Consider the following 57,671-nt stretch of genomic DNA (forward strand, 5'->3'; position numbering starts at 1 on the left):
CGAAGTGCGCTGATCAGCGCGGCGGCCCAGGCGTACCTGCAGGCGCTGGCGGACCTGGCCGACGCCGCGTGGCGCGAGGAGGGGCGCGCCTGGCCCGCACTCGGCCGCGTCCTGCGTGGATGCGCCGAACTGGGGCTGGGCGCGACGGCCTCCGCGATCGAACCGGCGCTGCACGCCGACATCCAGGCGGACCGGAGCCTGGCCGCTCTTCGCGGAAATATCGCCGAGCAGGTGGCCCGGATGACCGCGCAGGCCCAGGTCGACGGCGAGCTGCGCACGGATGTGGACGCCCAGGACATGGCCCGCCTGATGACCCTGCAGATCTACGTGCGCCCCGACGAGTCGCACGAGCGGGCGGTGCAGCGCACGATGGACATCGTGCTCGACGGACTGCGTGCTAGGTAGTGTGCGGAAGTGACCGACGATCGTAATGTGTTCGGGCGAACCGCCTTCGGCCGCCGGAATCTGTTGCTCGGTGCCCTGGGCCTCGCCGCGTCCGCCTGCGCGGATACCGACGCCCGCACATCGGCGCCGCGGGAGGCGGATCCGGTGTTGAGCACCCGGGTCGACCCGGCCGCGGCCGAGGAGCACTTCGCCGCGCTGGAGCGGAAGTACGATGCGCGCCTGGGCGTCTACGCCATATCGACCGGTACGGCCGTATCGCTGGCCTACCGCGCGGACGACCGCTTCGCCTTCTGCTCCACGTTCAAGACGCTCGCGGCGGCCGCCGTCCTGCAGCGGCATCCGATGTCGTACCTCGACACCGTCGTCCGGTACACGCGGGAGGACGTGAACTCGATCTCGCCGGTGGCCCAGGACCATATCGAGACCGGCCTGACCATCCGCGAATTGTGTGATGCCGCAATCCGATTCAGCGACGGCACCGCGGGCAATCTGCTGATGCGCGATATCGGCGGCCCGGAGCAGCTCACCGCCTACCTGCGCAGCCTGGGCGACACCGTCGGCCGCATGGACCAGTACGAGCCCGAACTGAACAGCGATCCGCCCGGCGATCCGCGCGACACCATCACACCGCGCGCCCTCGCCGCCGACTACCAGCAGGTCGTGCTCCGCGGGGCGCTACCGCCGGAAAAGCAGGCGCTGCTGAAGGATTGGCTGCAGCGCAGCGCCACCGGCGCGCAGACCATCCGGGCCGGGGTGCCCGCCGGTTGGACCGTCGCCAACAAGACGGGGCACGGTGATTTCGGCCGCGCCAACGATGTCGCCGTCGTCTGGCCGCCGGACGGCGCACCGCTGATCCTGGCGATCATGACCGACCGCACCGGATTCGACGCCGCGCCACCGTATCCCATGATCGCGGACGCCGCGGCCTACCTCTCCAAGGCGTTCCATCCGCCCGCGCGGTAGCGCGTCACCAGCGGCTGCTCGTACCGAACAGGCCGTCCAGCGCGGTGATGAAGAACGGGAAGTGACCGGCGAACCGGTGCAGGTTCTGATCGCGGTCGAATCCGCCGAACCAGTACAGACCCGCCTGCCGGTCGGCGCCGGGATTCAGTTCCCGGAAGGTGCGGATCCAATTGTCCGTGCGGCCTCCGACGATGGTGAACGGCAGCGCCCGGGAGAAGATCACCTCGCGGTCGGCGGGCGGAATCCGGTCGGGGCCAACGGCATCCAGCCCGCGCTGCAGGGCCCGCACCTGCCCGGCCAGCTGTCGCCCGGCGGCGGTGCGGACCGGCAGATAGCGCGGCAGCAGCAGCGCCGCCGCCCCGCCCAGCGCGATCGCGACGCCGACCAGCGCGTGGCCGCCGGTGATCGCCAGCGCGACCGTCACCCCGGCCCCGATCACCACCAGCGCCGCGCCCAGCCAGAACGCCGGGCCGCGCCGGGTCCGGTCGATCAGTGTGCCCCGGGTGAGCGCATCCTCGCGCAGTGCCGCGCGGGCCGATTCGCCGCTCACCCGGCCCGCCTGGCGCAGCTCCGAGACCAGCACCGACTCGGTGCCGTCGGGCAGCAGCGCCCGGTACACGGCCTGTTCGTAGCCGCGCAGCTGATCGTCGGCCGGGTTGACGCGGCTGATCCGCCAGTCCGAATCGCTGACCTGAGTGACCCAGAGGTAGCGGCGCACCGCGAGATCCACGACGGTCGCGGCCAGGTCGCTCGCATCGGCGGAGCCGTCCAGCAGCAGTCCGGCCTCGCCCGGCAGCACACCGCCGGGAGACGCGAACTGGGCCTGATTTCCGTTCTGCTGCACCGGATCCAGCGTGTCCTGCCCGGCCAGCGCCGCCGCGTCCTGCCGCCGCGCCCAGGCCACGTAGCCCGCGGCCGCGGCCAGGCCCAGCAGCAGCGCGCCGAAGGCGACGAGCACCGGCGTCGTGATAGCGAAGGCGCTCGGCTCGTCGCCGGTGATATCGGCGTTGGCGGGCACGGTGCCCGGCGGCATCTGCAGCGTGAGGTCGATCATGTCGCCCTTGTGCAGACCCTCCTTGTACAGCGAGAGCACGCCGTCCGGCTCCACGCGCACATCGGCGCACGGCTGCGACGTGCCCACCGGGCCGATCTTGCAGTCGACGATTCCCATCTGATAGCTGGGGCTGATCACCGAGGCGGTGATCGACGCGACATCGGTATTGAGCACCCCGCTCCACCGGAAGATCTGGGTGCCCGGCGCATCGTTGACCACGTTGTGCACCGTGTACTTGTACGACGATTCGCCGGGCTGTGCGTCGATGCTGAACCGGTCGTTGTCCACCTTCGCCGTACCGGGACCGGTGGCGGAGACATCGGTGACGGCGAAGCGCCGTTCCCCCTTGTCCTTCAACGCGACCCGCAGCGGCACCGCCATATGGAACTGCCCGCCCGGCGGCACCTGCACCGTCTCGGCAACCTCGAGCAACCCCTCTTCGCTCAACTTGATGTCCGCATTGATCGTCACCCCATCAGCCGACTGGGCCTGGGCGGCAGGCGAGGCAACGAACAACCCCACCAGAACTAGCAACAGAGCGCCCAGGGCGCCCCCCCGAAAGATCAGCATGGGGCCGTAGCTTAGACGGCTTGCTATCCTGCGTCAGCGGCTGTTTGGAGACCTGAAAGAACTGGGGGCACGGGGGAGTGAGTCAACCACCCTACGGGCATGGTCCGAATCCGCCTGGCGGTCGGCCGATCCCGCCGCCAGGGCCCGGGGCGCCGCGACACGACCCGCCGCCTGGTTACGGTGCGCCGCCGCCCGGCTATCCCGCGCCTCCGCCTGCTCCTGACCACGGCACTCCGCCGGGTTACGGTGCGCCTCCGGGGCAACCCGCACCTCCCGGATATACACCTCCGCCTCCTGGCTACGGTGCGCCTCCGGGTCAGGGTCCGCCTCCTGGCTACGGAGGGTCTCCAGGCCGTGCTGCGCCCCCTGGTTATGCCGCGCCTCCTGGCTACGCACCTGCGCCTTCGGGCTACGGGGCACCCGCGGGATATCCCGCACCGCCGCCGGGTTACGGTGCGCCGGTTCCGGGGTATCGGCCGCCGATGCCACCGCCGCCTCCCTACGGGCCGCCGGGCAGGCCGCCGCAACGCAAGCGCGGGGGTGGGCTGGCCGTGGTGCTGATCGTGCTCATCCTGCTGGTGACCAGCGGGCTGGTGCGCACCGCGATCCGTACCGGTGTGCACGCCGCGAACTCCGGTGACCAGCCGAGCTACACCTACGCGCCGACCACCGGAAGATCCTCGGGCACCGCGGGAGTCGCGGCGACCGACGCCAATCCGCTGCTGGCCGACCCGGGTTCGCCGCTGAGCCCCGCCCGCTGCAACTACGCGCCGTGGGGCACCCAGGTCGATGCCGCGCGAAAGTTCTTCGAGAGCGCGGCAACCTGCCTCGAGCAGGCATGGCGGCCGGTGATGTCGGCCGCGAAACTGTCGTTCACGCCCCCGAATCTGAGCGTCACCGCGACCACCGCCGGGATCAGCACGCCCTGCACCGGCAGCAGCAGCAATTTCGCGGCCTTCTACTGCGGCGCGAATCAGACCATCTACATGCCGGTCAGCCAGCTGCAGACCGAGATGTTCAAGGATCGGTGGGAGATCTACCTGTCGGTGTTCGCCCACGAGTACGGCCACCACATCCAGGCGCAGTCCGGAATCCTGCTGGAGGCCAACAAGCAGCGCCGCGAGTCCGGCACCAGCAGCGCGCGGGGGCTGGAGCTCTCGCGGCGAGTCGAGTTGCAGGCCAACTGCTTCGACGGAATGTTCGTGGCGGCCACGGCGGGCGGCGGCTCGCTGACGCCGACCCAGACCGGCAACACCAAGAAGGATGCCTACGGTCGGGGCGACGCCGCCGGCGATATGCGCGATCATGGCTCGGCACAGCACATGGGCGACTGGTTCAGCACCGGCTTCGACCAGAACCGTTCCGCGCAGTGCAATACGTTCAAGGCCCCAGCGAGTCAGGTGAGTTGATTCCCTCATGAACCAGCCCCCGGGAAATCCACCGCCGCACGGCTTTCCGCCGCCGTATGGCCCGCAGCCCGGCCAGCCGCCCTACGGCCCGCCACCCGGTTACGGGCCGCCACCGGGCTACGGCCCGCCACCCGGATACGGGGCACCCCCCGGCTACGGCCCACCTGGCCAGCGGCCGCCGTACGGGGCTCCGCTGCCCCCGCCCGGCATGCCGCGACCGCCGTACGGTCCGCCGCTACCCCCGCCGGGCTACTACGGGCGTCCCTATCCACCCCCGCGCTCGGGCGGTGGCGGTGCCGTCGGCGTGGTGTTCGCGGTGCTGCTGGTCTTCGGCGTGGTCGGCGCGCTGGTGGTCTTCGCCACGGTCGGCGCCACCACCAACGACCCGTCGAAGTACTCCTACGACACACCCAGTTTCACCTTCGCCCCGCCGAGCTCCACCACGACGACGGCGAGCTCGCCCACCACCTCCGGACGCGCGACGACCTCGCGGTCCGCCTCCACCAGCCGCGCCGCGACCTCGACGAAACCCGCTGGGCCGCAGCCGGTCCTGGCGACCGGCGACAATCCGCTGTTCCGCGACCCGGAGTCGGGTCTGGTCAATATCGAGTGCGGCTACCCGCGGTGGGGCGCCACCGTCGCGGCGGCGCAGGCCTTCTTCGACGCCGCCAAGACCTGCCTGGACAACATGTGGAAGCCGGTGCTGCAGGCGGCCAACCTGCCGTTCTCCACCCCGACCGTGTCGGTTCCGGCCCGGGCGTCAGGCGCGACCTCGCCCTGCACCAGCTCCGGCGGCAGCTTCGCCGCGTTCTACTGCTCGACCAACCACACCATCTACATGCCGCTGGACACCATCCAGGTCGACGAGTACGGCGACGATTCGGTGATCTACCTGATGGTCTTCGCGCACGAATACGGCCATCACATCGAGGCGATCAGCGGCGTCTCCCAGAAGTCGCACAAGGAGCGCTACGAGGCCGGGCCGACTTCGGCGAAGGGACTGGAACTTTCGCGCCGGCTCGAGCTGCAGGCGCAGTGCTTCGGCGGCATGTTCATCGGCTCGTCCAACCACGTGGGCACGATCAGCAACGATCAGGCGGGCCGCACCATCCGCGACAACTACTCCCGCGGTGACGGGCCGGGCGACACCAGAGACCATGGCACCAAACAGAATTACGGATCCTGGTACGAGCACGGATACACCAACAACCGCACCCAGAAGTGCAACACCTGGGTGGCGTCGCCGGCCGACGTCTCCTGACCCCCTGCGCCGCAGTCAGTTCCGCCGCCGCAGCTCCTCCAGCCACTGTGCCGTCTCGTCGGGTTCGAGCGGTTCGCCGCCCATGATGTCGACCACCGCATGGCCGACACAGGCGGCGCCGAGCACCCGATTCGCGATAGCCTCGGCGTCGCCCCACGGCAGATAGGGCTTGGTGATCAGCAGCGACGCGATGCCGTGCGCGGCGGCCCACAACTCCAGCACGACGGGCAGCGGATCGCCGGATGTGATCGTCCCGGCGTCCATGGCCGCCTGCACGGTCTGCGAGAACCGTTGGAACGCACCGCTGCTCATGACCTGATCGACGGCGCTCGGGCCCGGGCCCGAGGTGGCCGCGGTGGCGACCCGATACTGTCCGGGGTGCTCCAGGGCGAAGCGCACGTACGCCATGCCTTGATCGCGCATCTGCGTGATCGGCGATCGCTCGGGATCGGTGGCGGCCACGATGGCCGCGTCCAGGTTCTCGAAGACCTGCGCCAGGGCGGCGTCGATGAGCGCCTCCTTGTCGGCGAAGTGCCGGTAGATCGACGGCGCGCTGACGCCGACGATCTTGCCCACCTCGCGGATCGACACCGCATCGGCGTTTCCGGTGCGCGCCATCAGGTCCCGAGTGGCCTCGAGGATCTCCTCGCGCAGCTGGGCGCCGGTGCCGCGCGCCGACCGGGGACGCCGCGGGCACATCACGTACGGCCCGCCGGCTCGGGTTCGGCGGCCTTACCGTGCGGCTCCGACTCCTCCTCCGACAGTCCGATCCGCTCGTGCAGGCGGGCCAGCGGCGCGGGCGCCCACCAGTTGGCCCGGCCCATCAGTTTCATCAGGGCGGGTACCAGCAGACCGCGGATGACGGTGGCGTCGGCGAGCACGGTCAGGGTGAGCCCGAGACCGAACATCTGCATGAACGACACCTTGGAAGTAATCATGGCGCCCAACACGATAGCCATCAGCACGGCGGCCGCGGTGATGATCCGCCCCGTGCGCGCCACCCCGAGCGCCACCGACCGCACATTGTCGGCGGACGTGCGCCCGGAGGCCAGCCACGCCTCCCGGATCCGCGAGAGCAGGAACACCTCGTAGTCCATCGACATCCCGAATGCCAGGCAGAACATCAGGATCGGCATCGTCGCCACCAGATAGCCGGACGCGGTGAAGTCCAGCAGGCCGGACAGATGTCCCTCCTGGAAGATCCACACCATCATCCCGAACATCGCGCTCAGCGAGAGCGTATTGAGCACCAGGGCCTTCAGCGGAAGCACGACGCTGCCGGTGAACAGGAACAGCACGATGAAGGTGGACAGCACGATCAGCCCGATCGCGAGCGGCAACCGTTCCCCCAGCGCGTCCAGGGTGTCGGCGTTGACCGCGGCCGCCCCGCCGAACATCGCCGGTGCGGGCGAGGGCACGGCACGCAGCTGTTCCAACTGGTCCTGGCCGTCCCCGGAGTACGGGCTGAATTTCGATGTGACGGTGAGGTATTGGCCGTTGTCGTTGGCCATCCCGGGCGGCGTGGGCGCGACCCGGGCGCCCGAGACGTACACGCCCGAGTTGGACAGCACGGACGACACCCCGTTCACCCGAGACAGCGCGCCCGCATAGCCCCCGGCGTCGCCGCGGTATCCCTCCAGCACGACGGTGGCGGCGGTACCGGCGTTGACCCCGGGGAAATCGCTGCGCAGGACGTCGCCGACGGCCCGGCTCTCCGCGCCGACCGGCAGCACCCGGTCGTCCGGGTAGCCGAATTTCACGCCCAGGAACGGCGATCCGATCGCCAGCAGCACCGCGATGATCACCACCGCCACCGGGGCGGCGCGCCGCATCACCCACGAGACCATGCGGTACCACGCCGACTGTTCGACGGGGCGCGGCACCGGCTCGGGGCGGCGCAGCAAGCGCCGCAGCGGAACTCGCAGATCCCAGGCGTTGACCCGATCACCCAGCAGCACCAGCACCGCGGGCAGGATCACGATCGAGGCCGCGGCCGCGGCGGCCACCACGGCCACCCCCGCGAAGGCGACCGACCGGAGGAAGTAGAGATCGAAAACCGCGAGTGCCGCGAGTGCCAGCACCACGGTGAGCGTCGAGTACAGCACCGTGCGCCCGGCCGTCTGGACGGCGCGGATGGCCGCGTCGCGGTGCGCGAGGCCGCTCGCCAACTCCTCCCGGTAGCGGCTGACGATGAACAAGCTGTAGTCGATCGCCAGGGCCAGGCCGAGCGCGGTGGTCATGTTCAGCGCGTAGATCGACACGTCCGAGACCGCGGTGAGCGCCTGCAGGATCGCCAGCGTGCCCAGGATCGCGAAGGCCCCGATGAGCAGCGGCAAGGCGGCCGCGACCACGCTGCCGAACACCAGCATCAGCACGATCGCCGTCAGCGGCACCGCGACGCCCTCGGCGAGCGCGAGATCCTTGGTGACCTGGGAGTTCACCTCTTGGTACAGCGCCGACAGGCCGCCCGCCTGCACGGTGACACCGGGTGGCGTGTCGTGGAGGCCCTCGACGATTTCGCCCGCCGCCTTCTGGGCCTGGTCCTCGCCGCCGGTCAGATAGGCGACCACGACAGCGCTCTTGCCGTCGGTGCTGCGCAGCGCCGAGGCGACCTGCGGCGGGCTGTTCCAGTAGGACCGGACGCCGACGGCGTCGCCGCGCGACTGCAGCCTTTCGGTGATGTCGGTGGCCAGCGCGCGCACATCGCCCGCGTCGACGCCGTGGTCGGATCGGACCAGCAGCACCAGGTTGGGTTCGGCGCCACCGAAATGGTCCGCCATCAGCTTGGTGACCTGCGAGGATTCGGCTCCGTCGGAGGTGAAGCCGCCGCCCTTCAACTTATCGGTGACGGTCGCGCCGAACGCGCCGCACAGCAGTGCGAGCGCGAGCGCCGCCAGCAGTATCCGCTTGGGGTAGCGGGTGGTGATCCGAGCGATTCGGGTCAGCATGGTGCGCTCCTCGGTGCGGCCGTAAGGTAACGACGTTAGCGTAACGCTGTTACCTCATGGGTCCGCAAGAGGTTGCGCACCGTGAGATGCAGTGATCCCGGTTACGTTTTGTCTCGCTCGCTCTTACCGTGCTGATGTCCGAAGAGCCCGCGCGGCGCGTGGCCGTGCACGCCCTCGGCATAGGCGGTCTCGGCGTGCAGCGCGAAGTCGATGCCGGCGACCTCGTCCTCCTTGCTGACCCGGAAGCCCAGCGTGCGGTCGATGATCTTGCCCAGCACGAACGACACCCCGAACGCCCAGGCCGCGACCACGAGCGCGCCCACCACCTGCTTGCCCAGCTGCGACAGTCCGCCGCCGTAGAACAGGCCGCGCACGCCGCCGGTCATCACCTGGTTGGCGAGCAGCCCGATGAGCAGCGTGCCGACGATGCCACCGACGAAGTGCACGCCTACCACATCCAGCGAATCGTCGTAGCCCGCCTTGAACTTCCAGCCCACCGCGAACGAACACGCCACGCCCGCAACCAGTCCCACGATCACCGCGCCCAGCGTGTTCACCGAGCCGCAGGACGGCGTGATCGCCACCAGCCTGGCCACCACACCGGAGGCGGCGCCGAAGGTGGTCGGGCGGCCGTCGCGCAGTTGCTCCACCGCGAGCCAGCCCAGCATGCCGAGGCAGCCCGCGACGAGCGTGTTCAGGAAGACGGCGGCGGCGATTCCGTTGGCCGCCAACGCGGATCCGGCGTTGAACCCGAACCAGCCGAACCACAGGATGCCCGCGCCCAGCAGCACGAACGGCAGGTTGTGCGGCCGCATCGCATCGACCTTGAAGCCGACGCGCGGGCCCAGCACCAGCGCCAAGGCCAATGCCGAAGCGCCCGAGGCGATCTCGACCACGAGCCCGCCCGCGAAGTCGAGGGCGCCGAAGGAGGCCAGCCAGCCCTCCGGACCCCAGACCCAGTGCGCGACCGGCGCGTAGACCGCCAGCGTCCACAGCGGCACGAACGCCATCCACGCCGAGAACTTCGCCCGGTCCGCGATGGCGCCGCTGACCAGCGCGGCGGTCAGGATCGCGAAGGTCAGCTGGAATGTCGCGTACAGCAGCTCCGGCACACCGTTGCGCACCGTGGACGGGTCGATCCGGGCCATCCCGGCGTGGGTGAGATTGCCGATCAGGCCGCCCCCGGCGTCGTCGCCGAAGGCCAGGGCGTATCCGAGCAGCAGCCACACCACCGTCACCAGCGGGATGGCGATGAAGCTCATCATCAGCATGTTCAGCACGCCGGTGGATCGGACCATCCCGCCGTAGAAAATGGCCAGGCCGGGCGTCATCAGCAGCACCAGGGCGGTGCTCGCCAACAGCCAGGCCGTGGCGGCGGGGTCGATGGTCGGGGGCACGGCAACTCCTTCCGGCGCGTTTCGCGTAGAGAGAAATTACCGAACGTTCTATCGGCGACCCTTGCGTGCCAGCGCGCGCCGCCCGCGCGGCCCGGGAATCGGCAGGTCGTCCTCGACGGCCAGCCACTCCGCCGTTGCCAGCCACTGCTGCTGCGCGCGGGCGTCGGCCGTGTCGTTGAAGACCCGGCGGCCGCGGTCGTCGCGCAGATCGTGGGCCAGTAGCGACCAGCGCGGCGGCCTGCCGTGGGTGCGCTCGTACTCGTCGAGATAGCCCGCCACCAGCGTGCAGATGGCGTTCACCGGCCGCAGCGACACTCGATTCCCGTACTTGGCGGAGTGGAAACGCCTTGCCGCGCACAGCGATCGGGGAGTGGCGCTGTAGGCGATCCAGCCCGCCCGCTGCGCCCGCTCGATCAACCAGAGATGTTTGACCGCATTCGGCGCGATATCCCCTACGCGTTCGCGGATCAGAGTTATCACCGGATCGGTGAGCAGAATGTCGCGCCGCGTCGGCCCGATTCCGTGTTCCGCCCAGTATTCGTGGGTGGATGTCGCCAGCACGCGCCCGAATTCGTCGATACTGCGCTGGGCGCGTTTGCCCATGCGCTCGATGCGCTCGGCCTCCGCGCGCATCTCGTTCTGCGCGATAAGGGTTCGGATGGCCGCCATTGTGGGCACTTGACCACGTTCGAGTAGTTCCAGGATCGCGGCCGAGGTCTTCGGATCGGCGGCGGCCGCCACCGGTAGCGAGTCGCGGTTGAGTGCGAACTCCTGGGGATTGATCGCGCGGCTCAGCAGGCCTGCGGCGTCCGGATTACCGGCGAAATCGGTATGCGAAAGCCAGGCGGTGGCGATGTCGTCACACGACTGCACGGTCGACATTTCCTCCGGGACAGAGCGAGAGGTCTGTGATTTTCAGGTTGTGCCCCGGCCGGGATGAGGGACCGGCCGGAGCCACCAACCTGATGAAGGTTTGGCTACCGAAGTTGCCGGAACTCACGTTAGCCAGTCGATTGCGTGAAAGGCCAATCGGGTTACGGGATCGTTATGTTCGCTAAATCACATTCAAACGGGGAGCCGGTTCGTAAACAAGGGCCGGGAAACGCGTGGGGCTCTGCAAACTAGGGCCTTTAGTTGTAGATCGAATTTGTTCGGAACCGAACCGAACTTATCGGTCTGTCGTCCTGTGCGCTAACGGGTTGCCGGAATGGTTGTGCTTGGTTCGCCGCCGTGGGGGCGGCCCCGCCCGGTGCTGGATCGGTGGCGTCCGAGGGGCGGCTCCGCTGTGCGCGGTGGCGCGGGTCGCGGCCGCCACGCCGGGCGGCGCGATCGCATACGGCGCGGCGGCAGCGAAAACAGCGGCACCCTCAAATCAGTCGGGGGTCGCCGGTACCCTCGGGCCGTGGCTCTGTACCGGAAGTACCGACCGGCAACATTCGCAGAAGTGATCGGCCAGGAACACGTCACCGAACCGCTGAGCACCGCACTCGACACCGGCCGGATCAGTCATGCCTACTTGTTCTCGGGCCCGCGCGGCTGTGGCAAGACGTCGTCGGCGCGCATCCTCGCGCGCTCGCTGAACTGCGTGGAGGGCCCGACCTCCCGTCCGTGCGGGGTGTGTCCCTCCTGTGTGGCGCTGGCCCCCGGCGGTCCCGGCAATCTGGATGTCATCGAGCTGGACGCCGCGAGCCACGGCGGCGTGGACGACACCCGCGAGCTGCGCGACCGCGCCTTCTACGCCCCGGCCGAATCGCGCTACCGCGTGTTCATCGTCGACGAGGCGCACATGGTCACCACCGCGGGCTTCAACGCGCTGCTCAAGATCGTCGAGGAGCCGCCCGCCCATCTGATCTTCGTCTTCGCCACCACCGAACCGGACAAGGTGCTGCCGACGATCCGCTCGCGCACCCACCACTACCCGTTCCGGCTGCTGCCCCCGGCCACCATGCGCGGCCTGCTCGGCCAGATCTGCGAGCAGGAGGGCGTGCAGGTCGAGGAGGCGGTGTACCCGCTGGTGATCCGTGCCGGCGGCGGCTCCCCGCGCGACAGCCTGAGCGTGCTGGACCAGTTGCTGGCCGGTGCCGGGCCGGAGGGCGTCGCCTACCAGCGCGCGCTGGCGCTGCTCGGCGTCACGGATATCGCGCTGATCGACGAGGCGGTCGAGGCGCTGGCCGCGGCCGACGGCGCGGCGCTGTTCGGCACCGTGGACCGGGTGGTCGAGGCCGGTCACGATCCGCGCCGCTTCGCCACCGACCTGCTGGAGCGCATGCGCGATCTGATCCTGCTGCGCGCGGTGCCCGACGCCGCCGACCGCAACCTGGTCACCGGCCCGGGCGATGTCCTCGACCGCATGCGCGACCAGGCCGACCGCATCGGCCCCGGCACGCTGACCCGCTACGCCGAACTGCTGCACGAGGGCCTGGGCGAGATGCGCGGCGCGACGGCCCCGCGCCTGCTGCTCGAGGTCGTCTGCGCCCGCATGCTGCTCCCGTCGGTCTCCGACACCGAGTCCGCCACCCTGCAGCGCCTGGAGCGCTTGGAACGCGGAATGGCCGGTGGCGCAATATCGCCCGCCGCCTCCGCCCCGAATCAGGGAGCGGCCGCCGGTACCGGCGCACCGAGCCCGGCACCCCAGTCCGCGCCGCCGTCCTCCGGCGCCCCCCGCCGCCGCGGCGCCGAGGCATTGGCCGCCCTCCGCGCCGAAAAGTCCGGCACCACAGCACAACCCGGCGCTGACACGGCGCCCCCGCGGCCCGAGCCCACCCCGCGTGCGGCCGAATCGCCACGCTCCCAGGCGGTGTCGCCGGGACCGGATGCCCCCGCCTCCGAGCAAGTGGCGACAGCGCCATCGAGGACGGACGACCCGCCTGCGCCCGCCGACTCCGGGCAGGCACCGGCTGCAGCGCCATCGAGTTCGGATGCGCCACCCGCATCCGCGCCGTCCGCCGCGGCAGGTGCCGAGCCACGCCCGCATCCCGCCCAGCGTGCCCAGGCGCCCACGGGCCCCGATACGCAGCGCGCACCGGCTCAGCCCGCCGAGGCGCCCACGAGTGCCGATGAGCAGCAAGCACGGGCTCCGCGTGCCGAGGCGCCTACGGGTTCCGATACGCAGCGCGCACCGGCTCAGTCCGCCCAGGTGCCCACGGGTGCCGACGCGCAGCAAGCACCGGCTCAGCAGCCCGCCCAGGTGCCCACGGGTCCCGATACGCAGTCTGCGCCAACTAGGCCCGCCGAGGCGCCCTCGGGTCCTGGTACGCAGCAAGCACGGGCTCAGCGTGCCGAGGCGTCCACGGGTGCCGATGCGCAGCAAGCACGGGCTCAGTCCGCCGAGGCGTCCACGGATTCCGGTACGCAGCGTGCACCGGTTCAGCGTGCCGAGGCGTCTGCCGATCCGGAATCGGAACGGGCGCAGCGTCCCGAGTTGGATGAGCAGCAGGCCGATTCGCCCATCGAGCCGGAGGATGATGATCCCGCTGCGCTGATGTCCCCGCCGGATGCTGCCGATATCGATGCGCTGCAAGCTGATTCGGATCCGGTGGATCGGTCTGTGTCGGCCGACAGCGAAACTCTGCCGCCGCGTGAGCCGGCCGAGGATGTCTCGGCGGACGACTCCGGCAGTGGCGCTGCGGAAGTCACCTCCGACGCAGCGGCGGACGCTGTCGCCGAACCCGCGACCGCGCTGCAAGCTCCGGATGCTCAGGTTCCGCCGGAATCCCGAGATTCGGACGCGGCCGTCGCGGAGGCGCCGCCGTCGGCCGCCCCCGCTCCCGGCGGCGATCTCGCGGCGGAGGTCGAGGCGAAGTGGGGGGAGATCCGGGCCAAGGTGCGGGAGTTCGGGGCGGCGGTGCATGCGCTGTTGTCCGGGGCCTCGGTGGCGCGGGTCGAGGGGGACACCATCGTGTTCGCGCATCAGCACGCGCCGTTGGCGCAGCGGTTGTCGAATCCGAAGTACGTCGAGGCGGTGCAGTCCGCCGTGCATGCGGTACTGGGGCGCGAGCACGGGGTGCGCTGGGAGGTCGGCGCGGGGAGTGCGCCCGCCGGTGGTGATCGCGGATCCGGCGGATCCGGTGCGTCGAATCGCGGCGCGGGGTCGGCGAGTGGGAGCGGCGGCCGTTCCGCGGGCGGTGGTGCACCGAACCGTGGCGCCGGGCCCGCGCACGGCTCCGGTCCGGGGCAGCCGGGTGCGAGCCAGGCCGAGGCCCCCCGGTACACCCGGCCGAGCCAGTTGAAGGCCGCCAGCGCCGACAACCCCGATTCCACCCCTACTGCCCGCGGTCGCGAATCGGGTCCGGCGCGCACCGAATCCGGGTCGCGCTCGGCGCCCCCGGACGACGACATTCCGCTGCCCGACGGGCCGGATACTCCCGACGATCCCGGCCCGGCCGACTACTCGTCGGTAGGTTATGAGGGCGTCCCACCTGCGTCTACGCCGGAGGAGGAGCAGGAGATGCTCGCGGAGTCGGCCCGCCCGGTTCCGGCGGGAGACCGCCGCGACCCCGATGAGGTGGCCTTGGAGTTGCTCGTGAGTGAGCTGGGCGCCACACGTCTGGAGGGTTGACAGACACCTGCCCGACGGCCTTAAGTTAACCGGAGTTCGCATCCGGCTGTACTATGAACGGGTGGTCGTCAGCAGCGGTGCTACGAGGTTCTATGGTATGCCCAGGCGTACGGGCGACCGGAACATGCGTGGGCCGTGGCATGTCGACGTTTGTACAGCGTCTACACGGTCGGTCGCATGGCCGGTCGGCGAGGTTACCTGCGGCGATACCGGGCACTGCGGTGTCGGCGCAGCCTAAGGAAGGAAAGACTCCGATATGACCACAGAGGCCTACATTTACGAGGCCATCCGCACTCCGCGGGGCCGCAACAAGAAGGGCTCGCTGCACTCGGTCAAGCCGATCGATCTGACGACCGGTCTGGTCAAGGAGCTGCGTAACCGCTTCCCGAACCTGGACGAAGAGCGCATCTCGGACGTCGTCCTCGGCGTCGTGTCGCCGGTCGGCGACCAGGGTGCCGACATCGCCCGCACCACCGTGCTGACCTCGGGCCTGCCCGACACCGTCGGCGGCACCCAGATCAACCGCTTCTGCGCCTCCGGCCTGGAGGCCGTCAATCTCGCCGCTCAGAAGGTCCGCTCCGGCTTCGAGGACCTGGTCATCGCCGGTGGCGTCGAGGCCATGTCGCGCGTGCCGATGGGCTCCGACGGCGGCGCCATGTTCATGGACCCGTGGACCAGCTACGAGAGCTACATCGTCCCGCAGGGCATCTCGGCCGACCTGATCGCGACCATCGAGGGCTTCTCCCGCGACGACGTCGACGCCTACGCGGTGCAGTCGCAGGAGCGTGCGGCCGCGGCTTGGACCGGCGGCTACTTCGCCAAGTCGGTCGTGCCGGTGCGCGACCTCAACGGCCTGACCGTGCTGGACCGCGACGAGCACATGCGCCCGGGCACCACCGCCGAGGATCTGGCCAAGCTGAACCCGTCGTTCAAGGGCATCGGCGAGATGGGCGGCTTCGACTCGGTGGCGCTGCAGAAGTACCACTTCGTGGAGAACATCAACCACGTCCACCACGGCGGCAACAGTTCGGGCATCGTCGACGGCGCCGCGCTGGTGCTGGTCGGCAACGAGGAGGCCGGTAAGGCCTCGGGCCTGACCCCGCGCGCCCGCATCGTCGCCACCGGCATCTCCGGCGCCGACGCCACCATCATGCTGACCGGCCCGACCCCGGCCGCGCACAAGGCCCTCGCCAAGGCCGGCCTGAGCGTCGACGACATCGACCTGTTCGAGATCAACGAGGCCTTCGCCTCGGTCGTTCTGAAGTTCCAGAAGGACCTGAACATCCCGAACGAGAAGCTGAACGTCAACGGCGGCGCGATCGCCATGGGTCACCCGCTGGGCGCCACCGGCGCGATGATCACCGGCACCATGGTCGACGAGCTGGAGCGCCGCAACGCCCGCTACGCCCTGGTGACCCTGTGCATCGGCGGCGGCATGGGTGTGGCCACCATCATCGAGCGCGTCTGACGCCCTTACCTCACAGGAGAGACGAAAACACATGACCGACAACATGATCGCCTGGGAGAAGGACGCCGACGGCATCGTCGTGTTGACCATGGACGACCCGAACCAGGGCGCCAACACGATGAACGAGCTGTACAAGAGCTCGATGCAGGCCACCGTCGACCGCCTCGAGGCCGAGAAGGACGACATCACCGGTGTCGTCATCACCTCCGCGAAGAAGACCTTCTTCGCCGGCGGTGACCTCAAGAACATGATGAAGACCGGGCCGGAAGACGCCGCGGGCATCATGGAGGAGCTGACCGTCATCAAGGGCGCGCTGCGCCGCCTGGAGCAGCTGGGCAAGCCGGTCGTCTCCGCGATCAACGGCGCCGCCCTCGGTGGCGGCCTGGAGATCACGCTGGCCACCCACTACCGCATCGCCGCCGACGTGAAGGGCCTGAAGATCGGCCTGCCCGAGGTGAAGCTGGGCCTGCTGCCCGCCGGTGGCGGCGTCACCCGCACCGTGCGCATGTTCGGCATCCAGAACGCGCTGATGCAGATCCTGCTGCAGGGCAACGAGTTCAACGCCGCGAAGGCCAAGGGCATCGGCCTGGTCGACGAGGTCGTGGGCTCGGTCGAGGAGCTGGTCCCCGCGGCCAAGGCGTGGATCAAGGCCAACCCGGACAAGGGCGTGCAGCCCTGGGACGTCAAGGGCTACAAGATCCCCGGCGGCACCCCGTCCACCCCGGCGCTGGCCGCCAACCTCCCGGCGTTCCCGGCGAACCTGCGCAAGCAGCTCAAGGGCGCCAACATGCCGGCCCCGAAGAACATCATGTCCGCCGCCATCGAGGGCGCGCAGGTCGACTTCGACAACGCGTCGCTGATCGAGTCGCGGTACTTCGTGAACCTGCTCACCGGGCCGGTCGCGAAGAACATGATCCAGGCGTTCTTCTTCGACCTGCAGACCATCAACAACGGTGGCTCGCGGCCGAAGGACGTGCCGAAGAAGGAGATCAAGAAGGTCGGCGTGCTCGGCGCGGGCATGATGGGCGCGGGCATCGCGTACGTCTCCGCCAAGGCCGGCTACGAGGTCGTGCTGAAGGACATCTCGCAGGAGGCGGCCGACCGCGGCAAGAACTACTCCGAGAAGATCGAGGAGAAGGCGCTCTCCCGCGGCAAGACCACCGAGGAAAAGTCCAAGGCGCTGCTGGACCGCATCCACCCGACCGCCGAGGCCAAGGATCTCGAGGGCGTCGACTTCGTGATCGAGGCCGTCTTCGAGAACACCGAACTCAAGCACAAGGTGTTCCAGGAGATCGAGGACATCGTCACCCCGGACGCGCTGCTGGGCTCCAACACCTCCACGCTGCCGATCACCGGCCTGGCCACCGGCGTGAAGCGCGAGCAGGACTTCATCGGCATCCACTTCTTCTCGCCGGTCGACAAGATGCCGCTGGTGGAGATCATCAAGGGTGAGAAGACCTCGGACGAGGCGCTGGCCCGGGTGTTCGACTACACCCTGGCGATCCGCAAGACCCCGATCGTGGTCAACGACAGCCGCGGCTTCTTCACCTCGCGCGTGATCGGTACGTTCGTCAACGAGGCGATCGCCATGCTGAACGAGGGCATCGACCCGCAGACCATCGAGCAGTCGGGTCTGCAGGCGGGCTACCCGGCGGCGCCGCTGCAGCTGTCGGACGAGCTGAACATGAAGCTCATGCAGAAGATCGCCAAGGAGACCCTGGAGGCCGCCAAGGCCGGCGACACCAAGCTGGGCACCGAGCGGCATCCGGCGCAGGATGTCATCGACTACATGGTCGAGCAGGGTCGTCCGGGCCGGCTGGAGAAGGCCGGTTTCTACGAGTACGACGAGAACGGCAAGCGTCAGGGCCTGTGGGCGGGCCTGCGTGAGCACTTCAACACCAGCACCGAGGACAAGGTCCCGTTCCAGGACCTGATCGACCGGCAGCTGTTCATCGAGGCCATCGAGACCCAGAAGTGCTTCGACGAGGGCGTGCTGACGTCGACGGCCGATGCCAACATCGGTTCGATCTTCGGCATCGGCTACCCGGCCTGGACCGGTGGCGTGCATCAGTTCATCGTCGGCTACCCGGGTGGACAGGCCGCCTTCGTGGCCCGCGCGGACGAGCTGGCCGCCAAGTACGGCAAGCGGTTCGAGGTCCCGGCCTCGCTGCGCAAGTAGCGCTCGGCCCCGGTACGGCCCGGATCACGGATTTCGTGGTCCGGGCCGTATTGCGTGCGAAGGGCTTTCGTTCGGACTGGTCGGTCCTCACACACGCGGGCTGAATCTCCACCGGATGACCGTGGTCCGCGCTACGTTGGAGTCAGCGCGGATAGTTCGAGGTGGTCCAATGAACCCACACACGGGCAAGGTCCGCAGCACCGATACTCCCGCCGAATCGAACACCCAGCGTTACCCGCCGATCGGGATCGCCGACGAGCTCGCGGCGATGGGGCTGTTCGATGCCGAGGAGGTCGGCCGCGGCGGCTTCGGGGTCGTCTACCGCTGTGTCCAGCGCGCCCTGGACCGGACGGTCGCGGTGAAGGTGCTGTCGTCGGAGATCGACGACGAGAGCCGCGAGCGGTTCCTGCGCGAGGAGCAGGCGATGGGGCGGCTGTCCGGCCATCCGAACATCGTCGACGTGCTGCAGGTGGACGTGACCGCCGGGGGCCTGCCGTTCATTGTGATGCCGTACGCCACGCACGGGTCGCTGGAGCATCTGGTCCGCGAGCACGGGCCGCTGAACTGGTCGGATTCGTTGCGGGTCGGGGTCAAGCTGGCCGGGGCGATCGAGAGCGCGCACCGGGTGGATGTGCTGCACCGCGACGTGAAACCGGCCAATGTGCTGCTGAGCCGCTACGGCGAGCCGCAGCTGACCGATTTCGGCATCGCCCGCATCCCGGGCGGATTCCGGACCTCCACCAGCATGATCACCGGTTCGCCCGCCTTCACCGCCCCCGAGGTGCTCAAGGGCGAAGAACCCACCGTGCGCTCGGACGTCTACGGATTGGGTTCCACCCTGTTCGCCCTGCTGACCGGGCACGCCGCCTTCGAGCGGCAGTCGGGCGAGAAGATCGTGGCGCAGTTCCTGCGCATCACCACCCAGCCCATTCCGAACCTGCGTGAGCAGGACATTCCGCCGGGCGTGGCGGGTGTGATCGAGCGCGCCATGTCCGCGGAGCCGTCCGAACGGCCGGTGTCGGCGCTGGAGTTGGGCGAGTTGCTGCGGTCGGTGCAGCGCGAGCACGGGCAACTGCCCGACGAGATGGCGCTGCTGGATCCCGGGCCCGGCGCGGACGAGACTCTCCGCGACGGGCCGCAGGCGTATCCGTCGCTGCGCTCGCGCTCGGTGGTGACGGGTCCGCCCGGGTCGACGACGCGAAGGCCCTCCGAGACTCCGAGTGGGTCCGAGACGTCGGGTGCGCCGGTCACGCTGCCGCCCACGGCCGCGACGAAATTCCGCCCCCCGACACCGGCGCGGGAGCCGGTGTCGCGGCCGCGGCTGCTGGACATCCTGCGATCGGCCGATCGGCGGCGGCTCGCGGTGATCCACGGCCCCGCCGGATTCGGCAAGAGCACGGTCGCGGCGCAGTGGCGGTCCGAGTTGAGCGCCGGTGGGACCGCGGTGGCCTGGATCGGCATCGATCACGACGACGACAACGAGGTGTGGTTCCTCGCCCACCTGGTGCAGGCGATCCGCCGGGTGTACCCGGAGATCGGCGCTGGACTGGAGCAGGTGCTGGAGGAGCGCCCGGCCGAGGCGGTGCCCTACGCCATCTCGACGCTGATCGACGAGATCCACACCGGCGGGCGACCGGTCGTGGTGGTGATCGAGGACTGGCACCGGATCACCGACCCGGGTGCGCATCGGGCCATGGACGCGTTGCTGGACAACGCCTGTCATCACCTGCGATTCGTGGTCACCACCCGGGAGCAGACCGGGCTGCCGCTGAGCCGGTTGCGGGTGCGCGACGAACTGGTGGAGATCGGCTGTCACGAGTTGCGTCTGACGCCCGCGGAAACCAGGCAGATCCTGGTGGGGCGCAACGGATTTCCACTTACCGACGAGCAGGTCGAGCAGATTCACACCGCCGCCGACGGGTGGCCCGCCGCCATTCAGCTGGTCAGCCTGTCGCTGCGCGGTGGCCGACCGGCGGAGACGAGCGGTGCGTCGAGCGAGATCGATCCTGCGCAGCTCATCGCGCACCTGTCCGGCGGCAACCAGGCGATCCGGGATTACCTGTCGGAGAACGTGCTCGACACGCTGGATACGCGCATGCTCGAGTTCCTCATGTGCGTCTCGGTCACCGAGAAGGTCAGCGGGTCGCTGGCCGCCGCGCTGAGCGGTGAGCCGGACGCCGAGGATCTGCTGGAGCAGGCCGAGCAGCGGGAACTGTTCGTCAGCCGTATCGACCACGACCCGGACTGGTTCCGGATCCAGCCGCTGTTCGCCGAGCAGCTGCGCGCCCGGCTGGAGCGGGTGCACCCGGGCAAGCTGAAGTCGCTGCACCGCAAGGCCTCTCGCTGGTACGCCGAACATCAGCTGGTGCGCAAGTCGGTCGAGCACGCGCTGGCGGCCGCGGATATGAAGATGGCGCTGGACCTGCTGGAGAGCGGCGGGATGGACCTGATCGACACCTCGCGCCTGGCCACGCTGCTGGGAACGGTGTCGAAACTGCCGGTGCAGCAGGTGGCTTCGCGATCCAAGCTGCTGATGGCGCTGGCCCGGGCCAACACCAATCTGCAGCAGTCCGGCGCCGCCCGCACCGCGCTGGGGCGGCTGTCGAGCATGCTGGCGCGCGGCTCGTCCTCCGACGCCGAGACCGTGCGGCAGCGCTGCGAGGCGGCCGTGCTGGGCGCCGCCGATCAGGTCGCGCGCGACCGCACCGACGGTGTGCTGGAAAAGGTTTCGGACTGCCTGCAGCTGGCCGACGACCTGCCGCCGTGGACGGTGTCGACCGCCGCCAACCTGGTGTCGTTCGTGCGCCTGTGCGATTTCGACTTCGAGGGTGCGCGCGCCATGCAGGACTGGGCCGCGCAGTACCACGCCCGCTCCAAGGATCCGCTGGGTATCGTCTTCGGACTGCTGGGCAAGGGCGCGGCGGCCTACGAGCAGCTCGATATCGACACGGCCACACAGTGTTTCGAGCAGGCGTGGCAGACCGCCCGGGATCGCTCCGGCCCGCGCTCGCACGCGGTGCGGGTGGCGGCGGCGCTGCTCGGCGAGGTCGCGTATAGGCGCGGCGATCTGGATTCGGCCGAACCGCTGCTCGATCAGAGCCATCAGCTGGTCGCCCGGGTGGGGCCGGTCGACTTCATGATCACCACCTTCGTGGTGGGGGCGCGGGTGAAGGCGGTGCGCGGGGATATGGAGACGGCGGCGGCGCGGCTCGACGAGGGTGCGCGAATCGCCGCCGACCGCAAGCTGACTCGGCTGGCCGCGCACATCCGCGCCGAACGCCTGCGCCTGGATCTCCCGAACGACCAGGTGCCGGGCTCCACGGGGGCGGAACCGGCGATCCGCCCGATGCGGCACAGCGCGGGCACGGCGGCGCTGGCGGCCGAGGCCGAGGAGACGGCCACCATCCGCGGCCTGCTCGCCCGCCACTACCGCGGCGGCGACACCTTCGGCGACGACGAGCTGGCCCCGCTCGGCACCAGCGATTCCGCGGTGAAGCGCGCCCGCGCCCTGCACGGCCGGATGGCCGAACAGCACCGCCCCCGTGCGGAATTGGACGCGGCGCTGCTGCTGGCCGAATGCCTGTCGGCGGCGGGCTGGACCGGCGAGGCGATAGGAACCCTCACCCCGGCGGTGGCCCGCTGCGCCGAATTGGGTTGGACCCGGCCACTATTGGACGCGGGCCCGGGGGTGCTCTCCCTGCTGCACACTCTGCGCAACGAGATGCTGCTCGGCGCGGAACACTCCGAAATCCCGGATATCCCGAGGAAATTCCTGGATTCGCTCCTCTAGGCGTTCCACCACGGGCGCAGCGGGACCGTCCACTCCTTGTTCTCGCCCAGCTTCATGCCCAGCACCTGGTGTAGCTGCACCACATTGCGCTCGAAGCCGAGCGCGCAGCCCGCCATGTACAGGCCCCAGACCTTGGCCGTGCCCTCGCCCACCTCGGCGACGCAGTCGTCCCAGTTGTCGACCAGGTTCTTGCACCACTCCCGCAGGGTGAGCGCGTAGTGCGGGCGGAGGTTCTCCTCGTGCACGACCTCGAGGCCGACGTTCTGGATATCGGAGATGATGCGGCCGGAACCGATCAGCTCCCCGTCGGGGAACACATAGCGGTCGATGAAGTCACCGGCCTTGGTGGTGCGGGTGTTGTCGGGCCGGGTGATGCAGTGGTTGAGGAACAGGCCGCCGTCGCGCAGCTTGCTCTGGATGTAGCCGAAGTACGCCGGGTAGTTGTGCACGCCGATGTGTTCGGTGAGCCCGATGGACGACACCGCGTCGAACTCGGATTCGGGCACATCGCGGTAGTCGGAGTGGCGCACCTCGGCGAGGTCCTGCAGGCCCTCCTCGGCGATCTTCTTCTGCGCCCACTCGGCCTGCTCCTTGGACAGGGTCGCGCCGATCACCTTGACCCCGCGCTTGGCCGCGTAGCGGACCATGCCGCCCCAGCCGCAGCCGATGTCGAGCAGCCGGTCGCCCGCCTTCAGGTTCAGCTTGTCGAACACCAGGCGGTACTTGTTCTCCTGCGCCTGCTCCAGCGTCCAGTTCTCGTCGCCGTACACCGCGCAGGTGTAGGTCATGGACGGGCCGAGCACGTACTCGTAGAACTCGTTGGAGACGTCGTAGTGGTGGTGAATCGCCTCTGCGTCACGGTGTTTCGAGTGTCGCAGGCCCTCCAGCGCGATGCGCCGCCAGCGCGGCAGCGTCTCCTGCGGCGGCGGCGCGATCGGCTTGAGCGCGTCCCAGCCGAGCGAGCGCGCGATGGTGACCAGCGCCAGCGCCGACGGACGCCGGAACTTCAGGTCGCTCATCGCGCGCAGGAAATCGTAGGGGTCGCCCGGGTGGATGCCCTCGGCGAGCATATCGCCGGAGATATAGGCGCGGGCCATGCCGAGATCGCCGGGGGCCGTGGCGATGTAGTTGATCCCGCGCGGGGTGCGGATGTCCAGGCGGTACTTCGAATCCTCCGGTCCGCAGCTCGACCCGTCGTAGGCCGTGAATCGGATCGGCACCGCACCATCGACCAGAGTCTCGAAGATCTCGGCGATGGTCAGCCTGGTTCCCAGTTCCGCGAAGACGTCGGAACGATCTTTGAACGTGGTCACTTGCGTTGCACCGCCTTCGAATACAAATCCAGTAAACGATGATCTGGGTCGTAGTGGTTCTTCAACTCGGGATAGACGTCGCCGCCGTACAGCTCGGCGAACTCATCCTTGTCGTAGTAGGCATCCGAGTACAGGGATTTGTGACCGTCCAGTTCGGACACCTTGCGCTCGATGGCACGGTTCGCGGCTCCCTCCTGCTGGCCGGGCACGGTCGGGACCGAGGACCAGAAGCCGACGTTCACGTAGGTGCGCTCGGGCTCCAGCGGGTACAGGCTCCAGGGGCGTTCATTCGTGGTATGCCCCCTGTCACGCAATCGAAGCGGGCACAGCCAGACCGGTTCGATCGGGATCTCGTCGAGGAACCAGTGCATGAATTCGGCGGTGCGTTCGATCGGCACCTCGATGTCCTGCACCACCCGCTCGCGCGGCGGATTGCCCTTGCGGGCCTCGAGCCGGTCGGCGATGTCGTACTTGTGGTCCAGGGCGATCAGCTTCCAGTAGAAGCTGGAGCGCCGGTACTGCCGGGGCCAGAGGCGGCGGATCCTCGGGTTCTGGGTGCCGAAGGCCCGCGAGCACCAGAACCAGTCGGTGTCCCAGCGCCACAGGTAGTCGTGGATGGTCAGCCGGTCACGCTTGGGCTGCTTCGAGTCGTGCTGGATGGAGCGGTAGTAGACGTCCATTCCGGTGTAGTCGCTGACCGGGCCGGGCTCGTCGGTCTGGCGGCCGAGAATCAGGTAGCTCTCGTCGGCGGTGAACACGACGCCGTCGAGATAGTCGACGGGCTCGCCGTCGTAGGAGCGGTCGAGGACGATCTGCGCCATCACCGCTTCCAGCTCGTTCAGATCGTGGAAGCGCACGTGCCGCAGCGCCACGTAGGGCTGCACGGTCTCCAGTTCGATCTTCAGCCGGGTCGAATAGCCGAGCGTGCCATAGGAGTTCGGGAATCCCCGCAGCAGATCGGCATGCTGCTCCGGCGTCGCGGTGATGATTTCCCCCGCGCCGGTCAGCACGTCGAGTTCCAGGACCGATTCGTGCGGCAGGCCGTTGCGGAACGAGGTCGACTCGATGCCCAGGCCGGTGACCGCGCCGCCGAGCGTGATCGTCTTCAGCTGCGGCACCACCAGCGGGGCCAGCCCGTACGGCAGCGTCGCGGCGACGAGATCCTCGTAGGTGGTCATGCCGGCCACGTCGGCCGTCTTGGCCTGCGGATCCACTGCGATCACCCGGGTCAGCCCGGAGACGTCGAGACCGGGCGCCGTGCTCGCGGCGCGGGCGCGGAACAGGTTCGACGTTTTCTTGGCCAGCCGCACGTTCGCGTCCCGAGGTATGGCGCGATAACTCGCCAGCAGCCGGTCCACCCCCGCCCGATGCGCGGCAAATCCTGATTCGTGTGCGGCCGGTGCGCGGCCGGCCTTCCCCAACAGACTCACTGCCACCCCATGACGCTATCTCTCCCCGAAAAGAGAGGCCACTGTGAGGGTACCTATCCGTCCGAATTTTCACGCACATGTTGCACAACGTTGGGGAATTGTCCGGATGTCCGATTCGGTGTCTTCGGCGCAGCTCACGGCGGTAATTAGCGGGTCTAACTGTGTGATTTCCGGGTTTCCGGGCGCACCGGCGGCCGTCGACATGTGAGCCCGCGGCCGATTGGGATGCGGATCACCGATCGTCGGTCAGGGTTGTGGATTCTCTTCCGGCCTGCGCAGCCCGACGACCAGCAGCGTGCCGACGCCGAGGGTGACGACCGACCCGATGCCGAGCGCGATGAGGGCGGAATTGCGGTCGCGCTTCTTCTGCTCCTGGTAGCTGCGGGTGGTCATGCCGCGCTTGCGCTTCTTCGTGGTGCAGGTGTCGCCGGGCTTCATCACCCGGTTGTCGCAGGTGACCTTGCCGGAGGTGGCCAGTCCGTGAATCCCGTACCCCAGCGGCACCACCCCGGCCACCAGCCCGATCGCACACCACAGAATCACAGCACCAACGCTGCGCTTCACCTTCGCCATGTTCCCCCCCCACGTGTTCGGTCAGTACCGGTTCCCGACAGCCGGGACTACGCCGTAGCCTAGCTCGCCGACCTCACCGGCAGGATGGCTCGCTCTCCCCTTTCCCGGCAGGATGGCTCGCTCTCCCCCTTCCGGGCTGGATGGCTCGCTCTTCGTTTTCCGGCTGGATGGTTCGCTCTCCCCCTTCCGGGCTGGATGGTTCGCTCTTCGTTTCCCGGCGTGCTTTTGGCCGGGATCCACTACCGCTGCGGTGGGTACTGGTTGTGCGGACCCGGCTGGGGATAACCGGGCGGCGGGCCTTGGTGCTGTGGATAACCCTGCGGCGGGCCGTATCCGGGCGGCGGAGCGTACTGCTGACCGGCGTACCCGGGCGCCTGGGCGTACTGGGGATAACCCTGCGGCGCGGCGTACTGCGGTGCCGGTGGATACCCGGCGGGCTGCATCGGATTTTGTTGCGGTGCACCATATTGCGGTGCCGGAGGGTATCCCGCGGGCTGCATCGGATTCTGTTGCGGCGCAGGGTGGTTTGCGGGTACCGGCGGTTGCTGGGGATAGCCGTTGGGCGGCCCGGCGGCCGGGCCGGGCTGTGGGTGTCCCGGATAGGGTTGCGCCGCACCATTGTGGGCGGGCGCGGGCCATTGGCCCGGATTCGCTTGCGGGGCCTGTGGATTGTTCGTCGGAACCTGCATTCCGCCGCCCGCCGGGCCCTTCGACTTCCGCAGCTCGCTGCGCAACATGAACGCACCGCCCGCGCTGAACAGCGGGCCGAGCACGATCATCGACCAGGCGGTCTTGGTGTTCTTCGACTGCTGCTCATCGGCGCTGCGCGTGGTGGATCCGTGCTTGCCGGTGGTGACGCAGGTGTCCCCGGCTCCCATCTTCTTCCCGCCGCAGTCGACCTCACCGTGGCTGTTCAGCATGACGATGCCGCCGATCAGTGCACCGATTCCGAACACCACCAGGGCCGCCCAGGTGGCGATCTCCTTGATTCGGCGCACGCGATGCACGACTTTCGACACGAACCCCCCTCGGTGATTCCGGTAACTCTGACGACCCGGTGCCCCCGGACCGCGGCGTAGCATAGCCCGGCGGTAGTCATCGTGCACACCGCAGACTCAAACAAGGAGTTCACAGTGGGACAGGTCAGCGCCTCCAGTTCGATCGTCGTTCCGGCCGATCCGCAGCGCGCGCTCGAGGCGATCGCCGACTACGAGACGGTGCGCCCCCGCATCCTCTCAGGGCACTATCACGACTACAAGGTGCTCGAGGGCGGCAAGGGCGCCGGCACCGTCGCCGAGTGGACGCTGCAGGCCACCGAGAAGCGGTCGCGCAACGTGCATGCGGTGGTGTCGGTATCGGATTCCATGGTGACCGAGCGGGATTCGAACTCCACGCTGGTGACGACCTGGACGGTGACGCCGTCGGGCACCGATTCGCTGGTCACGATCCGCACCAGTTGGAAGGGCGCCGGCGGCGTCGCCGGATTCTTCGAGGGCATCTTCGCCCCCCTGGGCCTGAAGAAGATTCAGGCCGAGGTGCTGGAGAACCTGAAGAAGGAACTCTCCTAGCTCGTCAACCCTTGGCGATATCGAACAGGTTGCCCTCCGGGTCGGCGAGCGTCGACCAGGTGATCCCGTACTCGTCGAAATCGGCGATGTGCTTGGCGCCCAACGAGATCGCCCGCTCGATCTGGTCGCGCCAGTCGGTCGCGGCCAGATCGAGATGGACGACGTTCTTGCCCGGATTTCTGTCCGGCACGCGCAGGAACATCAGCGTCGGCGACATGGTCTCGCGGCCGATGGTCGCGAAATCCCGGTTCGCCTCCGGATCGACCGGCTGCTCCAGCAGTTCCGCGTAGAACTGCGCCAGCGCGGCCGCGTCGGTGCAGTCGACGGTGATGTTCACGAGCCTGGGTGGCATGAGGATTCCTCTCTTTCAGAACCGGCCGACGGGCCAGCAGACTTCGGTGCGGAAGGTCTCGGGGTCGTCGACGTCGTGCGGGGAGACGACGTAGACCTCCCGGATTGGTTCGTCGAGGGCGGTGTCGTGCTCGGCGACATGGCTGCCCAGCGCGCCGTAGGTACGGTCGAAATCGGTGAGCGGTCCGGCGTGCACGGCGATCGCGAAGCGGCGGGCAGGAAGGTCGATCACCGCGGCCTCGCTCCCGGCGCCGATGCCGCGATCGGACGCGGCGAGGGGCACATAGGCCACCACCTCGCCGACCTCGTTCTCGAAGAAGTCGTTCGAGTAGGTGGCGCCGCTCGGTCCGGCCGGTGTCACCCCCGCGGCCTCGAGCAGCTCGAACAGCCGGGTGAAGGTCGCATCGCACCAATCGCCGATTCCCTCGCGCGCCACCGCGCCGGTGATCGACAGCGCGGGAAACGCGGGGACGGAACGATATTCGACCGCGATCGGCGCGCTCGGCAGCAACAGCGCCCGCAGCGACGCGACCACGTCGCGGGTGCGCGCCAGCTCCGCCTCCATGCGTTCCAGGTGCGCGCGCAGGGCGGCATCGCGCGTGGACTCGTCCGATGCGGCGAGCACCGTGCGGATTTCCGGCAGCGGCATGTTCAGGTCACGCAGGCGCCTGATGAGATGCGCCTGCGCGACCTGCCCGGTCGAGTAGCGCCGGTACCCGGAGGCCGGGTCGATCGTCGCGGGCTCCAGCAGCTCGATCTCGTGGTAGTACCGCAGCGTCTTGACGCTGAGATAGGTCATCCGGGCGAACTCCCCGATGGAGACTGTCGCTGTCATGCCTGACAGCGAACACCCTCCAGTGGGAGGAGAGTCAAGCCCTTCAGTAGGTGAGTACGAAGGTGAGCAGGGGTGTGGTCTGAATCGCTCCGCGCCAGAAGGAGTAGCCGAACCAGACGTTGGGGGTGACCTCGCGGATCTCGTCCCAGATCTGCGGGGTGATGGACGGTGCGTAGTCCAGGGCCCAGACCGGCTGACCGTCGATCTTCGACGGCGCGGAATAGACGTAGGCGGGGAATCCCTCGATTCCGGCGCCGGTGATGCGGTTCATCAACCGGCCGCCGTCGGGGCCGGTGTAGAAGTTCTTGCCGATCCAGAACGGCGGCGCCGTCGCCTCCACGATCGGCGGGCGCGCCACCCAGCCGTTGGTGACGCCGCTGGGAACGGCGCCCTGGGCCGAATCCATGAAGATCCGGTCCTGCTGCTCCGGGGAACAGATATCGCGCAGCGCGATGATGGTCGCCTGCGGGTTGTCTGTATACAGCGCACAGCCGCCGCCGTACTCGGCGTCCGCGTGTGCGGCGGGCGCCAGGACCGCGCCCGGTACCAGGGCGAGCACCGCCGCCAGGCATGCCGGCGCGACCGAACGCGCGACGGATTTGCGTAAATTCTCACGGTCTACACGCATTGCTGCCTCCACCAGTGACCCGACCCGACTTCGATCGTAGATCGCTATCGCCGGGTGGATAGGGGAGTAGACCCAACCGTGACTACGCTGGAGCACAACCACTTCCCGCAGAGAGGACAGCCCGTGGAGCCCGGTGGACAGGTCGACATGCAGGCACTGCTTGCGCAGGCCCAGCAGATGCAGGAGGCCGTGATGGCCGCACAGGCCGAGATCGCGGAGGCCGAGGTGGAAGGCGAGGCCGGGGGCGGCCTGGTGAAGGTGACGATCAAGGCGACCGGTGAGGTGCAGTCGCTGCAGATCGATCCGAAGGTCGTCGATCCGGACGATATCGAGACCCTGCAGGATCTCGTCGTGGGCGCGGTCAACACCGCGATGTCCAACGCGCAGCAGCTGGCCGCGGAGAAGCTGGGCCCGCTGGCCGGTGGCGGCGGCATGCCCGGCCTGCCCTTCTGATCGAGGCGCGAGGTGTACGAGGGTCCGGTTCAGGATCTGATCGACGAACTGGGCAAGCTGCCCGGCGTCGGTCCGAAGAGCGCGCAGCGTATCGCCTTCCACCTGTTGACGGTGGAGCCGCCGGAGATCGACCGGCTGCAGGCCGTCCTGCAGAAGGTGCGCGACGGTGTGCGGTTCTGTGCGGTCTGCGGCACGGTCTCCGACGGCGAGCTGTGCCGCATCTGTGCCGATCCGCGGCGCGACCGCACCCTGATCTGCGTGGTCGAGGAGCCCAAGGATGTGCAGGCGGTCGAGCGGACCCGTGAGTTCCGCGGCCGCTACCACGTGCTCGGCGGCGCCCTCGACCCGCTGTCCGGGGTCGGTCCCGACCAGCTGCGCATCCGGGAACTGCTGGCGCGCATCGGAAATCAGGACGACGGGGTCGATGTCACCGAGGTGATCATCGCGACCGACCCGAACACCGAGGGCGAGGCGACGGCCACCTACCTGGTCCGCATGCTGCGCGATTTCCCGGGCCTCACCGTCACCCGCCTGGCCTCCGGCCTCCCCATGGGCGGCGACCTGGAATTCGCCGACGAACTCACCCTCGGCCGCGCCCTCTCGGGCCGCCGCGCACTCTGATCCCGGCCAAAAGCACGCCGGGAATATGGAGGTGCAGTGCACGCCGGGAATATGGAGGTGTAGTGCACGCCGGGAATATGGAGGTGCAGCGCACGCCGGGAATACGGGGGTGCACTGCACGCCGGGAATGCGGAGGCGTAGTGCACGCCCGGAATACGGAGGCGTAGTGCGTGGTACGGCGCCGTCGAAAGTTCTGGCGTGGTGTGGCGCCCGTCAGTAGTTCCGGCATGCTTTCGGCCGGAATCTGCCGTACGGAATTGGGCTATGCGGGAGTGCGGTTTCCGGTTACTGTCGCCGGAGTGAGTCCGGAGTTCTTGCTGACAACGTTGGTTATCGTCGTTACGCCGGGGACCGGTGCGCTGTATACGCTCGCCGCGGGGCTGAGCCGGGGGGCCCGGGCGAGCGTGATCGCCGCCTTCGGGTGCACGCTCGGGATCGTCCCGCACATGGTCGCGGCGATCACCGGCCTGGCGGCGCTGTTGAATACCAGCGCGATCGCGTTCCAGACGCTGAAGTATCTGGGCGTCGCCTACCTGCTCTACATGGCCTGGAGCACGTTCCGGGACAAGGGGACGCTCGCGATCGATGAGCAGCGGGAGTCCGGGCCCGCGCCCTCGGCGCTGCGGGTGATCGTGTCGGCGGTGCTGCTCAACCTGCTCAATCCCAAGCTGACCATCTTCTTCTTCGCGTTCCTGCCGCAGTTCGTCAGCCCGCAGGAGGCGCACGCGCTGCCCCGCATGCTGGAACTCAGCGGCGTCTTCATGCTCGCGACGTTCGTGGTGTTCGCCGCCTACGGCGCCTTCGCCGCCGCGGTGCGCACCCACGTCATCGACCGCCCCGCCATCACCACCTGGCTGCGGCGCGTCTTCGGCGCCTCGTTCCTCGCCCTCGCGGGCCGCCTCGCACTGCAGAACCAGTAGGCGGCTCAGAGGTCGACGGGCTGCCAGTCGAGGGCGTCGAGGCGGGTGCGGTCGCCGGTGGTCCAGTCCCAGATGAGGTCGGCCACCTGGACGGCGTCGGTGAGCCGGGTGCCGAAATGCCGCTCGGGGGAACCGTCGCGGAATTCGAGCGTGTAGGTGCCGGCGCCGTCGAGGAAGGTCTGGATGTAGTCCTGAGGTGCGCGTTCGACGATCAGATACGGATTGGGGGCGGCCAGGTTCGGGATCCAGTCGTGGATCAGGACCTTGGTGAGATACGGGAATTCGCCCGCACCGCCGTGGCTGACGGTGACCGGGACCAGCCCGGCCGGATCGATCAGCCAGGTGAGCTGCGGATCGTAGACGGCGTAGCCGCGCGGCGTGGCGAGATCGAACAGCAGCCCGCGCAGGTGACCGATCGCATCGTAGGGGCTCGAAACATACAGCGCCGCACCGGTTTCGGCGCCGCCGACCGGCTGATTAGCCAGGAAGCTGTCGCGCTCGGACAGCTGTTCGTTGCGCTTGTTCAGCTCGGCCGCGATCTGCGCCACCGTCTCGGCCTCCGGCAGCCCCCGCTGGGCCGTCAGATACGCGTCGACCTCGTCGGGGCTCGCGGCGGCACCCGACGGCAGCAGGACGTGGTCGTAGCTCACCCGGCCAGGCTACGGGGCCCGGTGCAGGTCTCCGTGACCGCACAGCCGCAGCCCCCTGCCACGTCGAAACAATCGACGACGAAGGCGTGCCGGGAATGGTCGGTGTCGTAACAGTCCGCATCGGTGCACTCCACCGATCTGTCGCCGTGCACGACGAGCGTGCCGTGGCAGTGGTCGAGCGCCGAATCGCAGGACAGGCAGACCCGCACGTGCATGAAGACCTCCTATGAGAGACCGTCCGCACTAACGGTGTACCACTCCCGTGCGACAGGCTCGCGACCCTGACAGCGTGTCGTCCGCAGTTGTCCGGAAGCCCCCGTGACGACCGGGCGATGTGGTGAACTTGAGTATGGGGATCAAGGTTTCCCTGGAACATCGCACGACCTACACATTCGACCGTCTGGTGCAGGTGCATCCGCACGTCGTTCGCCTGCGGCCCGCCCCGCACACCCGTACGAAGATCGAGGCGTACTCGATGCGGGTGACACCCGCCGAGCACTTCGTCAACTGGCAGCAGGACGCGTTCGGGAACTTCCTTGCGCGCCTGGTATTTCCGAATCCCGCGCGGGAGATGTCGATCTCCGTCGGGCTCGTGGCGGACCTGGACGTGGTCAACCCGTTCGACTTCTTCGTCGAGGAGTACGCCGAGCATTTCCCGTTCCGCTACCCGCCGGATCTGGCCGCCGACCTGGAGGCCTACCTGCGTCCGGTGGACGAGGGCGAAACTGCTTCGGGGCCCGGGGAATTGGTGCGTGGCTGGGCGCGCGATCACCGGCCGCCGGACCGTCCGCGCACCATCGACTTCCTGGTCGCGGTGAATCGCGGGCTGCGCGCGGATGTCGACTACACCATCCGCATGCAGCCCGGCGTCCAGTCGCCGGACTTCACCCTGCGCACCGCGCTCGGCTCGTGCCGGGATTCGGCGTGGCTGCTGGTGTCGATCCTGCGCGAACTCGGCCTGGCGGCGCGGTTCGTCTCCGGATATCTGGTGCAGCTGGCCCAGGACGTGCCGTCGCTGGACGGCCCGTCCGGGCCCGCGGCGGACTTCACCGACCTGCACGCCTGGACCGAGGTGTACGTTCCCGGCGCGGGCTGGATCGGACTGGATCCCACCTCCGGCCTGTTCGCGGGCGAGGGGCACATTCCCCTCGCCGCCACCCCGCACCCGACATCCTCGGCGCCGATCTCGGGCGCGACCGGTCCCACCAAGGCCACGCTCGATTTCGCCAACTCGGTGCGCCGCATCCGCGAGGATCCGCGAGTCACCCTGCCCTACACCGAAACCCAGTGGGACCGCATCGCCGCCACGGGTGCGGCGGTGGACGCCCGGATGGCCGCCGCCGACGTCGGCCTGACCATCGGCGGCGAGCCGACCTTCGTCTCGGTCGACGACCACACGGCCCCGGAGTGGACGACGGCGGCCGACGGCCCGCACAAGCGCGAGCGCGCCGCGGATCTGGCCGCCCGGATGCGCCGCATCTACGCGCCCACCGGTCTGGTGCAGTACCGCCAGGGCAAGTGGTACCCGGGAGAACCGCTGCCCCGCTGGGAAATTGCCGTGTTGTGGCGCGCCGACGGCCTGCCGGTCTGGTCCCACCCCGACCTGCTCGCCGACCCGTGGACCTTCCCCGGCGGCGTTGCCGCGCCCGCCCCGCGGCCGGAAAGCAAAGGCGGCGCGGAGGGTGAGCGCGGTGAGGGCGGCAAGCACGGCGTGGACGGCGAGGGCGGCGTGGACGGTGAGTGCGATGTCACGGCATCGGGCCGATCGCCGCTCACCGCGGCACGCTTTCGTCATCCCTGGTTTGCCGAACGCGGCGCTGCGCGCACTCTTATAGCGCACGTCGCGGCCGGGCTCGGCCTTCCTGGGGCTCAGGTGCGACCGGCGTATGAGGATCCGCTGCTCCGCCTGTCGGCGAAAGTCCGTGCGCCGGAGGGCGATCCCATCGAAGCCGCCGACGATCCGAATCCGGACGAGGATTCGGTGCAGGCACGCAAGGCTTTGCTGGCTCGGCTCGACACCGCGGTCACCGAGCCCGCCGCCTTCGTCCTGCCCCTGCACCGGCGCGCCGACGGCACCGGCTGGGCCAGCGCCGACTGGCGGTTGCGGCGCGGCCGAATCGTGTTGACCGAGGGCGATTCTCCGGCCGGACTGCGGTTGCCGCTGGGCGCCGTGTCCTGGCATGCGCCACCCGCGCGGATCGACCGCGACCCGGTGCTGCCGAGCCCGATCCTGGCGCCGCGCGTCGAGCCCGCCGCGGTGGTCGAGCCATCCGACCGAGCCCCGACCACGGCACTGGTCGCGGAGGTCAGAGACGACCGATTGTTCGTATTCCTGCCTCCCATAGACGATTTCGACGATTTCCTGGATCTGATCGCTCGCCTGGAATCGGCCGCCGTGGCCGCGGGGCAGCCGCTGGTGCTGGAAGGCTATGCGCCACCGCCGGATCCGCGGGCGCGCACCTTCTCGATCACCCCGGACCCGGGGGTGATCGAGGTCAACGTGCAGCCCACCGCGAGCTTCGCCGATCAGGCGCGGCTGCTGGACACCCTCTACGAGCAGGCCCGCCTGGCCCGCCTGACCACCGAGACCTTCGACGTCGACGGCACCCACACCGGCACCGGCGGCGGTAATCACATCACCCTGGGCGGCGAAACCCCCGCTCGCTCACCGCTGTTGCGCCGCCCCGACCTGCTGGTGTCGATGCTGACCTACTGGCAGCGGCATCCGGCCCTGTCCTATCTGTTCGCCGGGCGCTTCATCGGCCCCACCTCGCAGTCGCCGCGGGTGGACGAGGCCCGCGACGACACGCTGTACGAACTCGAGATCGCCTTCGCCGAGATCGCCCGGCTGTGCACCCGGCGGGGGCCGCCGGGGCCCGTCGTCTCGGCGCCCTGGGAGGTGGATCGCGCACTGCGCCACCTGCTCACCGACCTCACGGGCAATACCCACCGCGCCGAATTCTGCATCGACAAGCTCTACAGCCCGGACTCCGCGCGCGGCCGCCTCGGCCTGGTGGAGCTGCGCGGATTCGAGATGCCGCCGCACGCGCACATGGCGATGGTCCAGTCGCTGCTGGTGCGCGCGCTCGTCCTGCGCTGCTGGGAACATCCCTGCACCGCGCCGCTGATCCGGCACGGCGCGAATCTGCACGGCCGCTACCTGCTGCCGCATTTCGTGCTTGCCGACATCGCCGATGTCATCACCGATTTGCGTTCGCACGGTGTCGATTTCGATATCAGCTGGCTGGATCCGTTCGCGGAGTTCCGTTTTCCGCGGCTCGGCACGGTGGTGCTCGGAGATGTGGAACTGGAACTGCGCGGCGCCATCGAACCCTGGAACACGCTGGGGGAGCAGACGACCGCCACCGGCACCGCCCGCTACGTCGACTCGTCGGTGGAACGCGTGCAGGTGCGGCTCGTGGGCGCCGACCGCGGGCGCTACGCGGTCACCTGCAACGGCCTGCCGGTGCCGCTACTGGCTACCGGCAAGGCCGACGTGCAGGTCGCGGGCGTGCGCTATCGCGCCTGGCAGCCACCGAATTCGCTGCATCCGTCGATCACCGTGGACGCCCCGCTGATCTTCGATCTGGTCGATCCGCAGGCCGGGCTCTCCCTCGGCGGCTGCACCTACCATGTCGCGCATCCGGGCGGGCGGGCGTTCGAGGCGCCGCCGGTGAATGCCGTGGAGGCGCAATCGCGGCGCAATCGCCGGTTCGAGCCGATCGGGCATACTCCCGGCCGCCTCGATCCGGCCGATCTGCGTGCGAAAATGGCGGTACAGTCCACCGACGTCGGGGCACCGGGCATTCTCGACATGCGCCGCGCCCGGACCGTGTGGAATGCGACCGGCGACCGGTAGGCACATCTGCGGCGAAAGCGAGGCGGCGCGATGGCGATGCGCGACGTGGAGCCGGGGGTGCGCGATGTGGATGTGCCCGAGCAGGTGGCCGCCGAATTCGCCCGCTATCGCAGTACTGGAGCCCGGACCGCCCCCTTCGACGCGTGCGGTCTCCCGGCACCGGGCTACTACGACGAACTCGTCGACGCCGAGGGCAGGGTGCGCCCGATGTGGTCGGAGCTGTCGGCCGATTTCGTCGAACAGGGCCCCGGGGGGCTCGACGCCCTGGACGGCCGGGTGCGCAGGCTCATCGAGGACGACGGCATCACCTACACCGAGGTGCCGCAGATCCGGCAGACCGACGAGCCCGCCCGGTCGGCGCCCTGGCGGCTGGACCCGATTCCGCTGCTGGTGTCCGCCGACGACTGGAGCGGCCTGGAGGCGGGCCTGGTGCAGCGTTCCCGGCTGCTCGACGCGGTGCTCGCCGACGTCTACGGCCCGCGCAGGCTGCTGACCGGCGGTGTGCTGCCGCCCGAGATCGTCTACGGGTGCGGTGGCTATATCCGTGCGGCACACGGGATTTCGGTGCCCGGTCGCCACCAGCTGTTCCTGCATGCCTGCGATATCAGCCGCTGGGGCGGCGGTGAATTCCGCGTGCTGACCGACTGGGCGCAGGCACCGTCGGGGGCCGGCTACGCGCTGGCCGACCGGCGCGTGGTGTCGGCGGCGATTCCGGAGGCGTTCGAGCATTCCAGCCCGCGCCCGCTCGGCCCGTTCGCGCGGGCGATGCGCCTGATGCTCATCGAGGCCGCGCCGCGGGCGGCCGACGATCCGGTGGTGGTGGTGCTGAGTCCCGGCGCGCATTCCGAAACCGCTTACGATCAGGCACATTTGGCGTCGGTGCTCGGATTTCCCCTGGTGGAGAGCGCGGATTTGGTGGTGCGCGACGGCATGCTGTGGATGCGTTCGCTGGGGACGCTGCGCCGGGTCGACGTGGTGCTGCGGCGCGTGGACGCGGAGTTCTCCGATCCGCTGGATCTGCGCCCGGATTCGCGGCTGGGCGTGGTCGGGCTGGTGGAGGTGTTGCGGCGCGGTGCGGTCACGGTGGTGAACACGCTGGGCAGCGGGCTGCTGGAAAGCCCGGCGCTGGCGGCGATGCTGCCCGCACTGTCCCGCGAGCTGTTCGGCGAGGAACTGAAACTGCCTGGCGCACCGTCATATTGGGGTGGAGTCGAGGCCGAGCGCCGCCACCTGGTCGCCAATCTGGATCGCATGGTCATCCGCTCGGCGATCGACGGCTCGACCCTGTTCGGTCCCGCGCTGTCGGCCGCCGAACGCGCCGAACTGCGGGCGCGCATCGACTCCCGGGGCTGGCAGTGGGTGGGGCAGGAGCCGCCGCAGTTCTCGGTCGCGCCCGCGGTGACCGGCGCGGGCGGGCTCACCGCGGCCCCCGTCGGGGTGCGGCTGTTCTCCCTCGCCGGTCGGGTCGGTTACCGGGTGATGCCGGGCGGCCTCGGCCAATTGCACCAGCGCCTGCAGCCCGACCGGTCCGTCATCAAGGTGGCGGCCAAGGACGTGTGGGTGCGCGCCGCCCCGGCCGCGGTCGCGGCCGTCGGCCCGGAGCCCGCCTACGAGGAGCGCGTGCGGCCCACCTCGGTGGCCCCGGTGCTGGAGGCGATCAGCTCCCCGCGCGTGCTCAACGACCTGTTCTGGCTGGGTCGCTACGGCGAGCGCGCCGAGGCGACGGTGCGGCTGCTGCTGGCCACCCACAACCAGTACCAGGACTACCGCTACCGCCCGTGGCTGGAGGGCGCGGACGCCGTCCCGGTGCTGATGACCGCCCTGGCCCGGATGACCGGCACCCGACCTCCCTTCGTGAAACCCGATGCGCTAGAGATGATCTCACCGACCCGACCGGATCCCGGCACCAAGGCGCAGCAGCAGAGCCAGGTTGCCGAGATCACCGTCGCGCAGCAGCAACAGGCGCAGGCCGGGGGTGGGCGCCGCGCGGTGGCGGGCGCCTCGCGCGAGGGCCACGACTACCTGATGCGGCTCACGGTCGACCGGGAACTGCCCGGCTCGCTGGCCTACGCGGTCGACCACTACGGCGCGGGGGCCCGCTCGGTCCGCGATCAGCTGTCCTCCGATACCTGGATGATTCTGAGCGCGACCGAGCGAGCGCTGGCGAAATGCCGGTCCGACACACGGGATCAGGAATCGGCGCTGTCGACGGTTTTTCCGGCGGTACTGGCCTCGCTGCTGTCGCTGCACGGCATCGACTCCGAGTCGATGGTCCGCGACACCGGCTGGTACGTCACCGATATCGGCAAGCGCATCGAGCGGGGGCTCGCGCTGGCCGCGCTGCTGTCGGCGGCGCTGACCCAGACCTATCCGGAGGAGGTGGGCCGGATCGTCACCGAGACCGTGCTGCGCGCCACCGAATCATCGGTGAGTTACCGCCGCCGCCACCGGGATTCGATCCGGATCTCCGCCGTGGCGGGCCTGCTGCTGTTCGACGCGGCCAACCCGCGCTCCCTGGCCTATCAGCTGGAGCGGCTGGAGACCGACCTGAACGCGCTGCCGGGAACCTCCGGTACCTCGCGCCCGCAGCGACTGCTGGCCGATACCCAGCGCACGCTGCGGCGGCTCGACCCCGCCGACCTGGAGAGCACCGATGCCCACGGCCGCCGTGTCGAATTCGCCGATCTGCTCGCCGCGCTGCACCTGCGATTGCGCAAGCTCTCGGAGTCGTTCGAGACGAGCAGGCTGTCCGGGCCGGGCGGTATCCAGCCGCTGTGGGGACGCGTCAAGGTGATCGAATGAGACGGGCCAGCAACGGAACTCGCCGCTATCGGGTGGAGCACCGCACCACCTATCGCTACTCCGACGATGTCACCAGTTCCTACGGTCGCGCCTATCTGCGGCCGCGCGAGCTACCCGGCCAGCGGGTGCTGGAACACGACGTCTACATCGATCCGGTGCCGTCGGACCGTTCGGTGGGCGCCGACGTGTACGGCAATGTCGCACTGTATTTCCATGTCACGTCCGAACATAGGCGGCTGGAGGTGACCGGCGAATCGATCGTCGAGGTGGACCCGCCCGAGTCGTGTCCCCGGCCGACGCCGCCCTGGGAGGCCGCCCGGCCGACGCCGCGGACAGCGCCGTTCGCCGTCGAATTCACCCTGGATCTGCTGCCGCCGGAGATCACGCCCGAGATCGCCGCCTACGCGGCCGAATCCTTCGCCTCGTCCCGCCCGCTGCTGGAAGCCGTCGCGGATCTGAATTCCCGCATCCACGCCGATTTCGCCTACCGGTCGGGGTCGACGACCGTAACCACCAGGGTCGCAGACGTTTTCGCGGCCCGCGCGGGGGTCTGCCAGGACTTCGCGCGGATCGGTGCGGCCTGCCTGCGGTCGCAGGGTCTGGCCGCTCGCTACGTATCCGGGTATCTCGCAACGGATCCGCCGCCGGGAAAAGAGCGGATGGTCGGCGCGGATGCCACGCACGCCTGGACGGAGGTGTGGGTGCCGGGGCGCTCCCGCGTCGGCGAGGGGGCGCGGGCCGACGGCGGCTCCCGGCACGCCACCGATTCCGGCGCCTGGCTCGGATTCGACCCCACCAACGATCAATTCGCCGACGAGCGGTACGTCACCCTCGCATGGGGACGCGACTACGCGGATGTGCCGCCGCTGCGCGGAATCATTTACACCGACGCGAACGAGAGCACAATCAGTGTCGCCGTGGATGTCGCTCCCCTCGAGGTATAGCCGAATATGCGCACCTTCACCTGCCCCGATTGCGGCCAGCACCTGGCCTTCGAGAATTCGCTGTGCCTGGGCTGCCGCAGCCCGCTGGGTTTCAGCCTCGCCGAGCGCGCCCTGCTGGTGATCGGCAAACCGGCGCCGGAACCCGACGGCGGCAACGGCGGCGTCGTCGACTCCGCCGAATTCCGGCTGTGCGACAACCTGCATGTGGCGCAGTGCAATTGGCTGGTGCCGATACCGGACGCGGAACTCGGCCCGGCGCTGTGTGAGTCCTGCCGCCTGACCAGGGCGCGGCCCGCCGACGACGCCGATCTGAGCGAGCGCGACGCCTTCGCCGAGGCCGAGGCGGCGAAGCGCCGACTGGTCATGGAACTCACCGAGCTGGGGCTGCCGATCGTCGGGCGCACGGCCGATCCCGAGCACGGGCTGGCGTTCGACCTGCTCTCCAGCACCGAGCGGCGGGTCACCACCGGCCACGAAAACGGCGTCATCACGGTGGATCTCGCCGAGGCCCAGGACGTGCACCGGGAACAGCTGCGGGTCGAGATGGACGAGCCGTACCGCACCCTGCTCGGCCACTTCCGTCACGAGATCGGCCACTACTACTTCTCGGTCCTCGTCGACGACGACGTTGCGCTGCAACGGTTCCGGGAGCTGTTCGGTGATCCGTTCGCCGACTACCGGCAGGCCCTGGACCGGCACTACCGCGACGGCGCCCCGGACGGCTGGGAGAACGGCTACGTCTCCTCCTACGCCACCATGCACGCCGCCGAGGACTGGGCCGAGACCTTCGCCCACTACCTGCACATTCGCGACACCCTCGACACCGCGGCCGCCTTCGGATTCGCCCCGGCGGGCGCCACGCTGGACCGTCCGCAGGTGGGGCGCGCCGGATTCGACCGCATCATCGACCTGTGGCTGCCCCTGTCCTGGGCCCTGAACATGATGAACCGCTCGATGGGCCACAGCGACCTCTACCCGTTCGTGCTGGCCGAACCCGTCCTCGAGAAAATGCGCTGCATCCACGAGCTGTGCGCGGCCGCGGCGAACCGGTAGGCCGTTCATCGTCCGGGGCAACCCCTCCGCAACCGGTATCGACCGTTGTGAAATCATCGACGTCTACCTCAACGGGCTTCAGGGCGAGGAGAGCGCATGACAGCCGCCGTCACACCCACCGGCGCCGAACCGGGCGTGGTCGACATCAATCGGTACGACGCGGAGCATCGGCGCTGGCAGGCCGAGGCGGTCGCGAAGGTGCGCGCGGATATGCGGCGGTCCTCCGACACCCACTTGCTGCGGGTGCCGGTGCCCGCGGTGCCCGGGGTGGATCTGTATCTGAAGGACGAGTCGACGCATCCGACCGGATCGCTGAAGCATCGGCTGGCGCGCTCGCTGTTCCTGCACTCGCTGTGCAGCGGCTGGATCCGGCCCGACCGGCCGGTGATCGAGGCGTCCAGTGGCTCCACCGCGGTCTCCGAGGCCTACTTCGCCCGTCTGATCGGGGTGCCGTTCATCGCGGTGATGGCGCGCAGCACCAGCCGGGAGAAGGTGCGGCTGATCGAATTCCACGGCGGCCGATGTCATTTCGTGGACAACGCGAACGAGGTCTACGACGTGGCGGCGCGGCTGGCGCGCGAGACCGGCGGGCACTACATGGACCAGTTCACCTTCGCCGAGCGCGCCACGGACTGGCGCGGCAACAACAATATCGCCGAGTCGATCTTCCACCAGCTCGCCGAGGAGCCGCATCCGGAACCGGCGTGGATCGTGGCGACGGCGGGCACCGGCGGCACCTCGGCGACGCTGGCCCGCTACATCCGCTACACGGGCCGGGCGACCGGCATCTGCGTTGCCGACCCCGACAACTCGGCGTTCTTCCCCGGCTGGCGGGACGACGATGCCGGCGTCACCACCGAAATCTGTTCGCGCATAGAGGGAATCGGGCGCCAGCGCGTCGAACCCAGCTTCGTCGCCCCCGCGATCGACCGCATGATCCACGTCCCCGACGCCGCCGCCATCGCCGCGATCCAGGTGTTGGAGGAGCTGATCGGCCGCAAGGCGGGCGCCTCCACCGGCACGGGGCTGTGGGCCGCCTTCCACATCATGTCCGAAATGGCCCGCGACGGTAGACAGGGCAGCGTGGTCGGCCTGCTCTGCGACCCGGGCGACCGCTACATAGACAAGTACTACTCCACGGATTGGCTTGCGTCCCAAGGCATCGACATAGAGCCGTGGCGCGCGCGATTGCGCACCTTCCTCGAGACCGGAAGCCTGTGATCAGGTCGTCAGCAATCGCACCACGGCGATCAGGCCGACCACGACGATCACCCCGCGCAGCACGGTCGGCGGCATCCGCCGCCCCACCGTCGCCCCGAGTTGCCCGCCGATGATCGAGCCCACCGCGATCAGCGCGACGACCTGCCACGCCACGTCCGCGACGAATACGAAGATCAGCGCCGACAGCGCGTTCACCAGCAGCGCCAGGAAGTTCTTCACGGCATTGAGCCGCTGCAGCTCCTCGTGCACGAAGACCCCGAGCAGCCCGATCAGCAGCACGCCCTGCGCCGCGCCGAAGTAGCCGCCGTAGACGCCGGTCGCCAGCACCGCCAGCCACAGCAGCAGCCCGCCGTGTTCGGGCGCGGAGCCATCGGCCTCGCGCCGCTGCTTCACCCACTTCGACAGCCGCGGCTGCACCACCACCAGCACCAGCGCGGCGATGATCAGCACCGGGACGATCGCCTTGAACGCCGACTCCGGCAGCTGTAACAGCAGCACCGCGCCGATCGCGCCGCCCACCAGGGACGCCGCACCGAGCCGGAGCAGTCGGGCGCGCTGACCGGCGAGTTCGCGCCGATAGCCGACAACCCCGCTGAGCCCGCCCGGCACCAGGCCGATCGTGTTCGAGACATTGGCCGTCACCGGCGGATAGCCCAGCGCCAGCAGCACGGGAAAGGTGATCAGCGTGCCGGAGCCCACGATCGTATTGATGCATCCGGCCGCGATACCCGCCCCGAAGACGGCCAGCTGGTCCAGCAAGGTCATGCGCTTCGTTCCTATCGACGTCCCGTCGGACCGAGTCGGTACAAGCGTGTGTGCCGCAGACGCTATAGGTAGGACGAATTGACGCACCGTGTGGGGTGTGCGGCAGGCCGGACTTTTACCCCTGGATCGCGCACCTGTAAACTCGCGACCATCATGCAGCGGGCACTCCTTCTCGGCCGCCGCGACGGGGTCTGAACGGACCGGCTCCCGTCGCGGGGTTCAGCTGTGCCGGTCGACCCAAGTACTTGGGACACACCAAACCCACACTCTCGGAGAATCGCATGTCACCCGCTGACGCCTTCGTATCCGGATCGCGCACCATCACCGCGCCGTCCAAGCCCGCGCCCGCCGACCAGCCCGCGTGGAACAAGCAGCGCAATTCCTCGATGCCGAGCTATCGGTACCGGCCCTTCGCCGAGGAGGTGCCGGGCGGCGTCGCCGAGCCGGTCCCGTTCGACCGCACCTGGCCCGACAAGATCATCGATCGGGCCCCGGCGTGGTGCGCCGTGGACCTGCGCGACGGCAACCAGGCCCTGATCGACCCGATGAGCCCGGCCCGCAAGCGCCGCATGTTCGACCTGCTGGTGCGGATGGGCTACAAGGAGATCGAGGTCGGCTTCCCGTCGGCCAGCCAGACCGATTTCGACTTCGTCCGCGAGATCATCGAGGACGGCGCGGTGCCCGATGACGTCAGCATCCAGGTGCTGACCCAGTGCCGCCCGGAGCTGATCGAGCGCACCTTCCTGGCCTGCCAGGGCGCGCCGAACGTGATCGTCCACTTCTACAACTCGACCTCCATCCTGCAGCGCAAGGTGGTGTTCCGCGCCGATCGCGAGGCCGTGAAGAAGATCGCCACCGATGCGGCGGCGCTGTGCCTGCAGATCGAGCAGCAGTACCCGGACACCAACTGGCGCTACGAGTACAGCCCGGAGTCCTACACGGGCACCGAGCTGGATTACGCCCGCGACGTCTGTGACGCGGTCTCGGCGATCATCGCACCCACCCCCGACAAGCCGATGATCATCAACCTGCCCGCGACCGTCGAGATGGCGACCCCGAACGTGTACGCCGACTCGATCGAGTGGATGAGCCGCAACCTGGCCCGCCGCGATTCGATCGTGCTGTCGCTGCACCCGCACAACGACCGCGGCACCGCCGTGGCCGCCGCCGAACTGGGCTACCAGGCGGGTGCGGACCGCATCGAGGGCTGCCTGTTCGGCAACGGGGAGCGCACCGGCAACGTCTGCCTGGTCACGCTGGGCATGAACCTGTTCTCCCGCGGCGTGGATCCGCAGATCGACTTCTCCAATATCGATGAGATCCGCCGCACCGTCGAGTACTGCAACCAGCTGCCCGTGCACGAGCGCCACCCCTACGGCGGCGACCTGGTCTACACCGCGTTCTCCGGCAGCCACCAGGACGCCATCAACAAGGGCCTGGACGCCATGAAGGTGGCCGCCGACGCCGCCGACTCCGATGTCGACGACATCACCTGGGAGGTCCCGTACCTGCCCATCGACCCGAAGGACGTGGGGCGCACCTACGAGGCCGTGATCCGGGTGAACTCGCAGTCGGGCAAGGGCGGCGTCGCCTACATCATGAAGACCGACCACGGTCTGGCGCTGCCGCGGCGGCTGCAGATCGAGTTCTCGCAGGCGATCCAGAAGATCACCGACGGCGAGGGCGGCGAGGTCACGCCCAAGGAGATGTGGGACGTCTTCGCCGAGGAGTACCTGAACCCGATCGTGCCGCTGGAGCGCATGCGCCAGAAGGTGACCGCGTCCGAAACCGACGGCGGGACCGATCACATCGATGCCGTGGTGAAGGTGGACGGCGTCGAGCAGGAGATCTCCGGCGAGGGCAACGGCCCGCTCGCGTCGTTCGTGGATGCGCTGTCGACCATCGGCTACGACGTGCGGGTGCTGGACTACTCCGAGCACGCCATGTCCGCGGGCGACGACGCACAGGCCGCGGCGTATGTCGAATGTGCCGTCGGCGACAAGGTCTCGTGGGGTGTCGGCATCGCGACCTCCATCACCACGGCGTCACTGCGCGCCGTCGTCTCCGCGGTGAACCGCGCCCAGCGGAACGTCTGAACAGCGGCGGAACCGCCCTGCGCCCGCGGGGCGGTTCCCTCCGGAGGGCGGCGCGGATTCGAGTTGTCCACATGTGGATAACTCCGCCTCGCCGCTGGTACCGACCTGGTCCGCGACGGCACGGGCGACTGCCCAGCGTGCTAGTTTTGGGGAGCATTCAGCGCCGAGCTCTCTGCTCGAAACAACCCGAGCAGATGGGGGAAACGTGACACCTAACGACAACTCGACCTCACCACCCTGGTTGCAGAACCACAGTGTGGACGTGACCGCCGAGCAGGAAGATCCCACCTCGAAGCCGGTGCACGACGAACAGGCCGACGATGCCGAGGCCGCCCGGGCCGACGCCGGGTCGCCGCCTGCTCCGGACACGGAGTCCACCGACTCCGATTCGGCGCACGAAGAGCAGGCCGCGGGCATCCTTCCGCCCGTTCCGGATTCGATCGAACAGACCACGTTCCAGCCGCCGTACGGCCAGGAGCAGCAGTTCGGTCGCTTCTCGCCGCCGCAGCAGCCGGGCTTCGCACCGCCCGGGCCCTACGGCCCGCCCGGCAGCCCGTACCCGCCGAACCAGGGTTTCCCGCCGGGCGGCGGGTTCCCGATGCCAGAGCAGGGTGGCCCCTTCGTGCCTCCGGGCGAGCAGAACCAGTTCGCACCTCCCGGTGAGGGGCAGTTCCCGCCCCCGGGCGAGCACGGCCAGTTCCAGCCTCCGGGTGAGCAGGGGCATTTCCCGCCTCCGGGGGACCACGGTCAGTTCCCACCCCCGGGTGAGCACGGCCAGTTCCTGCCCCCGGGCGAGCAGTTCCCACCCCCCGGCGAGCACGGTCAGTTCCCGCCCCCGGGTGATCAGGGGCAGTTCTCGCATCCGCCGACGGGCCAGTACGCGCCGCCCCCGGGCGAGCCTGCCGAGCAGTACGGCTCCGCGCCCGGTGGTGCGGGAGATCCGAACTCGTTCGCGCCGGCATCCTATGGCGAGGTGCGTCAGGAGATCGGCGCCGACGGCATGGTTCGGCGCGTCTTCGACGAGGACCAGCCGCCCGCCCCGCCGCCGGGTCCGGAACAGTCGGGCGGGGGCAGCGAACAATACAGCTGGGCGCCGCCGCCACTACCGCCGCAGCAGCCGCCGCGACCGCCGCAGCCGTCGTATCAGCAGCCGCCGCAGCAGCAGTCGCACGACAACTGGCAGGGCGGCCCGCCGCAGCAGCTGCCCTCGGGCTTCCAGCAGCACCCGGCGCAGCCGGGGCCTCCCGGGCAGTCGATCGGCGATCTGAATCTGCTCAAGCGGCAGCGCCGCGCGCCCCGCAGCGGATGGCGCAAGGCCGTGCACAAGGTCACCGGCGGTGCGATCAATCCGGGCGAGGCGCCGGCCGATGTCGTCCAGCGCGAGCTCGTCGACCGGGTGAACGAGCCGGTGCGCGGTGACTACCGGATCGCGATCCTGTCGCTGAAGGGCGGTGTCGGCAAGACCACGACCACCGTCGGCCTGGGATCCACCTTCGCCTCGTCGCGCGGCGACCGGGTCATCGCCATCGATGCCAACCCGGACCTCGGCACGCTCGCCCACCGGGTGCCCCGGCAGACCCGCTCCACGGTGCGAAACCTGCTGGAAGACCAGCACATCAGCCGCTACTCCGATGTTCGGGCACACACCTCCCAGGCGCCCAGCCGCCTGGAAGTGCTTGCCAGCGAACAGGATCCGGCGGTGTCGGAGGCCTTCAGCGAGGCCGACTACCGGCGCGCGATCGGCATCCTGCAGCAGTTCTACAACATCATCCTCACCGACTGCGGCACCGGTCTGATGCATTCGGCGATGAAGGGTGTGCTCGATCTCGCCAGCTCGCTGATCCTGGTCACCTCACCGGCGATCGACGGCGCCCGCAGCGCCTCGGCCACGCTGGACTGGCTTGAGCATCACGGTTACGGCAAGCTGGTCGAGCGAACGGTGGTGGTGGTCAACGCTTCTCGCCGCGGCGCCTCCACGGTCGACCTGGATCAGCTGCGCAAGCTGTTCCTGGACCGCACCCGCGCCGTCCAGGTGGTCCCGTTCGACGATCACCTGGCCGAGGGTGCGGAGATCGATCTGGAACTCGTCGGCAAGCCGACCCGCACCGCCCTGCTGGAACTGGCGGCCATGGTCGCCGACGACTTCGGCTACCACGTCCCGCAGCCGCCGTTCCCCGGCCCGCACACCCAGTACTCCGGCCCGCAGCAGGGCGGCTACCCGAGTTCCCAAGGCCCGCAAGGCCAGTACCCGGGTTCCTACCCAGGCCAGGACCCTTACCCGAGCCACGACCGCTACCCGGGCCCCCAGGGCTACTAACCACTCCACACCATCACCGCGGCCGCCGGACACCCTCCGGCGGCCGCGTCGTTGTCCCCAACCCCCGCACCCCGTGCTCGTTCCCGCACCTCCTACAACACGTGCAACCAGTGCGTGAACACGCACGGGGTGCGCATCAGCACCGCAGACCGGCAGCGGGTGCGGGAAGCCCGGGGACCACCCGCCGGCGGTACCGAACCCCTTGCGCCACAACGAATTGTGTTCCGGGTTGGCGCACCCTTTGCTCGGCCATGCACCCCTTGCAGCGCGTGCAGGGAGTGCGAGAACGAACACGGGGTGCGAGAAGACTTGGGGGTCAGGAGGTTCGGTGGAGTGAGGGGGGTCGGCGGCGGTGGCGGCGGTTCGGAAGGCGTGGGGGTTCAGTGGGTTTGGTGGGTGGGGAGGTCGGAAGCTGTGACGGCTCCGGCGGCGGTGCGGAAGGCGTTGAGGACCGTGGCTATGGCCGGGCGGCTTTCGGCGTGGGGGCGGGTGGCCAGTTCGTAGAGGCGGGCGGAGCGGACACCGGCGAGGCGCAGCACCGCTAGCTCGGGGTGGCGGACGGAGAATCGGGGCATGAGTGCGACACCGTAGCCCGATGCGACCAACTCCTCGATTACGAGAAAATCGTTGAGCCGCTGTGCAATTCGTGGTTGCACGCCGGTGACCGTGGCGATCGAGCGCAGCACGTCGTCGACCGGGAATCCGCCGCGCACGCTCAGCCAGGTCTCCTCGGCCAACTCGGCGGGTACCACCGCCCCGTGATCGGCCAACCGGTGCCCGGGCGGGACGACGACATCGATCGGCTCGCGCATCAGGACAGTCGCATGCACCCGCGGACCGGCGATCGAGGACGCGCGCTCGTCGCGGTGGGTCAGCACCACGTCGTAGTCGGCGAGCAGCCGGGGGACCTCGGTCGGCGGCACGTCCTCGTCGCGCGCGGTGACCTCGACGCCACTACCGGCCAGCGCGGCCAGCACGCGCGGCAGCAGCAGTGCCGCGCCGGACGGGAACAACGCCACCCGCACCCGCCCGCGCGGCGAACGCCGATACAGCGCCATCTCGGCCGCGGCCCGTTCCATCGCGGCCAGCACGTCGTCGGCGCGCACCACCAGCGCCCGCCCCGCATCGGTCAACCGCACCCGGCGCCCGTCCGGCTCCAGCAGCGCCACCCCGGCCTCGCGCGCCAGCACCTTCAGCTGCTGCGACACCGCCGACGGCGTCATGGACAGCGCCCGGGCCACCTCCGCAACCGTCCCGCGATCCGCGAATTCCCGCAGCACCCGCAGCCGCTCGACCCCCATGAACACCCCGCCACCATCCACCGATGCGCCCCCGGGCATCCGCTGGTCACGCGGCCCGTTCCGAGATCCGCCCGGGTCGTTCGCAGGTCCGCCCGGCTCGTTCGCAGGTTCGCCCTGCCCATTCACAGGCCCGCCCGGCCCGTTCGAGAGTTGCCCCGCTCGTCCGATGGCTCGCCCCACGCGGCTACGGGGTGGTCCGAATCGGCTGCGCAACGTCTGCCGTCGGCCGTGATGCCGGGCGTCGGACGCTCGCGAAAATGCTTTGGAGCAAGCGCTGACCGTTCCCTCGGCATACTTCAGTTTTACTACACTAATTGTCCAGATATATTAGATTGTTCTTATTAGTTGCGAACTTCATCATTAGCGGCGTGAGTTACCGCGATCGCCTGCTCGGACTGGCCGTCGTCGTGCTGTGGGGCCTGAACTTCCTGGCCCTGCATGTGGGCCTCGAGCATTTTCCGCCGTTCTTCTTCGCCGCCCTGCGGTTCGCCGTGCTCGCGGTTCCGGTGGTCCTGCTGGTCCCGCGGCCGCAGGTGCCGCTGCGGTGGCTGCTGCTCTACGGCGTCGGGTTCGGCATCGCGCAGTTCGCATTCCTGTTCACCGCCATGCGGGCGGGCATGCCGACGGGGCTGGCCTCGCTGGTGCTGCAGTCCTCGGCGCCGTTCACCGTCGTGCTGGGCGCGCTGTTCCTGCGCGAAAGGCTGCGCGCGATTCAGGTCCTGGGCCTGGCGGTGGCCGTGCTCGGCATGGTCGTGATCGGCTGGGACCGCGCCCACCACGCCACCCTGCTGCCGGTCCTGCTGACCTTGGCCGCCGGTCTGGGCTGGGCCTTCGGCAATATCGGGTCACGGCTGGCGGCCGCGGGCGGCGACGGCCGGAAGGTGGATCCGCTGCATCTGGCGCTGTGGATGGCGGTGGTGCCGCCGGTGCCGATGTTCGCGCTGTCGGCCCTCGTCGAGGGCCCGGCCACGGGACTGCACGCCGTGGCGGACTCGTTCACGGCCGACGGCTGGCCCGCCCTGGTCGCGCTCGCCTACACCGCGGTGCTGGCCACGGTGGTGGGCTCGGGCCTGTGGACCTATCTGATGGGCCGCTATCCGGCCGGTGCGGTCGCCCCGCTCACGCTGCTGGTGCCGGTGGTGGGGATCGGCGCGTCCTGGGCCTTCCTCGGCGAGCAGCCGACGGCATGGTCGCTGGTGGGCGCGGTGATCGTGATCGCCGGGGCCTTCGCCGCGACCTCCGCGGGCCGGGTGCGGCTCGGCCGCCTGACCGAGCGTGCGGCTCCGGCCGCCGTGGAGGTGGAACTGGCCGTCAGCAAGTAGTCGGCAAATGGCTTGTGTCAATCGGGATTTCGGACCTACCGGGCCGGACGCCGGAGTCGAGCGCTTACAGTAGGCCCCGGCTTGGAGGTCCGATAGATGGCAGAACGGCAGGGGGCCGTCTCGCGGAGAACGATGCTTCGCGGGTCGGCGGGTGTACTTGTCGGGGGGATGACGGCGGGCGCGGCGATGCGGCGACCGGGGCGGGCTGCGGCGGATGCGGGTCCGCGGGTCGCGGTATTCGGGGGTGGCGTGGCCGGTCTCACCGCTGCCCACGAGTTGGCCGAGCGCGGTTTCGGGGTGACGCTCTACGAGCGGCGCGCGCTGGGCGGCAAGGCGCGCAGCATCCCGGTCCCCGGTACCGGCCGCGACGGCCGCCCCGAACTGCCCGGCGAGCACGGGTTCCGCTTCTTTCCCGGCTTCTATCACCACCTTCCGGACACCATGCGGCGAATCCCGTTCCCCGGCAAGGCAAACGGAGTGTGGAGCAATCTGGTCCCTGCGGCGGAGGCGCGGTTCTCCCGGCAGGACACCGACGACGCCATTCTTCCCATGCGCAGCGGCGGCAGCCGGGGATGGGCCGGTCCGGACGACTTCCGGCAGACCGTGGCATCGCTCGTCGCCACCTCCACGCGGATGCCCGCGGCCGATGCCGCCTACTTCGCCAACCGCCTGCTGGTATTCAACAGCAGCTGCGACGCCCGCAGATTCGGCCAGTGGGAGAACCTGCCCTGGCGCGACTTCGTCGGTGCGCGGGGACGTTCGCACGAGTTCCGCGCCCTGCTGTCGCGCACGCTGACCACGCTGCTGGTGGCCGCGAAGGACGAGCACGCCAGCGCCCGCACCATCGGGAACATGGGGGAGCAGTTTCTCGGCAACCCGCTCGAGATCGGCAATGACGGCCCGCTGGACCGGGTCCTCGACGGGCCCACCAACGAGGCGTGGATAGATCCGTGGGTCCGGCACCTGCGTGAGCTGGGTGTGCGTTTCGTGACCGCCGAGTTGCGCGGCCTGGACGTGCGCGACGGCCGGATCTCGGGTGCCCGGATCTCCGACGGAAATACCGTCGCCGCAGACTATTTCGTATCGGCGGTGCCGGTCGAGGTCGCCCGCGCACTGTGGACGCCCGAGATCCTCGACGTGCAACCGGAATTGGCCGCGATGGATCGGCTGGTCACCGACTGGATGGCCGGGATTCAGTTCTATCTGCGGCGCCCGGTACATATCGCTCGCGGGCACACCGCGTACGTCGATTCACCCTGGTCGCTGACCTCGATCGCGCAGAACCAATTCTGGTCGCGCGCAAAGCTTTCCCACTACGGCGACGGCACCGTGCAGGACTGCCTGTCGGTGGATGTCTCCGACTGGAGCACGCCCGGTGTGCTGTTCGGCAAACCGGCCGCAGAATGCACCCACGACGAGATCGCCCGCGAGGTCTGGGCGCAACTGCAGGAGCATCTGAAGGGTTCCGCGGAACTGCGCGACGGGGACCTGCACTCGTGGTCCCTCGATCCCGGCATCACCTGGGATGCCGCGCGGCGCGGCAACCGCAACGCCGATCCGCTGTTGATCAATACGGCCGGGTCCTGGTCGGCGCGTCCACAATCGCACGGCGCGCTCGAAAACCTGTTCCTGGCAGGCGATTACGTGCGAACCAACGTGGACCTCGCAACCATGGAGGGAGCGTGTGAGTCGGCCCGCACGGCGGTGAACGCACTGCTGGACGTGTCCGGTTCCGATGCCGAACGCTGTCGGCTGTTCACGCTGTATCGGGCAGCGGAGCTGGAACCGCTGCGCCGACTCGACGCGGGGCGCTACGCGAGCGGGCAGCCCAATCTGTTCGATGTGCCGGTCTGAGAATTCGATTGCTCACAAACCCCTGGCGTCGCGCGACGATCGGCAGTTCAATCATGGGATGAGTGAGATCACGACCGCCGCCGAGCTGCGTGAGCTGCTCGGCGAGCCGAACCATCGCGCGGCCACCAAGGAACGTGTCGCGCTGCATTCGCGCGACCGGCAGTGGATCGCCACCTCCCCCTTCGTCGTGCTGGCGACCAGCGACGCCGACGGCAACTGCGACGCCTCGCCGAAGGGCGATCCGGCGGGCTTCGTGCAGGTCGTGGACGACCGGACCATCGCGATCCCGGAGCGCCCGGGCAACCGCCGCGCGGACGGCTACCTCAATATTCTCGCCAATCCGCATGTGGGCGTGATCTTCCTGATCCCCGGCCGCAACGAGACCCTGCGGATCAACGGCCGTGCCCGCCTGGTGCGCGACGCGCCGTACTTCGACGACATGATCGTCAAGGGCCATCGCCCGGTGCTGGCCGTCGAGGTCGCGATCGAGCAGATCTTCTTCCACTGCGCCAAGGCGTTCATGCGCAGCAGCCTGTGGAAACCGCAGGGCTGGCCGGTCGACGAGCTGCCCGGCCCCGCCCGGTTGGCCAAGGAAGTGCAGCCCCACATCACCGAGTCCGTCGAGCAGTTGGAGCAGTACTACTCGCCGGAGACCTACGAAAAGCTGCTGTACGAGCGCCGGTAGTCAAGCTCACGTCGGCCGCTCGCGCGCTGGGAACGCCCCACCAATAAACTCGCGGCGTGGCAGACATCTCGGTGCGCGGACGGCTCGCGCTGCGCGCGGCGGCGACGGCGTCCTGGGCCTCGCAGAAGGCCGGTCGCGGTAAGGGTTCGATGATCGGTGGCCTGATTGCGCTGCTGATCGATCCGAAGCTGATGACCCAGCTCGGCCGCGGGCGGCGCACGGTGCTGGTGACCGGCACCAACGGCAAGTCCACCACCACCCGGATGACTGCGGCCGCGCTCGGCACGCTGGGGCGGGTGGTGACCCAGGCCGACGGCGCCAATATGGACGCCGGGATCGTGTCGGCGCTGAGTACCGATCGCACCGCGCCGCTGGCCGCGATCGAGGTGGACGAGCTGCACCTGCCCCATGTCGCCGACGCGCTGGACCCGGCCGCGGTGGTGCTGCTGAATCTGTCTCGCGACCAGCTGGACCGGGTCGGCGAGATCAACATGATCGAACGCAAGCTGCGCGCGGGCATGGCGCGGCACCCCGATACGGTCCTCATCGCCAACTGCGACGACGTGCTGATCACCTCCATCGCCTACGACCATCCCAACGTGGTGTGGGTGGCCGCCGGGAGCGGCTGGGCGGTCGACGCCACCAGCTGCCCGCGCAGCGGCGAGCCGATCGTGTGGGAGGGTACGCACTGGCGCAGCACCGGTGCCGACTTCCATCGCCCGGAGCCGGATTGGTGGGTGGACGAGGAACACCTGTACGGGCCGGACGGCCTGAAACTCCCACTGCACCTTGCGCTTCCGGGCCGCGCCAATCGCGGTAACGCGGCACAGGCGGTGGCGGCGTCGGTCGCGCTGGGCGTGCGGGCCGAGGCGGCGGCCGAGGCGTCCGGAACGGTGCGCGAGATCGCCGGGCGCTACCGCAGCGTGCAGGTGGGCGACCGCCGCGCGCGGCTGCTGCTGGCCAAGAATCCGGCCGGTTGGCAGGAGGCGCTGTCGATGATCGACCCGGCCGCAACGGGTTTGGTGATCGCGGTCAACGGCCAGGTGCCCGACGGAGAGGATCTGTCGTGGCTGTGGGATGTGCGCTTCGAGCATTTCGAGGGCACCCAGGTGGTGGCCGCCGGTGAGCGCGCCACCGATCTCGCGGTGCGCCTCACCTACGCCGGGGTGGAGCACACCACGGTGCCGAATCCGTTGCGCGCCATCGCTTCCTGCCCTCCTGGTCAGGTGGAGGTGCTGGCCAACTACACCGCGTTCCGCGACCTGAACCGCGATCTGGAGGGCCGGACATGAGCGAGCTTGCGAGCGAACAATCAACACAGCCGGGCTGTTCGCTCGTGCTGGAGCCGAGCGCCAGCGAGGTGGAGGCATGAGCGAATCGACCGTGCGCGTCGGGCTGGTGCTGCCCGATGTGATGGGGACCTACGGCGACGGCGGCAACGCGGTGGTGCTGCGGCAGCGGCTGCGGCTGCGCGGATACTCCGCCGAGATCGTCGAGATCACCCTGAACGACCCGGTCCCCGAATCGCTGGACGTCTATCTGCTGGGCGGCGCGGAGGATTCGGCGCAGCGGCTGGCCACCCGGCACCTGCAGCGCTATCCGGGCATGCAGCAGGCCGCCGCGAGAGGCGTTCCGGTGCTGGCGATCTGCGCCGCGATTCAGGTGCTGGGCCACTGGTACGAGACCTCCGGCGGCGAGCGGGTCGACGGCGTCGGCCTGTTCGACGTCACCACCGCACCGCAGGCCGAGCGATCCATCGGCGAGGTGGCCACCACGCCGCTCCTCCCCGGCCTCTCGGCCCCGCTGACCGGTTTCGAAAACCACCGCGGCGGAACGAAACTCGGCAGCGACGCGTCCGGTCTGGCGCGGGTCACCCGCGGCGTCGGGAACGGGGTGGGCGACGGCCTGGAGGGCGTCGTCCAGGGCTCGGTACTGGGCACCTACATGCACGGCCCCGCCCTGGCCCGCAATCCGGAACTCGCCGACTACCTGCTCATGCGCGCCCTGGGCGTCGACGAACTCTCGCCGCTGGACCTGCCCGAGGTCGACCAGCTGCGCCGCGAACGCCTGCGCGCCTGATTTCAGACAGCCAGAATGGGAACGTCGTATTTTCGGCAGTACGGATCACGCGTGACCAATATCAGGTTCTCGCACTGCGCTTGTGCAACGAGAATGCGATCGAACGGGTCACGGTGAATCAATGGCAGGCGCCCGGCTGCGAGGGCATGTTCACAGTCGATATTCAGCTGAACGAAGCCACTGTCACGAATCCGTTCCGGCAGATCTTCAGGTCCATCGAGCTTGCCGATGGTTTGTTTGATCGCGACCTCCCACACGGTCGCAGAACTCACGTACACATCCGGTTCGTGGGCGAGACGTTCCTTGACATCGTCTCGCAAGGCCGGATCGGCGTTGAGCCACCACACTGCGACGTGCGTGTCCAGCAGCAAGCCACTCGCGGGCGGATCACCCGCGAACTCATTCACGGCAGCATTCCGAAGTCACGGGCTATCTGTTCGTTCGTCTCGTCCGAGTCCCAATCGGGTGAGAGTGTGAGTCGACCGCGCAACGAGCCGTAACTGGTCCGATTGACCCGCCGCACCAGTGGCACCACCTTCGCCACTGGATGGCCAGCACGGCTGATGACGATCTCTTCCCCTCGCTCGACTCGTTCGATGATGCGGGACAGCTGCGTCTTCGCTTCGTGGATATTGAACTGCCCGGGAGCATCGAACCGCTCAGCAGCATTGCCTGCCATGACACCTCCTTAGCTAGGAGCTTAGTCCATAGGTGAGATCGTCGCCAGTGGTCTGTGTTGGGGGCGGTCATGTCGCCATGTCGGCGGTGATGTGACCTGAGCACGCTGTATAGCAGCATGCTATGTATCTGAGCTGATGGCGACCCCGAATCTGTTGAGCCGGAAGGCATCTGCCGGGTACTCTTCGCGCGGCCATGCGCGATGAGGGAGGTGGCCCGGGTGCGCAGACGTACCTTCATGAAGGCCGCCGGAGCGGCGGCGCTGCTGGGTGCGGCCGGGTCCGCGCACGGCGTCGGTACCGCTGCGGCCGATCCGCTCTGGAACGAGCTGTTCCGCGGCTGGGTGCCGGAGATCTTCGCACCGCTGCCGGATCCCCCCGAGCATTCGCCCGCCATCGTCGTCGGCTCCGGATTCGGCGCGGCGGTCACGGCGCTGCGGCTGGCCGAGGCGGGCATCGCGAACACCGTCCTGGAGCGCGGCTCGCGCTGGCCGAACGATCCGTGGCGGGAGATCTTTACCGGCGACGACCTGCCCGACGGGCGCGGCTTCTGGCATCGCACCAGCTTCACCGGCGTCACCAAGGTGCCCATGCAGTTCGCCGACTTCGGCGGCGTCCTCGACGTCACCGAGTTCAACGGAATCGACGTGTGGCGCGCAGCGGCCGTGGGCGGTGGCTCGATCGTGTTCACGGGTGCGATGGTCGCCCCGGAGCGCCGCTGGTTCGACCAGATCTTCGGCGGCGCCGTCGATTTCGACGAGATGGACCGGGTGTACTACCCGAGGGTGCGGCAGCAGCTGCGGCTGAGCCCGCTGCCGCCCGACCTGTACGGCACGTCCCCGTTCAGCCATTCGCGGCGCTGGGACGAGCAGGTGCGCAAGGCCGGCTACCAGCCGCAGGCCAACGACTCCATCTTCAACTGGGACATCCTGCGTGGCGAATTGTCCGGCGGGACAAGGCCTTCCGCGACGGCCGCGCGAAGCAATCTCGGCAACTCGAACGGCGCGAAGTTCGACCTGAACCAGAACTACCTGAAATACGCCCAGGGGACCGGCAAGTCGGGGGTGTACGCGGGCCATCGTGTCGACTCCATCGCGCAGGAGCCGGGCGGCCGCTACGTCGTCACCGTGACCAAGCTGGATCCGACCGGCGCGGTGCTGGCCACCCGCACCCTCACCTGCGACCGGCTGTTCCTCGGCGCGGGCTCGGTCGGCACCTCCGAACTGCTGGTGCGCGCCCAGGCCACCGGCGCGCTGCCACGCCTGAACGAGCACATCGGCGACGGCTGGGGCACCAACGGCGACGTCGTGCTGGCCCGGGTCGACAATTCGCTGTCGGGCACCGGTCAGGGCGTGCCGAGCGTCAGCCGCATCTTCGACGACTCCGGAATGCCGCTGACCCTGGAAAGCTGGTTCATTCCCGGCATTCCGATGGAGACCGGCGCGCTGGCGTCGCTCGGCATGGTGCTGGACCCGACCCGTGCCCGCTTCGGCTACGACGCCGGTCGCAACAGGGCCACCCTGAGCTGGCCGCGCCCTGCCCAGGACCAGGTCGTCCAGGCATGCCGGGCGGTCGACCAACGCATCGCCCAGCGCGCAGGCGCCGTATTCGACTACGTCACCCCGCTCGGCTACGACGCCAACGCCGTCTTCACCGCCCACCCGCTGGGCGGGGCGGTGCTGGGCCGCGCCACCGACAACTACGGCCGGGTGCACGGGCATCCGGGGTTGTACGTGGTGGACGGTGCGGCGATTCCGGGCAGTACGGGCACGGTGAATCCCTCGCTCACCATCACCGCCCTCGCCGAACGCAACGTGGAAGCGATCATCCGCGCCGGTAAGTGAGCGGCCGGAAAAGAATCCCGCCCGGCGCCCCGCTGTCCCGGCAGGCGCTCCACTTTCCCGGCATGCTTTTGGCCGGGATCCCCATATGCGGGAGTGGCTCGCCCGTGCGCTTGTCGGATGATGTCGCGAGCCGGATGGCGTAATTGTGACGCGTGGCGTGCTCGGGACGTCTGCGGATGCGACGGTGTGATCCGGTTGCCGCCCGAGATCTGCCCGATGGTTGCCCGGAGCTATTACCCTCGGCGGGACCGTTCGATGTGGAAGGGATCGCCGTGTCGCAGTACAGCACCGGTACGGACGCTTGGGGTCGGACCGGCACGGGGTGGGCGGGCAAGCCCGAGCCCGCGGCCGGGCCGGAGAAGTACCCGCGCAAACCACCGGCGCTGTGGACGGATTTCGTCATGCTCGCGCTGGCCGTGGTGTCGGTGGTGCTGGTCGGCTGGGTGACCTTCTTCTCGGTCCCGCCCGGCGCGTACCACGCGATCGTGATCGCCGACTACACCATCTGCGCGATATTCGCCGCCGAGTTCCTGTGGCGCTGGCACCGCGCGGGCTGGCCGTGGACGTTCCCGTTCGTGTACTGGTACGAGGTGCTGGGCATGATCCCGGTGACCAGCCCGCTGTTCCGCGGCTTCCGGTTGCTGCGCATCGTGGTGATCCTGGTGCGGCTGGCCCGCGTCGCCGACCGCGCCTTCGGCGACCGGGTGACCGCGGCCGTGGTGAACCGCTCGGTCGGCACGATCGTCGAGACCATCAAGCGCCCGGTGACGATGGCGGTGCTGGAGGAGGTCGCGACGGTGCTGCGGGCGGGGCAGTACACCCGCAATATCGCCGCCGCCCTGGAGGAGAACCGCGGCGAACTCGACGCCATGATCGTGGAGTTGATCCGCAAGGATCCGCAGATCGGCCGGGTGCGCTACCTGCCCTTCCACGAGGACATCATCCGGACCATCGCCGATATCAGCTTCCGCATCCTGTTCCAGGCCCTGTCCGACCCGCGCACCGACGAACTGATCGGAGACGTGTTGCGGGAGAACGTGAATCAAATGCGCGAGGCAGTCCGAGAGGGCGTCCAGGTCCCCGAGACCGTAGCCCACGCGGCCCCCGCGCCCCGAGAGCGCTGACGCCATTCCCGGCATGCCATCCCCTCTTTCCCGGCATGCTTTTGGCCGGGATCAATGTTCGCTCCCGTGCCGAATCTCCTCCCGTGGCTCGGCGAAACGCACTGTCTCCCAGACGATCAGGGCCAGCAGCACCGCGCACATCAGCCCGAGCTGCGCCATCGCGGGCAGGTGCCACGCCACGGGGACCAGCGCGGCGAGCACCACGGCGGTCACGATCCGCGCCGTCGACACCTGCCCGGTGGCGTACTGCTTGAATCCGACCAGCGCGATCAGGTACGCCACCACGCCGCCGTACAGCGAGAACAGCGGAATCCCGTGCAGCGCATCGTGTAACGAGTGGCCCTCCGCGCCGCCGAGGTAGTTGAGCACCTTCTTCAGGCCGAG

At 69.1% G+C, this 57,671-nt stretch carries 45 protein-coding genes (2 of these 45 cut by a window edge); 26 read left to right on the forward strand and 19 right to left on the reverse strand.

Going from position 1 to position 57,671, the window contains the following annotated elements:
* Both NM1_RS24310 and bla read left to right on the forward strand, forming a co-directional pair.
* On the forward strand, positions 1 to 405 hold the 3' portion of the coding sequence (locus tag NM1_RS24310) for a TetR/AcrR family transcriptional regulator (RefSeq protein ID WP_068024265.1). The gene continues 159 nt to the left of window position 1, outside the view; only the last 405 of its 564 coding nucleotides appear in the window; its start codon lies off the left edge, out of view; its stop codon occupies positions 403 to 405.
* 27 nt (positions 406 to 432) lie between these two features.
* Positions 433 to 1,368: a class A beta-lactamase gene (gene bla, locus NM1_RS24315; RefSeq protein ID WP_068024262.1), complete on the forward strand. Its 936-nt coding sequence runs from the start codon at positions 433 to 435 to the stop codon at positions 1,366 to 1,368.
* 4 nt (positions 1,369 to 1,372) lie between these two features.
* On the opposite strand, the gene NM1_RS24320 is transcribed toward bla, so the two are convergent.
* Entirely contained in the window at positions 1,373 to 2,893 is a 1,521-nt protein-coding gene (locus NM1_RS24320; RefSeq protein ID WP_246011670.1) for a DUF2207 family protein, read from the reverse strand.
* A gap of 581 nt (positions 2,894 to 3,474) precedes the next feature.
* Here NM1_RS24320 and NM1_RS24330 point away from each other — a divergent pair.
* Complete coding sequence (locus NM1_RS24330) at positions 3,475 to 4,401, forward strand: neutral zinc metallopeptidase (protein WP_068024110.1); 927 nt, start codon at positions 3,475 to 3,477, stop codon at positions 4,399 to 4,401.
* 7 nt (positions 4,402 to 4,408) lie between these two features.
* Positions 4,409 to 5,662, forward strand: coding sequence for a neutral zinc metallopeptidase (locus tag NM1_RS24335; protein ID WP_068024114.1), 1,254 nt, complete (start codon positions 4,409 to 4,411; stop codon positions 5,660 to 5,662).
* Between the two features lie 15 nt (positions 5,663 to 5,677).
* Here NM1_RS24335 and NM1_RS24340 read toward each other — a convergent pair whose 3' ends face one another.
* From NM1_RS24340 to NM1_RS24355, 4 genes are all read right to left on the reverse strand, one after another.
* The gene (locus NM1_RS24340) at positions 5,678 to 6,361 is read right to left on the reverse strand and encodes a TetR/AcrR family transcriptional regulator (RefSeq protein ID WP_068024117.1); all 684 of its coding nucleotides are present in this window, start codon (positions 6,359 to 6,361) and stop codon (positions 5,678 to 5,680) included.
* Positions 6,361 to 8,610, reverse strand: a complete 2,250-nt coding sequence (locus NM1_RS24345) for an MMPL family transporter (protein ID WP_068024119.1) — start codon at positions 8,608 to 8,610, stop codon at positions 6,361 to 6,363. The genes NM1_RS24340 and NM1_RS24345 overlap by 1 nt, the downstream gene beginning before the upstream one ends.
* A gap of 101 nt (positions 8,611 to 8,711) precedes the next feature.
* Complete coding sequence (locus NM1_RS24350) at positions 8,712 to 10,007, reverse strand: ammonium transporter (RefSeq protein ID WP_068024122.1); 1,296 nt, start codon at positions 10,005 to 10,007, stop codon at positions 8,712 to 8,714.
* 48 nt (positions 10,008 to 10,055) lie between these two features.
* On the reverse strand, positions 10,056 to 10,889 hold the full coding sequence (locus NM1_RS24355; RefSeq protein WP_068024125.1) for a hypothetical protein: 834 nt from the start codon (positions 10,887 to 10,889) through the stop codon (positions 10,056 to 10,058).
* Between the two features lie 520 nt (positions 10,890 to 11,409).
* Here NM1_RS24355 and NM1_RS44680 point away from each other — a divergent pair.
* From NM1_RS44680 to NM1_RS24375, 4 genes are all read left to right on the forward strand, one after another.
* Positions 11,410 to 14,565 (forward strand): DNA polymerase III subunit gamma and tau, encoded by a 3,156-nt coding sequence (locus NM1_RS44680; protein ID WP_084519985.1) that lies wholly within the window; start codon positions 11,410 to 11,412, stop codon positions 14,563 to 14,565.
* A 256-nt stretch (positions 14,566 to 14,821) separates the two neighbouring features.
* Positions 14,822 to 16,033 (forward strand): acetyl-CoA C-acetyltransferase, encoded by a 1,212-nt coding sequence (locus NM1_RS24365; RefSeq protein ID WP_068024129.1) that lies wholly within the window; start codon positions 14,822 to 14,824, stop codon positions 16,031 to 16,033.
* Between the two features lie 31 nt (positions 16,034 to 16,064).
* Positions 16,065 to 18,212 (forward strand): 3-hydroxyacyl-CoA dehydrogenase NAD-binding domain-containing protein, encoded by a 2,148-nt coding sequence (locus tag NM1_RS24370; protein ID WP_068024131.1) that lies wholly within the window; start codon positions 16,065 to 16,067, stop codon positions 18,210 to 18,212.
* Between the two features lie 169 nt (positions 18,213 to 18,381).
* The gene (locus tag NM1_RS24375) at positions 18,382 to 22,002 is read left to right on the forward strand and encodes a serine/threonine-protein kinase (RefSeq protein ID WP_068024133.1); all 3,621 of its coding nucleotides are present in this window, start codon (positions 18,382 to 18,384) and stop codon (positions 22,000 to 22,002) included.
* Here the strand turns inward: NM1_RS24375 and NM1_RS24380 are convergent.
* From NM1_RS24380 to NM1_RS24395, 4 genes are all read right to left on the reverse strand, one after another.
* On the reverse strand, positions 21,999 to 23,315 hold the full coding sequence (locus tag NM1_RS24380) for a class I SAM-dependent methyltransferase (RefSeq protein WP_068024136.1): 1,317 nt from the start codon (positions 23,313 to 23,315) through the stop codon (positions 21,999 to 22,001). The two genes, NM1_RS24375 and NM1_RS24380, sit on opposite strands and share 4 nt — an antisense overlap.
* Positions 23,312 to 24,745: an FAD-binding oxidoreductase gene (locus tag NM1_RS24385; protein WP_068024139.1), complete on the reverse strand. Its 1,434-nt coding sequence runs from the start codon at positions 24,743 to 24,745 to the stop codon at positions 23,312 to 23,314. The genes NM1_RS24380 and NM1_RS24385 overlap by 4 nt, the downstream gene beginning before the upstream one ends.
* Before the next feature lie 246 nt (positions 24,746 to 24,991).
* Positions 24,992 to 25,309: a hypothetical protein gene (locus NM1_RS24390; protein WP_157124005.1), complete on the reverse strand. Its 318-nt coding sequence runs from the start codon at positions 25,307 to 25,309 to the stop codon at positions 24,992 to 24,994.
* Between the two features lie 248 nt (positions 25,310 to 25,557).
* Positions 25,558 to 26,337, reverse strand: a complete 780-nt coding sequence (locus tag NM1_RS24395) for a hypothetical protein (protein ID WP_147289125.1) — start codon at positions 26,335 to 26,337, stop codon at positions 25,558 to 25,560.
* Between the two features lie 114 nt (positions 26,338 to 26,451).
* On the opposite strand from NM1_RS24395, the gene NM1_RS24400 reads away from it, so the two are divergent.
* Positions 26,452 to 26,886: an SRPBCC family protein gene (locus NM1_RS24400; RefSeq protein ID WP_068024149.1), complete on the forward strand. Its 435-nt coding sequence runs from the start codon at positions 26,452 to 26,454 to the stop codon at positions 26,884 to 26,886.
* A gap of 4 nt (positions 26,887 to 26,890) precedes the next feature.
* On the opposite strand, the gene NM1_RS24405 is transcribed toward NM1_RS24400, so the two are convergent.
* From NM1_RS24405 to NM1_RS24415, 3 genes are read right to left on the reverse strand one after another with little or no spacing between them, the layout of a single operon-like run.
* Entirely contained in the window at positions 26,891 to 27,238 is a 348-nt protein-coding gene (locus NM1_RS24405; protein ID WP_068024151.1) for a VOC family protein, read from the reverse strand.
* A gap of 15 nt (positions 27,239 to 27,253) precedes the next feature.
* Positions 27,254 to 28,072 (reverse strand): MerR family transcriptional regulator, encoded by an 819-nt coding sequence (locus NM1_RS24410; RefSeq protein WP_068024154.1) that lies wholly within the window; start codon positions 28,070 to 28,072, stop codon positions 27,254 to 27,256.
* Positions 28,073 to 28,115: 43 nt separating this feature from the next.
* Positions 28,116 to 28,700 (reverse strand): hypothetical protein, encoded by a 585-nt coding sequence (locus tag NM1_RS24415; protein WP_068024156.1) that lies wholly within the window; start codon positions 28,698 to 28,700, stop codon positions 28,116 to 28,118.
* A gap of 123 nt (positions 28,701 to 28,823) precedes the next feature.
* Here NM1_RS24415 and NM1_RS24420 point away from each other — a divergent pair, with 123 nt between their 5' ends.
* The 3 genes from NM1_RS24420 (at position 28,824) to NM1_RS24430 (ending at position 30,694) form a co-directional block, all read left to right on the forward strand.
* The gene (locus NM1_RS24420) at positions 28,824 to 29,153 is read left to right on the forward strand and encodes a YbaB/EbfC family nucleoid-associated protein (RefSeq protein ID WP_084519986.1); all 330 of its coding nucleotides are present in this window, start codon (positions 28,824 to 28,826) and stop codon (positions 29,151 to 29,153) included.
* A 12-nt stretch (positions 29,154 to 29,165) separates the two neighbouring features.
* The gene (recR, locus tag NM1_RS24425; protein WP_068024161.1) at positions 29,166 to 29,774 is read left to right on the forward strand and encodes a recombination mediator RecR; all 609 of its coding nucleotides are present in this window, start codon (positions 29,166 to 29,168) and stop codon (positions 29,772 to 29,774) included.
* Between the two features lie 299 nt (positions 29,775 to 30,073).
* Positions 30,074 to 30,694, forward strand: coding sequence for a LysE family translocator (locus tag NM1_RS24430; RefSeq protein ID WP_068024164.1), 621 nt, complete (start codon positions 30,074 to 30,076; stop codon positions 30,692 to 30,694).
* Between the two features lie 5 nt (positions 30,695 to 30,699).
* Here NM1_RS24430 and NM1_RS24435 read toward each other — a convergent pair whose 3' ends face one another.
* The gene (locus NM1_RS24435; protein WP_068024166.1) at positions 30,700 to 31,344 is read right to left on the reverse strand and encodes a hypothetical protein; all 645 of its coding nucleotides are present in this window, start codon (positions 31,342 to 31,344) and stop codon (positions 30,700 to 30,702) included.
* Positions 31,341 to 31,559 (reverse strand): hypothetical protein, encoded by a 219-nt coding sequence (locus NM1_RS24440; RefSeq protein ID WP_068024167.1) that lies wholly within the window; start codon positions 31,557 to 31,559, stop codon positions 31,341 to 31,343. Before NM1_RS24440 ends, NM1_RS24435 begins: the two co-directional genes overlap by 4 nt.
* 134 nt (positions 31,560 to 31,693) lie before the next feature.
* On the opposite strand from NM1_RS24440, the gene NM1_RS24445 reads away from it, so the two are divergent.
* The 5 genes from NM1_RS24445 (at position 31,694) to NM1_RS24465 (ending at position 41,223) form a co-directional block, all read left to right on the forward strand.
* Positions 31,694 to 35,203 carry a transglutaminase family protein gene (locus NM1_RS24445; RefSeq protein ID WP_068024169.1) on the forward strand — a complete coding sequence of 1,170 codons (3,510 nt, stop codon included), beginning with the start codon at positions 31,694 to 31,696 and terminating at the stop codon, positions 35,201 to 35,203.
* A gap of 30 nt (positions 35,204 to 35,233) precedes the next feature.
* Positions 35,234 to 38,005, forward strand: coding sequence for a circularly permuted type 2 ATP-grasp protein (locus NM1_RS24450; RefSeq protein WP_068024172.1), 2,772 nt, complete (start codon positions 35,234 to 35,236; stop codon positions 38,003 to 38,005).
* The gene (locus NM1_RS24455; RefSeq protein WP_068024174.1) at positions 38,002 to 38,949 is read left to right on the forward strand and encodes a transglutaminase family protein; all 948 of its coding nucleotides are present in this window, start codon (positions 38,002 to 38,004) and stop codon (positions 38,947 to 38,949) included. The genes NM1_RS24450 and NM1_RS24455 overlap by 4 nt, the downstream gene beginning before the upstream one ends.
* A gap of 6 nt (positions 38,950 to 38,955) precedes the next feature.
* Positions 38,956 to 40,002: a zinc-binding metallopeptidase family protein gene (locus NM1_RS24460; RefSeq protein ID WP_068024177.1), complete on the forward strand. Its 1,047-nt coding sequence runs from the start codon at positions 38,956 to 38,958 to the stop codon at positions 40,000 to 40,002.
* A gap of 96 nt (positions 40,003 to 40,098) precedes the next feature.
* Positions 40,099 to 41,223, forward strand: coding sequence for a PLP-dependent cysteine synthase family protein (locus tag NM1_RS24465; RefSeq protein ID WP_068024180.1), 1,125 nt, complete (start codon positions 40,099 to 40,101; stop codon positions 41,221 to 41,223).
* Here NM1_RS24465 and NM1_RS24470 read toward each other — a convergent pair whose 3' ends face one another.
* Entirely contained in the window at positions 41,224 to 41,988 is a 765-nt protein-coding gene (locus NM1_RS24470; protein ID WP_068024183.1) for a sulfite exporter TauE/SafE family protein, read from the reverse strand.
* A 281-nt stretch (positions 41,989 to 42,269) separates the two neighbouring features.
* Between NM1_RS24470 and leuA the strand changes: the two genes are divergently transcribed.
* Together leuA and NM1_RS24480 are read left to right on the forward strand one after the other, a co-directional pair.
* On the forward strand, positions 42,270 to 44,084 hold the full coding sequence (gene leuA / locus NM1_RS24475) for a 2-isopropylmalate synthase (protein ID WP_068024186.1): 1,815 nt from the start codon (positions 42,270 to 42,272) through the stop codon (positions 44,082 to 44,084).
* 598 nt (positions 44,085 to 44,682) lie between these two features.
* On the forward strand, positions 44,683 to 46,401 hold the full coding sequence (locus NM1_RS24480; protein ID WP_084519992.1) for a nucleotide-binding protein: 1,719 nt from the start codon (positions 44,683 to 44,685) through the stop codon (positions 46,399 to 46,401).
* A 380-nt stretch (positions 46,402 to 46,781) separates the two neighbouring features.
* On the opposite strand, the gene NM1_RS24485 is transcribed toward NM1_RS24480, so the two are convergent.
* A complete protein-coding gene (locus NM1_RS24485) occupies positions 46,782 to 47,702 on the reverse strand; it encodes a LysR family transcriptional regulator (RefSeq protein ID WP_068024272.1) in 921 nt (306 codons plus the stop codon).
* A 368-nt stretch (positions 47,703 to 48,070) separates the two neighbouring features.
* On the opposite strand from NM1_RS24485, the gene NM1_RS24490 reads away from it, so the two are divergent.
* The 5 genes from NM1_RS24490 to NM1_RS24510 all read left to right on the forward strand — a co-directional run bounded on the left by NM1_RS24490 (position 48,071) and on the right by NM1_RS24510 (position 53,642).
* A complete protein-coding gene (locus tag NM1_RS24490; RefSeq protein ID WP_068024190.1) occupies positions 48,071 to 49,024 on the forward strand; it encodes an EamA family transporter in 954 nt (317 codons plus the stop codon).
* Positions 49,025 to 49,192: 168 nt separating this feature from the next.
* Positions 49,193 to 50,878: a hydroxysqualene dehydroxylase gene (locus NM1_RS24495; RefSeq protein ID WP_255286217.1), complete on the forward strand. Its 1,686-nt coding sequence runs from the start codon at positions 49,193 to 49,195 to the stop codon at positions 50,876 to 50,878.
* 58 nt (positions 50,879 to 50,936) lie between these two features.
* Positions 50,937 to 51,563 carry a pyridoxamine 5'-phosphate oxidase family protein gene (locus tag NM1_RS24500; protein ID WP_068024196.1) on the forward strand — a complete coding sequence of 209 codons (627 nt, stop codon included), beginning with the start codon at positions 50,937 to 50,939 and terminating at the stop codon, positions 51,561 to 51,563.
* A gap of 56 nt (positions 51,564 to 51,619) precedes the next feature.
* Entirely contained in the window at positions 51,620 to 52,855 is a 1,236-nt protein-coding gene (locus NM1_RS24505) for a Mur ligase family protein (protein WP_174556910.1), read from the forward strand.
* Positions 52,856 to 52,931: 76 nt separating this feature from the next.
* Entirely contained in the window at positions 52,932 to 53,642 is a 711-nt protein-coding gene (locus tag NM1_RS24510; protein WP_068024199.1) for a type 1 glutamine amidotransferase, read from the forward strand.
* A gap of 2 nt (positions 53,643 to 53,644) precedes the next feature.
* Here NM1_RS24510 and NM1_RS24515 read toward each other — a convergent pair whose 3' ends face one another.
* Both NM1_RS24515 and NM1_RS24520 read right to left on the reverse strand, forming a co-directional pair.
* The gene (locus tag NM1_RS24515) at positions 53,645 to 54,049 is read right to left on the reverse strand and encodes a type II toxin-antitoxin system VapC family toxin (protein WP_246011675.1); all 405 of its coding nucleotides are present in this window, start codon (positions 54,047 to 54,049) and stop codon (positions 53,645 to 53,647) included.
* On the reverse strand, positions 54,046 to 54,321 hold the full coding sequence (locus tag NM1_RS24520; RefSeq protein ID WP_068024201.1) for a type II toxin-antitoxin system Phd/YefM family antitoxin: 276 nt from the start codon (positions 54,319 to 54,321) through the stop codon (positions 54,046 to 54,048). The genes NM1_RS24515 and NM1_RS24520 overlap by 4 nt, the downstream gene beginning before the upstream one ends.
* A 219-nt stretch (positions 54,322 to 54,540) precedes the next feature.
* On the opposite strand from NM1_RS24520, the gene NM1_RS24525 reads away from it, so the two are divergent.
* Both NM1_RS24525 and NM1_RS24530 read left to right on the forward strand, forming a co-directional pair.
* Positions 54,541 to 56,163 carry a GMC oxidoreductase gene (locus NM1_RS24525; protein WP_068024280.1) on the forward strand — a complete coding sequence of 541 codons (1,623 nt, stop codon included), beginning with the start codon at positions 54,541 to 54,543 and terminating at the stop codon, positions 56,161 to 56,163.
* Positions 56,164 to 56,435: 272 nt separating this feature from the next.
* The gene (locus NM1_RS24530; protein ID WP_068024282.1) at positions 56,436 to 57,287 is read left to right on the forward strand and encodes a hypothetical protein; all 852 of its coding nucleotides are present in this window, start codon (positions 56,436 to 56,438) and stop codon (positions 57,285 to 57,287) included.
* Positions 57,288 to 57,338: 51 nt separating this feature from the next.
* Here NM1_RS24530 and NM1_RS24535 read toward each other — a convergent pair whose 3' ends face one another.
* Positions 57,339 to 57,671, reverse strand: the 3' end of a protein-coding gene (locus tag NM1_RS24535) for a low temperature requirement protein A (RefSeq protein WP_068024204.1). 876 nt of this gene lie beyond the right edge of the window; only the last 333 of its 1,209 coding nucleotides appear in the window; its start codon lies beyond the right edge, outside the window; it ends in the stop codon at positions 57,339 to 57,341.

The organism is Nocardia mexicana NBRC 108244 (assembly GCF_001613165.1).
Lineage (GTDB): Bacteria > Actinomycetota > Actinomycetes > Mycobacteriales > Mycobacteriaceae > Nocardia > Nocardia mexicana.

Bases quoted from the DNA above. Each gene is read 5' to 3' on its own strand.
- NM1_RS24330 (WP_068024110.1), top strand. From the start codon at position 3,475: ATGCCACCGCCGCCTCCCTACGGGCCGCCGGGCAGGCCGCCGCAACGC.
- NM1_RS24335 (WP_068024114.1), top strand. From the start codon at position 4,409: ATGAACCAGCCCCCGGGAAATCCACCGCCGCACGGCTTTCCGCCGCCG.
- NM1_RS24340 (WP_068024117.1), bottom strand. From the start codon at position 6,361: ATGTGCCCGCGGCGTCCCCGGTCGGCGCGCGGCACCGGCGCCCAGCTG.
- NM1_RS24345 (WP_068024119.1), bottom strand. From the start codon at position 8,610: ATGCTGACCCGAATCGCTCGGATCACCACCCGCTACCCCAAGCGGATA.
- NM1_RS24355 (WP_068024125.1), bottom strand. From the start codon at position 10,889: ATGTCGACCGTGCAGTCGTGTGACGACATCGCCACCGCCTGGCTTTCG.
- NM1_RS24365 (WP_068024129.1), top strand. From the start codon at position 14,822: ATGACCACAGAGGCCTACATTTACGAGGCCATCCGCACTCCGCGGGGC.
- NM1_RS24370 (WP_068024131.1), top strand. From the start codon at position 16,065: ATGACCGACAACATGATCGCCTGGGAGAAGGACGCCGACGGCATCGTC.
- NM1_RS24375 (WP_068024133.1), top strand. From the start codon at position 18,382: ATGAACCCACACACGGGCAAGGTCCGCAGCACCGATACTCCCGCCGAA.
- NM1_RS24405 (WP_068024151.1), bottom strand. From the start codon at position 27,238: ATGCCACCCAGGCTCGTGAACATCACCGTCGACTGCACCGACGCGGCC.
- NM1_RS24410 (WP_068024154.1), bottom strand. From the start codon at position 28,072: ATGACAGCGACAGTCTCCATCGGGGAGTTCGCCCGGATGACCTATCTC.
- NM1_RS24415 (WP_068024156.1), bottom strand. From the start codon at position 28,700: ATGCGTGTAGACCGTGAGAATTTACGCAAATCCGTCGCGCGTTCGGTC.
- NM1_RS24440 (WP_068024167.1), bottom strand. From the start codon at position 31,559: ATGCACGTGCGGGTCTGCCTGTCCTGCGATTCGGCGCTCGACCACTGC.
- NM1_RS24445 (WP_068024169.1), top strand. From the start codon at position 31,694: ATGGGGATCAAGGTTTCCCTGGAACATCGCACGACCTACACATTCGAC.
- NM1_RS24450 (WP_068024172.1), top strand. From the start codon at position 35,234: ATGGCGATGCGCGACGTGGAGCCGGGGGTGCGCGATGTGGATGTGCCC.
- NM1_RS24455 (WP_068024174.1), top strand. From the start codon at position 38,002: ATGAGACGGGCCAGCAACGGAACTCGCCGCTATCGGGTGGAGCACCGC.
- NM1_RS24460 (WP_068024177.1), top strand. From the start codon at position 38,956: ATGCGCACCTTCACCTGCCCCGATTGCGGCCAGCACCTGGCCTTCGAG.
- NM1_RS24465 (WP_068024180.1), top strand. From the start codon at position 40,099: ATGACAGCCGCCGTCACACCCACCGGCGCCGAACCGGGCGTGGTCGAC.
- NM1_RS24470 (WP_068024183.1), bottom strand. From the start codon at position 41,988: ATGACCTTGCTGGACCAGCTGGCCGTCTTCGGGGCGGGTATCGCGGCC.
- leuA (WP_068024186.1), top strand. From the start codon at position 42,270: ATGTCACCCGCTGACGCCTTCGTATCCGGATCGCGCACCATCACCGCG.
- NM1_RS24480 (WP_084519992.1), top strand. From the start codon at position 44,683: ATGCCAGAGCAGGGTGGCCCCTTCGTGCCTCCGGGCGAGCAGAACCAG.
- NM1_RS24485 (WP_068024272.1), bottom strand. From the start codon at position 47,702: ATGGGGGTCGAGCGGCTGCGGGTGCTGCGGGAATTCGCGGATCGCGGG.
- NM1_RS24495 (WP_255286217.1), top strand. From the start codon at position 49,193: ATGACGGCGGGCGCGGCGATGCGGCGACCGGGGCGGGCTGCGGCGGAT.
- NM1_RS24500 (WP_068024196.1), top strand. From the start codon at position 50,937: ATGAGTGAGATCACGACCGCCGCCGAGCTGCGTGAGCTGCTCGGCGAG.
- NM1_RS24510 (WP_068024199.1), top strand. From the start codon at position 52,932: ATGAGCGAATCGACCGTGCGCGTCGGGCTGGTGCTGCCCGATGTGATG.
- NM1_RS24520 (WP_068024201.1), bottom strand. From the start codon at position 54,321: ATGGCAGGCAATGCTGCTGAGCGGTTCGATGCTCCCGGGCAGTTCAAT.